Origin of the sequence: Catellatospora aurea (genome assembly GCF_042663325.1) — a bacterium.
GTDB lineage: Bacteria > Actinomycetota > Actinomycetes > Mycobacteriales > Micromonosporaceae > Catellatospora > Catellatospora aurea.
This window is the reverse complement of the sequence record NZ_JBHTAC010000033.1, coordinates 1-55,646: the sequence shown is the minus strand read 5'-3', so window position 1 is coordinate 55,646 and position 55,646 is coordinate 1. Positions and strand designations below refer to the sequence as shown.

The window sequence follows — 55,646 nt, the reverse complement described above, 5'->3', positions numbered from 1 at the left end:
CGGCCCGGCCGTCGCGGTCGCGTTGGCAAACGCAGCCACCATTGTCCGCAACACGTCCGGGTTGCCTTGCTCGGCCTGCTGGCGAAGCCAGCCGGCAGCGTCCAGACTCTGAAGTGCGGTCATCGGATACTCCTGATCGCTCAAGACTTTGGTCGGTCTGAGGATCAATCCGATGGCCGTCTATCTTGTTACGCCCGAGTCCAAGACCCGGCCGCTGCTACACCACGTCTATGGACGCAACCGAAGCCCGCCCCACCCACACCGGTGCCGCACTCACGAACAACGGCTGGCTCGCCGGTATCCCAGCACCACACCGATCAGGTCGGTTCCGGCGATGCTGGAACCGACCTGATCGGTGTGCCTATTCCGCCAGCGTGCCATGAGGTCCAGGTCCAGGTCCGCAATTGCCGGCCATTCCAGGACGGCGCATGGCGTTGTGATCGGCGGCGGCGGCCGCGCCTGCATGGTGAGTGCGGTGGTGGCCGCTCGGGAGCACCGGCCCGCGCCGAATCAGGTTCGCCGGCTACTTGAACTCTATGAGGAGTCGACCGCGGACTCCTCCGGCTTCCAGCAGCCGGTGGGCATGCGACGCCCGCTCCGGCTCGAAGGATTCGGCCACGCGCAGGGTAAGCCGTTTCTGATCGGCCAGCTGTCGCAGTTGATCTAGTTTGTCGCGGATCCCGTCGTAATCATGCACGTGGACTTTGACAGACTTGACCCCGTAACCCGCGGCCGCCAGGTCGAAGGCGGGCCGGTCGGGAAGGTCGCGGACGTGGGCCAGGCTCCCTCCGCTGCGAATCGCGGCAAGTAGAGGAGTTCCGATGAGCGCGGCGTCGACCGCGGCGTCGACTCCGGAGTCGGTGAGGGCACGGAAGCGTTCGGCAACGGCCGGTCCCCGGTCGACGACGCTGTCGGCGCCGAGCGCGTAGACGAGTGCCGCGTCGCGGGGATCCGCGTCGGCCAGCACGCGGTGGCCTGCGGCTTTGGCCAACTGCACCGCGTAGCCGCCGACGGCGCCGGCGGCCCCGGTGACGGCGAGGGTGCTACCCGGCGCAAGATCGAGCTGGTCGAGGGCGCGCAGCGCGGTCAGCCCGTTCATCGGCAGTGTGGCCGCTTCTGCGTGGCTCGTCCCAGCGGGTGCGCGGGCCACCCAGGCTTCGGGAAGCACGACCCACTCGGCGTATCCCCCGCCGGCTGCCCGGGTCGGGTTGATCATCGCCATGACGCGGTCGCCGATGGCGAGGCTGGTCACCGTGTCGGGGCCGATCTCGTCGATTGTTCCGGCGACGTCGAGGCCCGGAATGACCGGCTGGGTGCCGTGCTGGCGGATGGGTGTGCGCCCGGCCCGGATGAGGGTGTCGGCAGGGTTGACCGCTGCGGCACGTACGCGGATGCGGACCTCGCCCGGGCCTGCGTGCGGGGTGGGTAGCTCGACGATCCGCAGCACGTCCGGTCCTCCGTGCTGCATGAGTCCGACGGCCTTCATGCGACCTCCTTCCTGCTGCGCCTGCTGATGGCGATGCGTGGTCACGAGAGGCGCTGGGCGGTGCCGTCGGCTGAGGACCGCCGCATGGCCTCGATGAACCGGTGCCGGCGCAAAGCGTGCTCAAAGTCGGGCACGGTGCGGGTGCCCTCGGCGATGTCACGGGCGAGCTGGTCGTACAGGCGGGCGACGTTGGCGGCGGGGGTCGGTGCGAGGTCTGCCGGTACGTCGTCGGTGTAGGCGGCGGGAATCTCGATGGGCGCCACGGTGGTGTCGGTGCCGCGGCCGCCGGACAGCGCGAGCTGGGCGACCTGCATGTTGCCCCATGCCGCGGTCAGGACGAGGTCGCCGTCGGTGCCGTTGATCTCCCAGCGGAAGTTGTCGCCGCGTGAGGTGCCGCCGCGGTAGAACACCGATGCGGCGGCTCCCGAGGCGAGGGTGCCGATGATGGCGACCTGGTCGGGGGCGGTGACGGCGATGCGGCTGCCGTCCTCGGTCACCGTGGCTTCGCGGCGTCCGACGACGAGGTTGGCCGAGGCGGTGTCGAGTTCGCCGAGCACGTGGTGGAACGGGTCGAGGGCGTGCATGGTGGCGGAGGTGAGCGTGTTGGCGCCCTTGCTGTCGTCGAACCAGTAGGCCTGGCTGTGGCTGGCCACCTCTGCCCCCCACACCATCCCGGAGCCGACCATGGTCGTGCCCAGCACCCGGCCGAGGTAGCCCTGGTGGATCAGGTCCCGGGCGTGCTGCACCTGCGGGGCATAGCGGCCCTGCAGGCCGACTACGGTGCGCAGGCCGGATGTGCGGGCCAGTTCGGCCAGTTGCTCGGCCTCGGCCAGGCCGTTTCCGAGCGGCCACTCGCTGTAGACGGCTTTGCCCGCCCGCAGTGCCGCGGAGATGACCTCGAGGTGCTGTGTGACCTGCGCCGCGACCACCACCAGATCGACGTCGGGCCGGGCGATGAGGTCTCGCGCATCGTCGAAGCCGGGCACCCCGTACCTGGCCGACGCGGCCTCAGCCGAGCTGCGCCTTGATGTGCTCACGGCTCGCAGCTCGAAAGCCGGCGACGCAGCGATGACCGGAACGTGTGAGATGGATGCCCACGATCCTGGTCCGATGATGCCTACACCCGTCGGATTCATGTTGTTTCTCCAGCTCTAGTTGCATCCGGGGCGGCAGGGAGGAAGCCTGCCTGAACCCGGCCGACGCTACGCGAATATGGAACGAACGACAAAGAAAAGGGCGCAGATCACACGAAGTCGCTCTCCGCAGGGTAGCTAATTTCTGCTGCCATGAGCCCTCTATAGACAGATAATGGCGATAATTGCCCGGGTGCTGACGCGCCCTCCACGTCGGCTAACTTGTCAAACTGTTCCATAACTGGTTACCGTGACGTCATGGCACGTCAGCGCGAGTTCGACCTCGACACGGCCGTGGCCGCAGCGATGGACGTGTTCCGGAGCAAGGGGTACGAGGGAACGTCGATGCGGGATCTTGCCGAGGCCACCGGCCTGGGCAGCGGCTCGCTGTACGCCGCCTTCGGCAGCAAGGACGGCCTCTACCTCGCCGCCCTCGACCTGTACCGCCAGCGGTACGCCAACCCGATCGCCGACCTGATGCGCTCCGGCGAGAACGCTCGCGACGTGATCCGGGAGATGTTCGTCAGCGTCGTCGACGAGATCGCACGTGACGGGCACCGGCAGGCGTGCCTGATCATCGGTGCCGCCATGGAACGCGCCCACAACGACCTGCGGGTCGCCGAACGGCTCCAGTCGTCCACCCAGGCCCTCCAGCTCGCGATCTACGACGTGCTCGCCCAGGGGCAGCTGCGCGGTCAGGTCCCCGCAGACCGCAGCGCCGCCGACCTTGCCGCATTCCTGGTGACAAACCTGCAGGGACTGCGGGTGATGGGTGCCATCAACCCCGACCGGGTCGCACTCATGCGCTCGGCAGAGGTGGCCCTTCAAACCGTGTTCGCCCCCACCACGTGACCTCTGCGTCATCAGATACGCGGCACGTATAACGCTATGGCGCAGACGCACCAGCGGCACGGCAGGCCTCAGCAGGCCCATCGTCCGGTCGGCTTTGATCGGCACCCGGGGCCGTGCCCGACGTCTAGTCTGCGAAGAGGGGAAATGGAACCTTATCGCTGAGCGTCGTCTCTCGCTGAATCAGGACGAGGCGGCTGTTACTTCGCGTCGGACGGGGGTCGGGCACGTATGTCTGCGACGGTGCACGGGCTGTACGGCCGCCGAGCCGAGTGCGAGACCCTCGACCGACTCGTCGAGGAGGTCCAGTCAGGCCACCATGCCGTTCTGGTACTTCGCGGCCGTTCCGGCGACGGCAAGACGGCTCTGCTCGACTACCTGGCAGACGCGGCGGCTCAGCATGGCAGGGTCGTTCGGGTCGCCGGCGTCGAGGCCGAGATGGAGCTGCCCTACGCCGGGTTGCAGCAGCTATGCGCGTCGATGTTCGACCAGCTGGACGCTCTGCCTGTGCCGCAGCGTGACGCGCTGCAGGTCACGTTCGGCCTCGCCGAGGGATCGGCCCCGGATCGTTTCCTGGTCGGTCTGGCGGTCCTGACCCTGCTCTCGGACGTGGCATCCCAGCAGCCCCTGTACTGCGTGGTCGATGACGCGCAGTGGCTCGACCGGGCGTCCGTGCAGGCGCTGGCGTTCGCGGCGCGACGTTTGCAGGCCGATCCGGTGGCGCTGGTGTTCGCGGTGCGCCAGCCCAGCGGTGAGCGCGAGCTGGTCGGGTTGCCCGAGCTGAACGTGGCCGGACTCAACCACGCCGACGCGCGCCTGCTGCTGGCGTCGGCGGTGCACGGCAGGCTCGACGAGCGCGTGTGCGACAGGATCATCGCCGAGACCAGGGGCAACCCGCTTGCGCTGCTGGAACTGCCGCGAGGGCTGACCCCGGCGGAACTGGCGGGCGGCTTCGGGCTGCCCGATGCGCAGCCGCTGGCCAGCCGCATCGAGCAGGGCTTCGTACGGCGGCTGCGGCCGCTGCCGGCGCAGGCCAGGCAGTTCTTGCTGGTCGCGGCCGCGGAGCCGATCGGCGACCCGACCCTGCTGCGGCAGGCCACCGCCGAGCTTGGGCTGGCCGACGACGCGGCGACGCCCGCCGAGGCCGCGGGTCTGATCGAGATCGGAACGCGGGTGCGGTTCCGGCACCCGCTGGTGCGGTCGGCTGTCTACCGGGCCGCGACCCTGACCGAACGTCGGCGAGTGCACCAGGTGCTGGCTGATGCGACCGACGCGGTGGCCGATCCGGACCGCCGGGCATGGCATCTCGCCGCCGCCGCCCCCGCACCCGACGCGGCGGTCGCCGAGGAACTGGAGCGCTCGGCGGAACGGGCGCAGGCGCGCGGCGGTGTCGCGGCCGCGGCCGCGTTTCTGGAACGGGCGACGGAACTGACCCCCGATCCGGCCCGACGTGGTGCACGTGCGCTGGCCGCCGCGCAGGCCAAGTTCGACGCCGGAGACATCGACACCACCCGCGAACTGCTCGCCACGGCGGAGATGAGCGCCCTGGACGGCCTGCAGCAGGCGCGGGTCGAACGCCTGCGAGCCCAGCTCGCGTTCGCCGGCAGCCGTGGCAGAGACGCGCCGCCGCTGCTGCTCGGTGCCGCCGAGCGGCTATCGGCCCTCGACGCCGCGATGGCGCGGGAGACGTACCTGGAAGCGCTGCTGGCCGCGATCTACGCGGGGCGCCTCGGCGAAGGTGGCGTGCTCGCGGTCGCGAAGGCGGCCCTGTCCGCACCCGCCGCCGCCGGACCCCCGCGCGCCGTCGATCTACTGTTGGACGGCCTGGCGACCCGGTTCGCGCACGGATACGTGCAGGCCGTGCCCATCATCCAGCGTTCCCTGTCCGCGTACCGCTCCGAGTACCACCGGCTGACCTGGGTGTGCCTGGCAACCTCGGGTGCCGCGATGGACCTGTGGGACGATCAGGCCTGGCTGGAACTGGCCACCCGCCAGGTGCAGCTGGCGCGTGAGGCCGGCACCTTGAACCTGCTTCCGCTGGCGCTGGACTACCTGGCCGGCTGGCATGTCCAGGCCGGTGAACTGGCCGACGCGGCAACCCTGCTGCAGGAGGCGGCGGCCCTCAACACGGCGGTGCAGGTGGCGCCGCCCCCGTACACGTCGCTGATCCTGGCCGCCTGGAGGGGTGACCGAGAAAGCGTCGACGAACTACAGCGGGACGGCATCCGGGACGCGTCGGCGCGGGGCGAAGGCAACGCGCTGGCAATGATGGAGTACGCCACGGCGGTGCTGCACAACGGGCTCGGCCTGTACGGGTCGGCACTGGACGCCGCGCGTGAAGCCGGCGCGGGAGACGAGCTGGCGACCGGACCGTGGGCGCTGGCGGAGCTGGTCGAGGCTGCGGCAAGGGCAGACGAGCGCGACGTCGGCGAGCAGGCGCTGCGGCGGCTGGCGCAGCGGACGCGGGCCAGTGGAACGCAGTGGGCGCTGGGTGTCGAGGCCCGCTGCCGTGCCCTGCTGAGCGAGGGGACGGCTGCCGAGGCGCTGTACCGGGAGGCGATCGAGCGGCTGGCGGGCTGCCGGATGGCCGCGCACCTGGCACGTGCGCATCTGGTGTACGGCGAGTGGCTGCGCCGGCAGCGGCGCCGCGCGGACGCCCGCGAGCACCTGTACGTCGCCCACGACATGCTCACGCGCATGGGTGCCGAGGCGTTCGGTGAACGCGCCCGCGGCGAGCTGCTGGCAACGGGCGAGACCGTCCGCAGACCGAGCGCAGCGGCGGCTGCCGACCTCACTGCCCAGGAGGCTTCTATCGCCCGGCTCGCCAGCGCCGGGTACACCAACCCGGAGATCGGCGCTCAGCTGTTCCTCAGCCCGCGCACGGTCGAGTGGCACCTGCGCAAGGTCTTCGCGAAGCTCGCCATCAACTCCCGCCGCGAGCTGCGCGACACACCGCTGCGTGCCAAGGCCGCCCTGCCGGTGTAGCCGCACCGCCGTGCCGGGGGTTCGCGCAGGGCTGACCAGGGACTTTGACGGGTTCAGCAGCGCCCTTCGGGCGCGACACTTGACCCATGGGACCGGCTGCGACGCCGGTGGCGTACGGAGCGGCGCAGGCCACCGCGGTGGGATCGACAGGAGGAAGTCCATGCCGTTCGTCAACGTCAAACTCGTCGAGGGTGTGTTCACCGAGGAGCAGAAGCACGCCCTGGCCGCGGACCTGACCGACGTGATGGTCAAGCACGAGGGTTCTGAGGCGTTCCGCGACGTCGTGTGGGTGCTCATCGAAGAACTGCACCCCGACGGCTGGCACATCGGCGGCGAGCCGTTCCGCGGCCCGAAGTCGCTGATGCAGGCGCTGGCCCATGCCAAGGCGACATACGAGTCCATCGAGGGAAACCCCACCACCCGCCAGGAGTTCTCGGCGGTCGCCCCGCCGGCCGGCCCGAGCACGCGAACCGGTCGCGCATGAGCAGCGGGCACGCGGCGATGCGAGCGGTCGGCCTGACCGAGTACGGCGGCCCCGAGGTGCTGCGGGTGGTGGACATACCCCGCCCGCAGGCCGGCCCCGGCCAGGTCCGGGTGCGGGTCCGGGCGGCGGCGGTGAACCCCGCCGACACCCTGCTGCGGGCCGGGTACCTCGCGAACCTGATGCGCGAGCTCACCCCGCCCTACATACCGGGCCAGGACATCGCCGGAACCGTCGACCAGATCGGCCCAGGCGCCGACGCCCGACTCCGGATCGGGGACCAGGTCATGGCGATGGTCATCCCGATCCGGCCCGACGGCGGCGGGTACGCCGAACACGTCGTGCTCGACGCCGGCTGGGTCACCCCGGCACCGGCCGGCACCAGCCACGCCGAGGCGGCCACACTGCCGCTCAACGGGCTGACCGCGTTACTGGCGCTGGACGCACTCGGCCTGCCGGCCGGGTCGAGCCTGGCGATCACCGGCGCGGCGGGCGCACTGGGCGGCTACCTCGTGCAGCTGGCCAAACACCGCGGACTGCGGGTCCTCGCCGACGCGCTACCGGCCGACGTCCCGCTGGTCAGCAAGCTGGGCGCCGACGAGGTCGTGGCCCGCGGCGACGGCGTCGCCGCGCGCCTGGCCCAGGCCGCCGGCGGGACCGTCGACGCGGTCGCCGACGCCGCCGTCATCGGCGACGCCCTGTTCGAGGCGGTACGCGACGGCGGCGCATTCGCGCAGTTCCGCGGATCGGGCGAGCCCGGCGGCGGGCTGCACACCCCGCAGCGCCCGATCACGGTCCACCCGGTGTTCGTTCCCGACTACGGCGGCCGGGCAGACAAGCTCGACGAGCTGCGCCGGCTGGCCGAGGCCGGGGTGCTGACCCCGCGCGTCGCGCAGGTCCTGCCACCGGAGCAGGCACCGCTGGCCCACCGGCTGCTGGAAGCCGGCGGCGTACGCGGACGCCTGGTACTGGCCTTCTGAAACCCGTCACGCAGCGACAGGAGAAGCTTTACATGACCGATCAACTGGTGCGGCAGCTGCTCGACGTGGAGGCCATCAAGCAGCTCAAGGCGCGCTACTTCCGCTACGTCGACACCAAGCAGTGGACGGAACTGGCCGCGCTGTTCACCGCCTCGCCCCACATCGACTTCGGCGACGTCGTCTTCACCGACGCCACCGAGTTCGCGACCTCGACCGGGCGCCTGATCGACCAGACACCGACCGTGCACCACGGACACATGCCCGAGATCGAACTTACCGGCCCGGACACCGCCACCGGCGTGTGGGCCATGGAAGACCTGGTCACCGTGCCCAGCGGCCCGCACACGCCATACGGCCACCACGGCTACGGCCACTACCACGAGACGTACCAGCGGGTGGACGGGCAATGGCGGATCGCCCGGCTCAAGCTCACCCGCCTGCGCATGGACCCCCTGGACGAAACCGACCCACGGCGCCTGGCCGGCGCCCGTCTCGAACAGGCCGCGTCCGGCAATCGGAGCGTCGGCACAGGGCACCACGAAAGGAGCAGCTCGTGAGCATCACCGACACCACCAGCGGCAAGCCGACGGTGGTCCTCGTCCACGGCGCGTTCGCCGAGTCCGCCAGCTGGAACGGCGTCATCGCCGCCCTGCTCGGCGACGGCTTCCCCGCGATCGCGGTCGCGAACCCGCTGCGCGGCGTCAAGCACGACGCCGACTACCTGCGCAGCGTTCTCGCGCAAATCCAGGGCCCGATCGTGCTGGTCGGGCACTCCTACGGCGGCACCGTCATCACCAACGGCGCCACCGGCAACGGCCAGGTCAAAGCCCTGGTCTACGTCGGCGGATTCGCCCCCGACACCGGCGAGAGCGCCGCCGAGCTCGCCGGACGCTACGAAGGCGGCAGCCTCGGCGAAACACTCACCGCCGTCAAACTGCCCACCGGCGAGACCGACCTCTACATCCGCCAGGACCGCTACCACGCGCAGTTCGCCGCCGACTCGCCTGCCGCCGACGCGGCGGTCATGGCGGTCACCCAGCGGCCCATCGTGGAGTCCGCGCTCAACGAGCCGTCCGCCGAGCCCGCCTGGCGGGCGATCCCGTCGTGGTTCCTGTTCGGTAGCGAGGACAAGAACATTCCCGCGGCCGTGCAGCGGTTCATGGCCGAACGGGCCGGGTCCCGGCGGACCGTGGAACTGGCCGGCGGCTCGCACACCGTCGGTATTCCCGAGGCCGCCGCTGTCGTGGAGCTCATCCGCGAAGCAGCGGCCGCGGGCCGCTAAGCCGTCGGCGGCACCGGACACGACGACATCGACACAGATGAGGGGTATGGCACATGCGTGCTGTGGTACTGCGGGAGTTCGGCGACGAGCTGAAGGTCAGCGAGATCGACAAGCCGGTCGCCGGCCCGGGCCAGGTGCTGGTGCGGGTGGCGGCCAGCGGCGTCAACCCGCTGGACACCAAGATCCAGGCGGGCAAGGCGGCCCACGCGAAGACGCGCCTGCCGGCTGTCCTCGGCCTGGACCTGGCCGGGACAGTCCAGGCGGTCGGCACGGGTGTGGCCGGCTTCCAACCTGGTGACGAAGTCTACGGGCTCACCGGCGGGGTGGGAGACCTGCCGGGCTCCCTGGCGGAGTACACAGCCGTGGACGCCCGGCTGCTGGCGCTCAAGCCGAAGTCGCTGACGATGCGGCAGGCGGCCGCGCTGCCGCTGGCCGTCATCACCGCCTGGGAAGGGCTCGTCGACCGGGCCGCGGTGAAGGCCGGTCAGCAGGTCCTCGTGCACGGTGGCGCGGGCGGCGTCGGCTCCGCGGCCGTGCAGATAGCCCGCGCTCGCGGCGCCCAGGTCTACGCGACCGGCTCCCCGCGCAGCCTCGAGGCCATCGAGGCCCTCGGCGCGACGCCGATCGACTACACCAGCGTCCCCGTCGAGCAGTACGTGCGGCAGCACACCGGCGGCGAGGGCTTCGACATCATCGTCGACACCGTCGGCGGGGCCACCCTCGACGCGTCGTTCGCGGCCGCCCGCACCTACACCGGCCACGTCGTCAGCGCGCTCGGCTGGGGCACCCACTCGCTGGCTCCCCTGTCGTTTCGCGCAGCGACCTACTCAGGGATCTTCACGCTCCTGCCGATGCTCACCGGCCGCGGCCGCGAACACCACGGCCAGATCCTGCGCGAAGTCGCTGCGCTCGCCGACGCAGGGGCACTGGTTCCACTACTCGATCCTCGCCGCTTCACCCTGGACGACGTGACCGAGGCGCACGCGGCGGTCGCGGCCGGCACCACCGCCGGCAAGATCGTCCTGGACGTCACCGACCACGCCTGATGCCGTGAGCAGTCCGGCGGGGATGTCCGACACTGCCTTCCGCCCACCGCCCCGGCGCACGCACCACGCAGGTGCTCAGGCCGGGAACTTCGCCTGACGAACACGATGGGAGTCACCTGATGTCCAGCACCGATTATGAGAGCGGCCGGATCGGCCTGCTTCTCATCGACACGGTCAACGAGGTTTTCGCGGAGAAAGGCAAGAGCTACGCAGAATTCAAGGACGAGTTCGAGCGGATCGGCACCTTCGAGAACCTCAAGCGGCTGCTCGCCGGAGCACGCGCGCAGCGCATGCCGGTGTTCTTCGCACCCATGTCCTTCACCGAAGAGGACTACACCACCTGGCGCTACATCTGCGGCATCCAGCAGGAGATGTACGACAACCGCCTGTTCGAGGCCGGCACCTGGAACGCCGACTTCCACCCCGACCTGTCGCCGGAGCCCGGCGAAATCGTCGTCTCTCCGCACAAGAACATCGACGTCATCGCCACCACCGACCTCGACACGCAACTCAGACAACACGGCGTTCAGTACGTGGCGGTCGCGGGCATGGTCGGGACCATGTGCGTGGAGTCCACGGCCCGCACCGCGATGGAACGCGGCTACCACGTCACCACGTTCACCGACGCGACAGCCGCAGCCGGGGGGCGGCCGGCCTACGACGCGATGATCCTGCGCTACCCGCTGATCTCACACGCGACGCTGACCGTCGACGACTTCCTCGACGCGACATCACACGCACCCTGACCACAACGCTAGGCGTTATCGAGTTCGCCGGTCGGACCGATAGGTCTTATGGCCGAGCACGCCCGGCGGGTCCCCGAGAGATCCGCCGGGCCTGATACCCGACGCGAGCCGCCACTAAATCACCACTGTGGCACGCGGACATACTGCGGCCATTTCATCCTGCCCCATCGACCCGCGTCAGGATGAAATGGCCTCAGAGAAGGTCACGTTGTCACCGCCTTATGAGACGACGGTCCACTGGGCTCAAGGACGGCGGCCAGCAGAACCCCGAGATCAGTCGCCGGCCACAGCTGGCAGCAAACTACGGCGGCATCTTTGTCATCGATCAACTCACTCTGACAGCTTGGTCACAGCGTCTCTCAGCTCCCACCGCGAGTCCCAGACGTCACCGACAGCGGCTCCTCGTTCGGCCAACTGCTGCACGTCGGGCAAGAGCCGGCGCTCGCGGCGGTAGACGGCGGCCCGCACAGCGCTCGCGCGCATGTGCGGGTCATCGCCGCTTATCAGGTCTCGCAGCACGTCGGTGACCTCGTCCTGCGTGTACAGCAGGAAGAACGCGGCTCGTCGCCGATGGAGGGAGTCGGCGTGCTCGAGCAGCGGGGTAAGATCGGCCAGCCGCAACGTCCTGGCACTGGCCAGCGGCCACAGCGCCGAGTTGACCACCGCGACGTCCGGGTCGGTCAACATCTGCCGCAGCATCTGTTCACGATCGGCAACACCGACCTTGTTCAGGCCCTGGACGGCCTCCTTTCGCACTCGAGGATCCGGGTCTGCCAGCGCCGCCCGGATCAACGCCTCCGCTCCTGGCATCTTCACCTTGGCGACCATCTCCACGACCTCCTGACGCGCCAGTGGATCGGTATCGGACGAAGCTGCCAGCAACGCGTGCCACCCATCCCGGCTGAGTTCGGGTAGCGCGGCCAGCGAGCGCGCGGCTCGCTCGCGCCGCGACGGCGACGGGTCTGAAGCGAGTGCCGTGCGCAAGAAATCCTCGTCGCCTGGAAGCTTCTGCCAACCGAACATCCCGACGTCGCAGCCCTCTGTCAGTTCATCGAGCCACCGCTCATACCAGGCGAGGAAGTCTTCGTCTTCGAGCATGTACGGGCCGAAGCGACCGTCGACGTCCGCGTGAACCAGGCGGCCTCGCCAGGGCCCGGTCACGATCAGCAGCGTGCGAACGGTGCAGCCGTGGTCGACCACCGTGAGCGTGCCCTGCCAGGGGCTGACATCGGCCTTGTAGAACTGCTCCGACCAGTGCTCAAGCCGCTCCAGCCCGGGCTCGATCACGCTCGGCGCGGCGAGTTTGTCTGAGACGTCATCGCCGAGGGGAAGCAGACCGTAGTCCGGGCCTGCTCCGCCGTCACCCAGCCGCGTGACGAAGCGCCGATAGGCCTCCGGCAGGTCGACGCCATGATCGGATTCGAATAGCGTGACGGTTTCTTCCGCCAGGGGCGGGTTCAGTTGGAAGCCATGCGCCTCAACGCCGAATACATGCTGCCAGCGGTCGGGAGACGCAGTGACGAGCCCAAGTTTTGTCGCGGTACGTCCCAGGCGCTGATCAACTCCGCCGTCCCCGTTCCCATGTCCTGCGGCCATGGCGCGAATTTCACCAGCCGTGTCTGAGATGCCATCTGCGCGCTGGCGGCCTGCGGTGCCGGTCGAGGACCTGTCGAACGGCTTGTCGTCGACCAGCAGGCAATGGCCCGTTCCCCGGATCCAGGCCTCATGCGCGTTCATCTCGCGACGGCGCAGGCCGCTCACGACTCAGCCGGCACGCCTTGCTTCTCGGCGCCTGGCCGGGCGGCGCGATGTCGGCGGGGCGGGGCATGATGCGCGCGTGGAGCTCGCCCGTTTGGCGGCACTCGGACGGCGGCTGCTCACACCGGACGAGTGGGAGTACGCCTGCGGTGCCGGCGCGGCGACCCTGTTCCGGTGGGGCGACACCTATCCGGGCGGCGGCGATCCGTGGTCGGCGCGCACCGGGCCGCACCGTGAGCCGAACCTGTTCGGCCTGGCCATCGGGCAGGATCCGTACCGCGACGAGCGGACCGCCGACCCGGCCGTGATCTGCGGTGGCGACGGCGGCTCCATGGTGTGCGGCGGTTCGGGCGAGTTCGTCTCCTGGCTCACCGTCGCGACCGCCTACGCGACGCCGACTACGCGCAGTTCGTCCAGGATGAGGCCGAGGACCTGGACCAGATGCTGGTGGGCGGTCATGCGGGTTGTCCGTATGGCTGGATGCGGCGCACGAGCAGGTGGTGGACTGCCGCGCCGAGGGCCGCGCCCAGGATGGGCGCGAGCAGGTAGATGGCCAGGTCGGTGGTCCGGCCGGAGAGCAGGGCGGGGCCGAGCTGGCGAGCCGGGTTCACTGATCCGCCGCTGAGCGGTTTGAATACGGCGATGACCAGTGCGACGGCCGCGCCGATGGCGTAGGGCATGAGGCGCATGAGGCGCGGACGGGCTATGAAGAGTCCGATGAGCAGGGTCAGGGCGAGCATGCCGGCGGTTTCGGCGAGGAAGACGGGGTCCGGTGATCACGATGGCCGGTGAGCTGCCGATGTCATGATCACCACGTTCGGGTGGTGACGGCAATGGTGCGGTTGCGCCTCCCGGATGAGCTGGCTGCTCTGCCTAGGCACAGCATCGCGGTCAAGGCGGCCCCCTGGGCCGACACCGGTTGGCGCACCGGCTGCCCGTTCGGCAGCTTATCGAAGTCAGTCGTTCTTTGGCATTGCAGGTTATTGACAACAAGGTTTCTAGTCACCCACCATGTGAGAGCGCTCTCACATCCGTGGAGGGACTCGACCAGGCACTTCCGCCGATCGCATCACCTCCGCCCCTGCTCGAGAAGGGCACATTCGCTGTGGAGATTCAACAAGAACGCGCACCCAGCATGCCCAGTGGCCGCGCCGTGAACCGAGCGCTGTCACGCGGCCGGCGCCTCCTGATCCTCCTCGCCGCGGCCGTCACCGCACTCGTCGGCAGCACGGTCGTCCAGCAGCAGCCCGCACACGCCGCGTGGAACCTCGTGTGGGCCGACGAGTTCAACGGGTCCGGCGCGCCCAGCAGCGCCAACTGGAACTACAACGTCGGCAACGGCCTCAACCCCGGCCTCAATGCTTTCGACGGCTGGGGCAACGGCGAGTGGGAGTGGTACCGCCCCGAGAACTGCACGCAGTCCGGCGGCAACCTCGTGATGCGCGCCAACTGGCTCACGACGCCCATCACGGTCAACGGCCGCAACTTCTACCAGACGTCGTGCCGGATGACGACGGACACGAAGAGGTCCTTCCAGTACGGCCGTATCGAGGCGCGCATGGCGCTGCCGACCGCCACCGGCTCGTGGCCGGCTTTCTGGATGCTCGGTGACTCGTGCGACGAGACGTCCACGAGTGCCTACAACCCGGCGCAGACCTACTACGACCGCCTGCCCACCAACTGGGCCAGTTGCGGCGAGGTCGACATCATGGAACACGCGAACGCGAACGCGACAGTCACGAACAACATCTTCTGGGATGTGCGGACCGGAGTGTTCCCGTGGACAGCGGGTCAGAACGCCAACTACGTCGCGAACCCCGCCGTCAACAACGCCGCGGCCTTCCACGTCTATGCGATCGAGTGGACGGCCGGGCAGATCCGCTGGTACATCGACGGCACGCAGACGCACGTGATCGACACGACACCGGCGACCTTGGAGGAGTTCCGCAAGCCGTTCCACCTCATCTTCAACCTGGCGCTGGGCGGCACGTACCCCGGACAGAACCCCGTGCAGAGCCAGTTCCCGCTCACCGCATTGGTCGACTACGTGCGCTATTACCAGGACGGCGGGGGTACGGGCGGATCCGCGACGCAGATCAACGGGCCGGGTGGCAAGTGCGTGGATGTGGCCGGAAACGACACGGGCGGCAATGGCGCGGCCGTGCAGCTGTGGACGTGCCAGGGGTCTGCGGTTTCGCAGGACCAGCAGTGGAGCCGGGACGGCCAGACCCTGCGGACGCTGGGCCGGTGCCTCGACGTCAACGGCGCGGGTACGGCCAACGGCACGAAGGTGCAGCTCTGGGACTGCAACGGCAGCGGCGCACAGAACTGGGTCCAGGAAGGCAACCGGTTGCGCAACCCGAACTCCAACAAGTGCCTGGACTCCCCGTCAGGCTCGACAGCCGACGGCGCGCGACTGCAGATCTGGGACTGCAACGGATCGGCCGCACAGTACTTCGTGAAGGCAGCGTGACGGCCAGCCCAGGGGCACGCTGACGGTCAGGTCGCGGGAGCGGACAGGCTCCCGCGACCTGACCGCGTTCAGCGGGATCCTCCGTGGAACCCCGGTCGTTCACGACCGGGAGGAAACGGATCTCCTGCGGAGCAGGGCAGGGAAAGCTGGTTCGCCGTCAAGGCGGATCGGGCGTTGACCAGGCGTCCTGCGCGAGTGGACAGGTGTACTAATTTGTGCGGGTCACGACGGAGGTCCCCACGCACCCGCGTAAGCGGGGAACGGCTATCGCGGACCGTTGATGTCGTGAACCTTGCGGCCCGGATTCGTCCGGGCCGGGGCGCAGTCAATCGCCCGTACGCGGCCTGCCCTCACCGCCAGTGGGGGAAGAGGTCCACAAGCCTGCCCATTCATGGGCGGGTAGTTGACGGATACGACCCGCGCCGGGGTTTGTCCGGCGCGGGTCGTGGAACGGTGGCCGGGCGGACCCGCCCATGGCTGCATCGGCCCGCGACCAGCGGACCCGACGGGACGCGACGGCTGCGACGCTCAGTTCGGAGCCGTCGAGGAATTCCTCCACCACGCGACGGGATGAACGGTGCCGAGCACCCAGGCCACAGCGGCGGCCGCGCCAGCGGGGTCGCGCACGACGGAGAAGCTGCCGCTACCTGTGCCGCTGGCAAGCTTGACCACTGCCGGCAGACCGCAGGCGGCGAGCGCGTCCAACACCTGCGCCGGCCCCGTCACCGGCGCCGCCACGACCGTGCGGCCCGGATCGGCGGACAGGTACTGCCTCATCAGCGCCTTGTCCTGGATCAACAGGTCGGGCGGCGGCCCGCCACGGTGATGACACCGTCCGGCCGACCTCGCATCGGGCGAGTCCTAAGGCCGCTACTGCTCGGTGTCGACCGGCAGTTGCAGCACGTACGCTCGCACGGGTGCGGACAGCTCGTCATCGGTACGGTCCTGGCCGACCAGCTCGTACCAGGCCAGGTTCTCGATCCAGAAGCGGGCGATGAATTCGTCGAAGTCGGGGGCCACCCGCCACAGGTCCTCGGCGGCCTGCTCTGGCGCTACCTCGTACTCGTCGTAGGCCTCCGAGCCGGCAAGCACTTCGTGGCTGCCGTCGGGCAGCAGGTGCAGGTACCAGAACACGCAGCCCTGCCGGTCGTTGAGGAACCGCACCAGCCGGGCACCCTCTCGGACCGGGCTCGCGGCCGTCGGCAGACCCGCCTCCCAGTAGCAGGAGGTGCAGGTGGGCACCGAGTCCCGCAGCAGCGGATCGGCCATGAACGCGGCGAACGACTCCGGCAGTGCCGCTGGGTACTCGGTCGCGGCCACCGGGCCGCCGAGGGTGTCCATCCCGTACTCGCCCTTGGCCAGGTCACCGAGCGGAACTAGTTCGCGCATCCACTCGTGCAAGCCGCCGGGGTGGTCGCGCGGCAGTGTCGGCAGCACGGCACCCAGTGTGCCGCCGTAGGTGCCGTACACCGGCCGGAATCGGCCCAGCCCGAACGAGATCCAGCCGTTCTTGATCGTCATGGGCGGCCCGTAACCGCACGCACCGACACTACCGGCCACCCCGCGGTGCCCAAGCCGAGACGTCCGGGCGCGTGCCACGACCGCAGGTTGACGTGAACACGGTTCGCGCCGTTACCAATGGCGGACTATACCCAGCAGCATCCGAACCGGATTCCAGCAGCTCAGGGACCAATTGTGACCGTTGCAGCCGTGCGGACACGTCGTATGTAGCCCTACACCACAGTGGGAGTGTCTGGACAGTGGTTCGCGTGCCGGACACTTTACCGAGTATGCGGATTTCAGGCATCTCGCTGCGACGCTGAGGCGCCGGTTGTCACTCCTATCCTGGTCACCAACCTGGGCAGGTTCGTCGCCACCCGCTACCGAGACCAGCACGGGGCCGACCGCGTCGAGCTGCGCGTCGTGTTCGACCTGGCCGACGACAACGACATCGCCCAGGCGCAAACGCGGCACTTGCTCGCGGTCACGCACCTGGTCGTGACGCGCGTGTTCGAGCCGGCGCCGGGAAAGGAGCAGCGCAGATGAACTGCGTAGGCCTGTCGTGGCCTTCAGCTCAGCGCCAGAGGTCGGAACCTTCGCGGCCTGATGGGTCCATCGGCTGGAAGTCCTCGTGTAGCCCGGAGACGCTACGGCCGGACTGCCTGCCGTCCTTGTCGACCTCGACCAGGCACCAACCCGGTGACTCGGCCGGAGGCTCCGGATCGTGGCCTTCATCGACCCTGTGCAGCACCGCGAACGCGGCCTCCCGCGCAGCCTCGCGGGCGACGAGCACCAGGTCGTCACGGTCGGCGCCCGCGTCCAAGAGCCGCCTGCAACAGGCAGGTTCTCCAGCACACCTGGCCGACTCCACCCGTCCACAGCGTCTCGCCACACGTGCCGAAGCACCAGGAACCGCGCCATCTGCGGAATGCCTTCGGCGATCTCGGACCGAGCCCAGTCCTCGGGTCCCTCCGCGCCCAGCTGCTCAAAGCGCGCACGCAGCTGCACGGCCGCACCCCGTACCGCCTCATCCAGCGAGGCAAGCCACTCATCCCACGTTGGCCACGATCCCGACATAGCCGCAGTATGCCCGGCGCCCAACGCACGACACGCCAGCCCCGACTTCAGCCAGAAAGGCCAGCTTCGGTAACTCATCAGGTCATGGCGGCTGCGCTACGCCGACGCCGGCGTGCCGGTGTTCATGCTCGGCCGCACCAAACGCCCCGTCGCCCTCTGCCCCGCCTGCCAGGCCGCGCGCAGCGGAGGCACCCGACCGCCTCCACGCCGCACTCACCCCTACGTCATCCTGCCAAGCCCCGAAGCCGTCGACGCCGTCGCACTCTGGGTCGCCGCCACCCACACCCAAGCCGCATGGGCACACGCGCCACGGCTGGTCATCCGCGCGCCGGAGAAGCGGTGCGGCAAGTCGAGGCTGCTCGACGTCGTCGAGGGCACCTGCCACCTGCCGCTGATCACAGTCAACGCCAGCCCCGCCGCCAGGTACTCACTAGGTGGATCCTTCATCGCCCTGAATGCCGATGTCGATGGCCACGTGGGCGCCCACGCCGTCACGTTCCAGCTGGACGGGGAAGAATCCGTCGCCGACGGAAGTCATCGCGAACATGATGCGCGCTCCGCCGACGTCGATCGTGGCGGCCTCATGCTCGGACGCACGGACACCTGCCATCACCTGCCAATGATGGGAGTGGGGCCGGAAGTCGAAGACGAACCTCCGATCCGGTGCCGCGGTGCGACGCCTGTCGAGCGCGATGGCCTTGGCGTACGCGTCCGCGACTGGAAGGTTGAGCCACCCGAAGTGGTCATCACCGGGTGTGCCCGTGCGGGTCACGCCGAACTCGGCGGCGACCTCAGACTCGTGCAGTCCCCAGAACACGACGTCGGCAAGTCCGTCGACCGAGTCGTCGTGCACCCAGGCACTCAGCGCGTCCGCATCGGCGAACACGAACCGTGCCCAGTCGACACCAATCCTTCCCAGCGAGTGCGCACTGGTGCCCGGCTCGTTGCCGACCACGATGCGGATGCGCGCCCAGTCCCCCTGGCCGGAAGGTACTGCCATCACGGGCAGCGGCCGGTCGGTCGGCAGGCCTCCGATGGAGATCACCGGCACACCGGTGATCACGAAGCCGGGATCACCCGCAGCGATCGCGCGACGCGCGCGTTCCCGGTGCGGAAGCTGCCGGCCGAATGCACGCAGCTCCGCCTGCAAGCCATGTCGCCGGCAGTGGCTCTCGAACAGTTCGACCATCTGGGCGGCAGCATGTTGCGGGATGTCGTACAAGGCTCGACCGGCTTGCCGGTCAAACGACCGGGCCGCGACTTCGGCGTCCTGACCGACGACCTCGAAGTCAACGGCCGACGGTTCGTCGGGCTGGCGCATCTCCTCCGGCGAGCGGGACCCGGACCACAGCCCGAGATAGCCGCCGTCCATCAGCACCAACTCGCCCGAGGGAGACGTGATCTCGCCGAGTAGCACACCATCTTTCACGAACGCGCAGTGTAGGACCCACAGACGACCGCCGAAGAGCCGGTCACCACGCGTGCTAAGGACTGTCCAACCCACCGCCAGACGCATGTTCGTGGACGCCTTCAGGCGATAGCCCGATCCACAAGCAGGAACAGACCTCAGGCTCCCCGCCACGCAACGTCGTCACCCGGATCAAGGAGCACTTCCTCAGGCTTCGCCCCGCGCGACCCGTAGCGATGGAAGCGGTGATACGGTGCTCGAACCAATCCTCAAACACGAAAGGCCCAGCTCAGAGAGCCAGGCCAATCGATACATTCGGACATATCAGCATATGTCCGGCGGTGGACCATACCCGGCACAATCCGAACCGCATTCCAGCAGCTCACGGGCCGATTGTGACCGTACCGGCCGTCCGGACGCGCCGAATGTAGCCAGTTCTCGATGCGGGTGACGGGCGTCCGGGCACCACATTCGACACGGACCATCGATGCCGGTCGGGACGTGGTCTGACCGGCCGAACCATCAGTCGGCGGGCAGTTCGACCGGCGCGACGTGTCAGCGGAAGGCGTCGATGTTGCGCGCGGCCCAGGCGGCGAAGGGACGTGGCGATCGGCCCAGGACCTCGGCCACGTCCGGGCTGATCTGCTGCTCCCTTTCAGTCGGTGCGCCGAGGATCGCCAGCGTGCCCTCGACTACCGGCGGTGGCATGAACCGCAGCATCTGCTCATGGGCCTGGTCGGGCGTCTGCTCGACGAAGCCGATCGGCTCGCCGAGCGCGGCGGCGAGATCGGCAACCCGTTGGCGCGGCGTGCTCAGCGCCGGGCCGGTGAGCTCGTACGTGCGGCCGTCGTGCGCACCGTCGCGGAGGGCGACGGCGGCCACCTCGGCGATGTCGTCCGGGTCGACCACCGGCAGGCCGACGTCGCCGAACGGTGCGGCCACCGTCCGCCCGGCCCGGACCGATTCGGCCCATGCGAAGGCGTTGGAGGCGAAGCCGCCGGGGCGCAGGATCGTCCAGCCGAGGCCGGACCTGCTCACGAGGTCCTCGATGGCGTGCAGGGGTGCGTGCGACGCCGCCCCCGGCCGCGTGCCGACCGCTTGCGAGGACTGCAGCACGACGCGCTTCACGCCCCCGGCCGCGGCGATCCGCAGGATTTCGGGCATGTCGAGGTTCGCCCCGGCGCCCTCCACGAGCAGGAACAGAGCTTCGGCCCCGGCGAGTGCCGGGCGCAGGCTCTCCGGCCGCTCAAGGTCCGCGCGGTGGTGGCGAACCCCGTCTGGCAAGGCGACCGGGCGTCGGCCGCGGGACACCGCCGCCACCGCGGCACCCGACCTCGCGAGGATCGACGAGAGCGTACGGCCGACGTTCCCGGTGGCGCCTGTCACGACAAACATGTCTGTGTCTCCAGTTCGACCGCGTCGTTCGCGCGGCTGGAGAAGACGCTAGTAGCACGGATATAGTAGGTACCTAGAGGAAAGTAACGGATGTGTGATGGAGGGCACGTGGAACGGTCGACGGACCCTGAGCTGGCGTGCCCGGTCGCACCGGTCGTCGATATCGTGTTCAGTCGTTGGACCACGCCCATCCTGTGGGTTCTCCATGAGCACGGCCGGCAGCGTTTCGTGGAGTTGGAGCGCCGGCTGACAAGCATCACGCCGAAGGTGCTCACGCAGCGGCTGCGCCAGCTCGAACGCGACGGGCTCGTCACACGCACCTACCATGCCGAGGTGCCGCCCCGGGTCGAATACGAGATCACCGAGCTCGGTGCCAGCCTCGGCCCGCTCTTCGCGCACCTGGCCACCTGGGCCGACGCCCGCCTCGGAGACGTGGAGCGGGCACGGCGCGCCTACGACGGTGGGCGATGAGTCTGCGCCGATCTGATCATGCTGTTAGCGGGCCGGACCTCTACGCCCGCAGCGGGCCAATGACCTCGACGACACGGACCAGGCCGCAATCGTCGTGGTCGATCTCGAGGCGGCCGATCCTCCCATCGATGTATGCATACGCCTCCCGCCCCGAACCGCACCACGCGACCATGCCGGCCGAACGCATCAACCCGTGCACGAAGCGGTACTCGTGCAGATAGATGGGCCCGACCGTATCCAAACGCGCCACCTCGACCACGTCGCCGTCGTGGCAGACGAACGTCTCGTACCACAGACGGCCGTGAAGAAAGCCGCTGTACTCCTCAGTCACCACCGCGCGGCCCTCAGCATCCAACCCGATACGCGGTACGTCCCGATCAACAGGCGATCGCGCGTCGAGCCGGCGGCCAGCCTTGAGCAGATCCCGGTCGAAGTGCAACGGTCAGGTCAACCCCGAGCCAGGTGCCGTTTGTGGCGGTGAGCTGGTCCAGGACGGCGATCGCAGCCTCTCTTGGTGCGACCGTGGGCCGGTCGAGCGCGATCGTCACGTCCAGGGAGTGGATGACGGCATGGCTGAGTGCACCGGCTGCACCGCCGCCCGGCGGCTGCCGCGTGTGCAGTCTTGGCGATCGGAGCTGGTCGAGAAGGTCGATGAGCGGCAGCGATCGCGTCCGGCACCCCGCATGTGGTGCTCGCACACGGAGCGGACCGCCCGGACAACGCGCGCCGGCTGCACGCCCTCGGACTTGCCGAGTGGCTGCCCGCGGCACGGTGGCAGGTCGACGCGGTAGCCGAGCTCACCATCCGCGTGCCGACCGAACCGGCATATCGCGACCGAGCGTACACATTGGCGACCACATGGACCCGGACCGGACTGCCGCCGAGCCATGCATCCACCTCGAGGCACTGCTCGGCCGGCAGGTCCACGGGACCTGATCGGGCTGCGGTGGGGTGGCCCACATCTTCCGGTGACCGCTGGCGCGCCGCTTCGGACCATCCAGCCCGACGTATCGGTGCAAGGGTCACCGGCCGGACGGGCCGCCGCGCCGCGACAACTTGGCATGGCAGATCCGAAACGGTCCGAAACTTTCGGAATCCCCGGGCCGTGCGTCGCCCCACTTTTTCGGGCTCGATACCGACATATCGACGCCTGCCCCAACACGGCCGACCCCACGCCACTTCGATCTATGAAACGTTCCGCTGGTCCAGCCAACCCGGACATGATTTCCGAAATGTTTCCGGAAGTTGTTGACAGTGCGACAAGGTGGGATCAATATTGGTGCGATCGACAGATATCACTGTCGGTCCGGGCCAACCGCGGCCCGGCACTCCGGTCGTCGAACGCATGACGACTGGCCCCACCACCGCGTGGTACGGCCCACGCACGGTGGCCCGACACCACAGCCACCGACAGTCCTACCGGGTCGTATCACCCTGCCACACCTTTTCGCCAGCCTTCACGAGGAGGAAGCACGCACATGCACGAGGCACCCATCCAACGGAAGAGCCGCAGAGGCGGCCGCCTCAGAATGCTCATCGGCGGCGCCTGCGCCGTCGTGGCGGCCGTCGCCAGCACGTTGATGGCCACCAACGCTTACGCCGAGGCCGACCGGCAGGTCTGCTCGAACACCACCGGCACGCACAACGGGTTCTACTTCTCGTTCTGGAAAGACAGTGGCGACGCCTGCATGGTGCTGCGCGAGAACGGCCGCTACTCCAGCTCCTGGAGCAGGAGCACCAACAACTGGGTCGGCGGCAAGGGTTGGGCCACCGGTAGCCGGCGGACGGTCAGCTACTCGGGCACCTACAACCCGGGCAACAACAACACCTACCTCGCCCTGTACGGGTGGACGCGGAACTCGCTGATCGAGTACTACGTTGTGGAGAACTTCGGCAGCTACAACCCGAGCAGCGGCGCTCAGCGGCTGGGCACGGTCACCACCGACGGCGGCACCTACGACATCCTGCGCAGCCAGCGGGTCAACCAGCCGTCGATCGACGGCACCGCCACGTTCTACCAGTACTGGAGCGTGCGCCAGCAGAAGCGGAGCAGTGGCACCATCACCTTCGCCAACCACGTCGACGCCTGGGCCCGCGTCGGCCTCAACCTCGGCAGCAGCTGGGCCTACCAAGTCATGGCGACCGAGGGCTACCAGAGCCAGGGAAGCTCCGACATCACCGTCCGGGAAGGCACCAACCCCGATCCTGGACCCACCACTGGTCCGCCGAGCGGTACCAGCCAGATGATTGTGGGTCAGCAGTCCGGCAGGTGTCTCGACGTCCCGAACTCAAGCACCACCAACGGCACCCAGCTCCAGTTGTACGACTGCTGGGGTGGCTCGAACCAGCGGTTCACTCACACCTCAAGCAGGCAGCTGACGGTGAACGGCAAGTGTGTGGACGCCTCAGGCACCAGCAACGGCACCGCGGTGATCCTCTATGACTGCCACGGCGGCGCGAACCAGCAGTGGAATGTCAACAACGGCACCATCACCAGCGCGCAGTCAGGGCTGTGCCTCGACGCCGGCGGCACCGGCAACGGGACGAAGATCCAACTGTACAGCTGCTGGGGCGGGTCGAACCAGCAGTGGAGCTTCCGGAACTGACCCGGCGCCACGGGGCCAGGCACGGACCGGTCTGACACCGAAGGCAGGTGCGGCTGGGGTGCCGACGATGGTCGGCACCCCAGCCTCCGTGCGGGGCCATCCGGCGGGGTGCCCGGGAATGGACGGCTCCGGTCAGGACGTGGTGCCGGTGACCGGAGCTACTTGTGAACACGCGATGGCGGTGACCACTGCCAACCTGCTGCGTTGACGGGGCACGCGGGGTGACGGGAGTGCCGCCTGCATCGCGCCCCATGTTTCCCTGCATACGGAAGAGGTCATGATCTCCCCAGCGACACCATCATTGCCAGTCGCAGTCCCCGTCACAGCGTCGCCCGCGGTGCGCCGGGACACTCCGGCCCGACCAGCCGACCTGGCTGAGGTCTACGAGTGGTTCACCGGCTGACCAGTGCGCGCTGAACAGCGAAAAGGGGTGGGGGTGTATGCGGCCAGCAGGTCACGCTCCCGGCCATGTCTCCAGCGGAATGCCGTGACGCCAGCACAGTGATCATCTCTGCAGGGCCGGTAGCCTGCGGCCGCTGTTCGCCGTGCTGGCTGTCCTGGCAGCGGCCGTCGCTGTCTGGGCCGCATCGGCGGCGCCCTCCGAAGCACCGCTGCCCAAAACTCGGCAGACCGTGATGGATCTGGTGCGCGGCTACGACCCTGACCTCGACCCCGGCGGCCGGCATGCCGGCACGCTTGCTGACACTCTCGTCCAAGCCCTGCAGATGACCCGATTAACAGGGTATTCGCCCATATTCGCCGATTGTCGGGTCACAGAAGAGCGCTCCGGAACTCCTCCGACGACAGCCAGCCCGCTGACCTGCCAATTCAGAGACCATAGTAAGGTCCAAATTACGAAAGAGTCCTTACTTGTGGAGCAATTTTGCCCACATACATAAACGAAGCCATCTGAAGGAACCCCTTCAGATGGCTTCTGACCTGCATATATTGGTGGACCCTACCCGGCAGAATCCGAACCGGATTCCAGCAGCTCAGGGGCCAACTGTGTCCGTCACCGCGATCCGACGACGGTCTATTTGATCGTGGCCAGCGAAGCGGCGCGACCCGGCGGGTCGCGCCGCGTGCGTGTGATCTGGAGCCTGAACAACGCGGCAGCCGCGAGTTCGACAGCGGATTGGGTTAAGAGGAAGCGTCCTCGGCCTGCGAAGCTCTGACTTGTCGAAGATCCAGATCGTCCGCCACAGAAAGTCACTCACCAGATGCAGGATGCCGAAGCCGCCCAGGCCCGCGCGGGAAGGGTGCTTCGCGCCGTCAAGAGCGCTCCTCTCCTGGTGTTGGCCCGACATCAAGCCCTGTCGGCCCGCCCTGCCCTGCACTACCTGGTTTACGACCCGCCGTCCGGCGGTGCCGACGGCTCAGCCGCAGCACGGCGTACCCGATGGTCAGGAGTGTGATCACCAGCCCGGCTCCGTCGATCAGCGGCCGGTAGCGGTGGATCGCCGGGCCCGGGTCCTGAGGTCCGGGCTGCCGCGGGCTCCAGTCCACTCGACCGGTCGCCACGGTGAGCGCGCCGACCGGCGCGGACGGGTATGCCGGTGTCTTCATGATGAGCTCAGGCACCTCGGTCAATCGCACCACGTCCCGGGGCAGCGCGACGATCGGGCGTCCGTCCTGCCAGGCGAGCACGACCGGCAATCCGTGGGTCTGCACTTGCTCGGGCATACGCTGCAGCATGGACTGCCATTGCAGGCAGGTCCCGGTCGCCCCGGTGTCCGCGTCCAGCAGGCACAGATCGCCTACGTCAACGGCGATGCTCCTGCCGTCGGGGGTCCAGGCGAGCTGCCCGGCGAGGCCGCCGAGCGTACTCATCGACATCGACCGGCTCCAGCCAGGGCCGCCGTCGCGACGGTGGGTGTAGAGGTCGCCGTGACGCTGCACGGCCAGCGTCGAACCGTCCGGTGACAGCGCGGCATTCACCTCGCGCGGCAGCGGGCCGTCGGCCAGCGGTGCCGTCCACGCCACCGCACCCGAGGGCAGGTCCACCACGCGGATCTCGCCGCGCACCGGATGCAGGTACCAGGGATTGTCGAAGTGGACAAGCACGGCCTGGCGGCTGTCCGGGGAGAAGGCCAGCGGCTGGCCGGCCGTCAGCGCTCGACTGTCGCCCGTCGTCACGTCGAGGAGCCGGGTGTGCTCGCTGTGACCTGTCATCAGGTACCGCCCGTCGGGCGACAGCAGACTTACCCCGGTCCACGGCTCGTCGTCGCGGGCCGGGTCGTAGGTGCGGTACGTGTCATCGGGGCCGACCAGCATCAGCGGCCCGACGGGGAGTTGCTGGCTCACCCCCTGGCCCTCGCGGGGCACGGTGACGGTGTTGGCCGGGTCGCCGTCGAACGCGACCAGCGCCCGGCGCAGCGGGGCGTGCCGGATGTCCGCGGTCCAGTCCGGGGCCTGCACGACGTGGGCGGGTAGCGGGTCGACGGTGGTGTCAGATGTGGCCGGGGCCAGTGGCACGGTGCCCCGGACTGTCAGGCCGACGCCGCCCAGCAGTGCGACGGCGGCGGCCAGCCCGGCCAGACGGCGGTGCAGCCGGTCGCGGCGTGCCCGGTCGAACAGCCCCGGCGGCACCGGCACGGGCGGGGAGTTGTCGGCGACCCGGTGCAGGGCGTCGCGCAGAGCGGCCGTCATCGGGCTATCACCTCCTGTGGCAGCTGGCCGTCGACCAGCTGCGCCAGTTGCGGGTTGAGGGCGCGCAGCCGCATCAGCGCGTGCCGGGTCTGGCTCTTCACCGTGCCGACGGAGCAGTCGAGCAGCTCCGCGGTCTGGGACTCGCTACGGTCTTCGTAGAAACGCAGCACCAGCACAGCTCGCTGCTTCGGAGTGAGACGGCGCAGCGCGAGGTCGAGCACGACACGGGTGTCGCGGCACGGTTCGGTGGCCGGGGTCTGCGGGGGCTGGTCGGCGAGCAGTTCCGGGGGTCTGCGGCGCAGCGCGCGCCAGCGGGACACGGACTGGGTGTAGAGCACGCGCCGGACGTAAGCCTCGGGTTCGTCGAGCCTGGCCCACCGCACGGCGGCACGGGCCAGCGCCGACTGCAGCAGGTCCTCGGCGTCCTGCCGGTGCCCCGTGAGCAGATACGCCGTTCGACCGAGCGCGGCCGAACGGGCGGCCACGAATTCCTCGAACGCCGCGCGCGCCTGTGCCGTGTCCATGACACCTCCCCCTGACCTGACGCCTGGCGGGCACACCGTGGAGGGAACCCGATTCCGGCCGGGCCGCCGGGCCGTAGCATCGTGTCGGAGACCGCCAGCCTGGTCAAGCTGAGCTTCCCCCGCTGGTCGGGAGCCTTTCGATTCCGACCCCAAACCGGTGGTAATGCACCTCGCCGCTCAGCTCGGGGTGCACCCCGAAGCGCTGCGCGGCTGGATCCGCCAGGACCAGGCCGACCACGGTGAACGCCAAGACCGGCTCACGACCGCCGAGACCGAGGAGGTCCGCCGGCTGCGCAAGGAAGTCGCTGAGCTGCGCCGAGCCAACGAGATCCTCAAAGCGGCCAGCATTTTTTCGCACAGGAACTCGACCCGACCCGGCGACGGTCATGACGCTCGTCACCGAGCTTCGCGGCCGCTTCGGGGTCGAGCCCATCCTCCGGGTCCTCAACATCGCCCCCTCGACCTACTACCGGTGGGTCGCCCGTGAGACCCACCCCGACGAACGCGAGGTCGAAGACCGCGGCCTGCTCACCGAGATCGTCGACATCCACGACCGGTCCGGCCACACCTACGGCAGCCCCCGCGTCCACGCCACCCTCGCCCGCCGCGGCATCCGCATCGGCCGCAAACGCGTAGAACGGCTGATGCGCGAACACGGCCTGCACGGCGCGTTCCTCCGCAAGGGCTGGCGCGGCGGGTCCACCAAGCAGAACCCGAAAGCAGACCCGGCACCCGACCTCGTCAACCGGGACTTCACCGCCGGCGCCCCGAACCGGTTGTGGGTCGCCGACGCCACCCGCATCGTCACCGGGCAGGGCGTGCTCTGGCTGGCCGCGGTCCGCGACGCGTTCTCCAACCGCATCGTCGGCTGGAAGACCTCCGACCGGTGCGACACCGACCTCGTCCTCGGCGCCCTCGAATACGGGATCTGGTCCCGCGACGTCCGCGACGGACAGTTGATCCACCATTCGGATCGCGGATCGACCTATACCGCGATCCGCTTCACGGAACGGTTGGCGGACAACGGGATCCTGCCCTCGATGGGGTCCGTCGGCGACTCTTTCGATAACGCCCTGATGGAGAACTTCTTCTCCACCCTGAAGATCGAACTCGTCTACCGCACCTCATGGCGAACCCGCGACGAAGCCGAGAACGCGATCTTCGCCTACATCGACGGCTGGTACAACCGCGAACGCATCCAGAAAGACCTCGACTGGCAGTCCCCAGACGAGTACGAGGCAGCCTGGTATGCAAAGAACATCGATACCAACCGACCAGCCAACCCCACCCCCGAACCAGCCCTCACCAGTTAATCCACCCTCCCGAACAGCGGGGGAAGCTCAACCGGACGACTGACGTACTCGGCCGACATAGCGGCTTTCGCTACTTTGCACACGGCCGGCGGCGGTGAAGTCTCGCCGGACCAGTCGTCGTGCACCACGCTCCGACTCTGCGGCCCTTGCCGCGCCGCTTGCGGTCGCTACTGACCGCAGGGCGGTCGCATCGACGTCGGGTTCCTCAGTGACTACAGTAGTCGGCAGCTGGCTGCAAGCTCGCTATCAGCGGCCCGTGTTTGCAGCTCTGCTGGCCTGAAAGCAACGCCGTGTTAGCGGATGTCCGCAAGAGCCCTGCCTGCATACGCCCACAGCTGGTCTGCTGTTGCCTGGTCGACGGCATGTGCGGCAACGCCTGCTTTGGCTTGAGGACCGCCGTCGACCACCTGAGCTTCTTGGTTGTCGTCAAAGTATCGGCCGGTGACTCCTTCGACAAGCGGTGACGCCGCAAGCAGCACGGTCGTTGCCGCGCCCTGGGCGGTCGTCTTGTAGAACGGCAGATCGATTCGGTTGCCGCCGTCGTCGAGCACCCCGAAGTGCCGCAACGTGGCCTCGTCCATATGCCGCTGCAGTCCGGTGTTGATGTAGCCGGGGTTGAGGGCGTTGGCGGTGATCCCATCTCCGGCCCAGCGCCCCGCGATCCCTGTGGACAGCAGGACGGTCGCGGTCTTCGAGCGGCCGTAGGCCACCCACGGATCGTAGGGGTGCCGGTCGAACTGCGGGTCGTCAAAGTCGAACGGCTCAGCCAGGTGCGCCCCAGAGCTGACGATCACGACCCGGGCGTCGCCTGCAGCTTTCAGATTGGCTTGCAGGCCGCGTGCCAGCGCGAAGTGGCCGAGGTAGTTGGTAGCCAATTGCAGTTCCCAGCCCTGCGCGTTGAGTTGCCGTGTCGGGATCGCCATGATCCCGGCGTTGGCGACCAGCGCGTGCAGGGGCCCGTCCCAGTCGGCGACGAACGCGTCGACCGAGTGCAGGTCGGCCAGGTCGATAGCCGCCGCCCGCACCGCGCCGCGTTCGGAGCCGGCGAACTGTGCCACGAGCGCATCTGCTGCAGCCGGGTCACGGGTGGCGATGGTGACTTGGGCACCCGCCCGCGCCAGGGCACGGACGGTTTCGGTGCCGATACCGGAAGCGCCGCCGGTGACGATCATGCGTCGATCGGTGAGATCGACTCCCTGCAGGATCTCTGTGGCGGTCGTGCGTGCGGTGAACGGGGTGCTGATTCTCGATCGGGCTGTCATGCAGCCAACCCTATGGGCTAAATCCTGGACTGTACGTAGCATAGAGTCCAGGTTTCTTTAGCCTGCGTCCAACGTGAGGACTTGTGGATCCGCTAGACGACGTACTCGCACTCCTCAAGGCCAACGCCCACGTGTCTTCGGCATTGTGGGCTGGCGGCCGGTGGGCGCTGCGCTTCGACCCGCCGTCTGGGGTCAAGTTCAACGCGGTACGCCGCGGCAACTGCCTCTTGTGGCTCGACGGCGAGGCTGAGCCGGTAGTGCTGGCCGAAGGCGACTGCTTTCTGCTCACCAAACCACTGGGATTCACCCTCGCAAGCGATCGGCAGACACCGCCTCAGCCAGCCGGTCCTCTATTCGCGTCGGCCGTTGACGGCGTCGCCCGGGTCGGCGCGGACGAACAGGTGAATCTCATCGGCGGCGCGTTCGCCTTCACCGCGCGAGCGGGCTCCCTGCTGCTCGACTCGTTGCCACCTCTCATTCATGTTCGCGCTACCGACGCCGAGGCCACGACCGCGCATTGGGCGATCGACCAGATCGACGCCGAACTGCGCACAGCTCAGCTCGGCGGCACGCTGGTCGCCGAGCATCTGGCGATGGTCTTGCTGATCCGGATACTGCGCCTGCACCTGTCTCACAACGGCGGTACCGGCTGGCTGGCCGGGCTCGCCGACCCTGTGCTGGTCCATGCACTGCGGGCGATACACGCCCGCCCAGCCCATCCATGGACTGTCGCTGCTCTCGCACGAACTGTCGCCGTGTCCCGGTCAACGCTGGCCGCCCGCTTCAAGAAGGTCATCGGCCAAGGCCCACTGGAGTACCTGACCGGTTGGCGGATCGAGCTGGCAGCCGACCGTATCCGCCGCGGCGACGAGACGCTCGCCAGCATTGCGCGTACCGTCGGGTACAGCTCGGAAAGCGCCCTGAGCGTGGCGTTCAAACGGGTAACCGGAATGACTCCGCGCACCTACCGCCGCCAGGCAGGTATCACCTGATCACGCCGTACGGTGTTGACACAACGAGTGGCGATAGGCTCCTGATCATCAGGTTAGCGGTCCCCGACGAGGTCCGAAGTCCAACCTTCGCCGATCGACGAGCGGCAGCCCGTGAGCGCCATTCAGAAGTCGGTTCCGAAGCCGTCGTGAGCGACCTGCCCCTACCAGCGCGGCGATGATGTCGCCCTGATGACCAACGGGTTGGGCGGCACCCCGATCGGCTAGCTGTACCTGCTCTACGGCCGCGCTCATGAACAACTCGCCGCCCGCGGGATCCAGGTGCGGCGCAACTACGTCGGCGAGTGAGGCACGTCCCTGGACCTGGCAGGCGCCTCGCTGACCCTGGTCAAGCTCGACGACGAGATCCTCAAGGGTCTGGCCGCGCCGGCGAGATCGCGATCCGTACCTTCTGACGACCGGTCGCCGGTCCTGCGGAACCATGTTCTCCTTCAGCGGCAGCTGCTCCGGGCGGGGCACGCTGCTGTAGAACCAGGTGCCCGCGATCAGCCCGACACCGGTCAGCATGACGGCGACGATCATGCCCGCGATCAGCGCCCGCCGACGCCGCGGGCTGCGCTTCTTCTTCGCCACGGGCTGCGCCGCCCCGCCGGCCCGGCCGGTCGCCGGCGGCGCGGGCGGCCGCGCCCGGCCGATGACCTGGAGGTCGTCGATGACCCAGGACCATATCCGCGAGACCCGCACCCAGTCCTGGTGGCTCGGCGGTCCGTCCGCCGGCAGCGTGGTGAAGGTCTCCGCGACGTCGGCGAGCGGGATGCCCAGACGCCGGGCTGCGAGACGAGCGCGAACGACGTCCCGGACGGTGAGGAGGTCCTTGGGATGCGAGATCGGCGCGGCTCACCCTGAGCACACCGGTGACCCGCGCTCGGCCTCGCCGGGCCAGTCGCCACGTCCATCCGTGCCGCGCTCGCGCCACGGTTGGCATAGATTCGTCAGGTGATAGATCCTTTCGAGGCGGCTGGACGCATACGTCCTGCTTACCTCGACGTCGACTGGGCCGCCGGGCCGCTGGGACCCGTGTCCTCGTGGAGTCCGACGCTGATCGGCCTTGTCGACATGCTGTTGCGCACCCGCAACGCGGTCACGTTGTTCTGGGGCCCGCAGTTCGTGATGGTGTACAACGCCGCATATGCCGACATGATCGGCGACAAACATCCGGCAGCTCTCGGCGCGCCCGCCGCCGACGTGTTCGCCGAGATCTGGGACGACATCGGCCCGATGCTGGACTCGGTGCTGTCCGGCGGCGACGCGACGTGGACCGAAGACATGAAGCTGTACATGGACCGGCACGGCTTCACCGAGGAGACCTACTTCACGTTCTCCTACTCCGCCGTGCGCGGCCCCGACAGCCTCATCGAGGGAATCATCGACATAGCCTCGGAGACCACGGAGCAGGTGATCGACCGGCGGCGGCTGGAACTGCTCGGCCGGCTCACCGACCGCATCGGCGACGCCGCAACGATCCCGGGCCTGATCGCGCAGGCGTTGCCGGTGCTGCGTTCCGTACCCGACGACCTGCCCGACGTCGATATCCGGCCAGGCGGCGATACGGCCGACGGCCGGGTCTCCCTGCCGCTGACCGACGGCCTCCACCTGGTCACCAGGCTCAACCCTCACCTGCCCGACGACGCCGGCTACCGCGGATTCCTCCGGCTTGCGGCTGTCGCACTCGTGCAAGGTCTTCACCGGGCCGCCGCCCGCCGGGCGGCCGCCACCGAACGGGAGATGGCCGAGGCGCTGCAGCGGTCCCTGCTCAGCCGACCGGCACAACCCGACAGCCTCGACGTGGCAGTGCGATACCACCCGGCTTCGCGTGGTGCCCAGGTGGGAGGCGACTGGTACGACGCCTTCCTGCTCCCCGACGGCACACTCGCCGTCACGGTCGGCGACGTCACCGGCCACGACCGGCAAGCCGCCGCCGCCATGAGCCAGATCCGCAATCTCCTGCGTGGTATCGCCCACGCCCGGCCCGCATCCCCGGACCAGACCCTGACCGCACTCGACGACGCGATGACGGGGCTGTCCATAGACACCCTCACCACCGTCGTCCTCGGCTACATCGACCTGAGCACCAACGTGTTGCGCTGGTCCAACGCCGGGCACCCACCCCCGCTGCTGATCAATCCCGACGGCACCGTCGACATCCTGGAAGAACCGGCCGAACTATTGCTCGGCACGCGAACGAAGGTTCCACGGTCACAGCACCACCTGCGGCTTGCGCCCGGCACCACGCTGATCCTCTACACCGATGGACTGATCGAACGCCGCGACCGCGGCCTCGACGACGGCCTGGCCGTCCTGCGCGCCGCGTTGGCCGGCCGGCACCAGTCGACTGCCGAACAGCTGTGCGATGACCTGCTGGCCAGTGTCACCGACTGGGCTGAAGACGACATAGTGCTCCTGATCGCCCGCCGCCACCCACACTGACGGATTCCACCCGAAGGACGCCTGTCCGCAGGCCGCAAGCACTCCGCACCAACACACCGTTCTGCACAGACTCTCAGTTCTGTCGGCGTCTGATCCACCAGAAGCACGTACCGACCAGAGCTGCGCACAGTGCGAGGAAGAGTCCGCTTTCCATCCACTGCAGAGGCCAGTAATGGCTCGCGGGGTGGTAGGTGACTGTCTGATGGAGGTCGTACTCGGCCAGGCATGCGCCGATGTCAGGCAGTCTCGGAACGTCGCCCCCGTCGGGAAAGCAGTCACTGTAGTCAGCGATGCGGGCCACCTGCCCGGACGGGTTCTCCACGGGCGGCCGGGAGGTCAGCCAGGCGTCCTGTGGTATCGGCAGGCCGAAGTGGAAGTCGGTCTGCGTGCCTTGGAAGTCGTGAAACCGGCTCGCGCTGGCCTGGTCGATCGAGTAGGTGCTCGTCGTCGACGGCAGCAGGTGAGGTCGGATGAGGGCCGGCACGAGAACTTGGACCGCCGCGAACACGGCCAGCGTGATGGCCATGGCCGGCAGCGTCCGGCGTAGCAGCAGTCCCAGCGTGACGCCCAGCGCGAAAGCGAACGCGGCGTAGCCCAGCGGGACGATGCCGCGGGAGGCGAAGGTCATCGCCGCCCACCGATCGCCGTTGAGGTGGTCCAGTGGCCCGGCCCACCAGCTCAGCAACCAGGTGAGGAGCGCGGTGGCAGCGATCGCGGCGACGCCGACGACGCTGACTTTGACCGCGAGCCACCGGGTGCGCGTCACCGTCTGGTTCCAGGCGAGCTGGTGGGTGCCTGTTTCCAGTTCACGCCCGATCAGTGGCGCGCCCCAGAAGATGCCGATCGCCGCCGGGGACGCGATCACAAGCAGTTGCAGAAGCACGAACATGGGCTCGTAGCTTCGCTGCAACTGGCTGAGCTGGGCGCCCAATGCCCGCGCCCCCGCGGTCGCTCCGTCGCAGGCGTCCGGCAAGGCGCACCAGGCCAGAGCCGTGGTGTAGCTGTGGTGCATCCGCCACCCGGTGACCAGGAACAGGATCGCCGCGGCGGCGAGCAGAGCGAGGCCGGTGACGGCCTGCGGGCGGAACTGCCGCCAGGTCAGCCAGATCATCGTGCCTCTCCCCTCGGTCGCGTCGTGGCAGGAGCGCCATGGTCGAGGCCTCGCTCAAGGTAGGTGAGCACCAGGTCCTCGAGTTCGAGGTGTTCGGCGGTCCAGTCATCGGCAGGCAGTGGGCTTGGGGTTCGTACGACGAACGTGGACTGACGGTCGGTGTGCTCCGCGGAGACGAGCTGCAACCCGGCGGGCAGGTCGGCTTCCCGGCGCCGCGTGCACACGATCCGGTGGTGCTGCGCGAGCAGGTCATCGACTTCACCGGCGAGCTGTACGCGGGAGGAGACCAGCACGACGAGGTAGTCGCAGACGCGTTCGAGGTCGGAGATCAGGTGGGAGGAGAGGATCACGCTGGTGTCGTGCTCGGCGACCGACTCCATCAGGTGCCGCAGGAAGTCACGACGTGCCAGCGGGTCGAGGCTGGCGACCGGTTCGTCGAGGATGAGCAGTTCGGGTCGCTTGGCCACCGCGAGGGTGAGGGCGAGCTGTGCACGTTGCCCGCCGGAGAGCTTTCCCGCCTTCTGTTTCGGGTTGAGGCCGAGCTGTTCGATGCGGGCCTGTGCGAGCTTCGCGTCCCAGCCCGGGTTCATCTTGGCGCCGAGCGTCAGATGGTCGGCGACGGACAGGTTCGCGTACGTGGGGGTGTCCTGGGCGACGTACCCGACCCGGGCCAGTTGCGAGGTCGCGCCATCGGGCCGTTCGCCCAGCACCTCGATCTGCCCTGTGGTCGGCGCGAGCATGCCGCAGGCGATCTGCAGCAGGGTGGTCTTGCCCGCGCCGTTGGGCCCGACCAGGCCGATGACGTGGCCCGGCGGAAGCTCCAGGGTGCAGTCGGTCAGCGCTTGGCGTTGGCCGTATCTCTTGCCCAGCGCGTGGGCTTGCAGGATGGCTGTCATCTCTCCTCTTGTTCGCTCTCGCGCAGGGTGTTCTGGAACATGGCCTCGATGCCGGGCCCGGTCAGGCCCGCAGCGCGAGCTTTGTCCATCCAGGCGCGAAGCTCCTGCTGCAGCGGCCCGTGCTCGGTGAGCGACGCGTGGCCGAGCGATCGGGTGATGAACGTGCCCACCCCTGGCTTCGCGGCGGCCAGGCCGAGGTGTTCGAGTTCGCGGTAGGCCTTGCTCACGGTGTTCGGGTTGATCGCCAGCTTCGCGACCACCTCCTTGACCGTGGGCAGCTTGTCGCCCTCGGCGAGCAGCCCCAAGAGCAGCGCTTGGCGCACCTGCCGGACGATCTGCAGGTACGGGGCGACGCCCGAGCGCACGTCGAGGTGAAAGTCGATCACCCAAAATCCTGTTCCACTAGGAAACTAGTGGAATGAGAATGCACATCTACCCGGTTGCGTGTCAAGCAGCAGTCATCTGAGCATCTCGGGTACGGCCGACGCGACCTCAACTCTTGGCGCCCATCGATATCGAAGTTATTGTTAGTTAGTTTTCCTATCAATCCCTTTGATTGAGGTGAGTGGATGAACCGTTCGCATGTCACCCTCGCGGCCATGGCCATCGCCCTCGCCGGCGTAGCGGCCGTCCTGGTTGCCCCATCAGCACAGGCCGCCCCGGTATGGCAGCTGCGCTGGGCTCCCAACGCCGGCACGGCCGGCCTCGGCGCCTTCGAGTCCATCGAGGACGACCGAGCCGACTCGCACACCGCCGCCGGTCCGCACATCAAGGTCGTCGGCAACGACTACCGGTTCGACATGCACATGGTCGACCGTGACACCGAGACCGACCGCCAACGCCACGAGGTCACCGGCAACCGCACGTCCGCATCGAGCTACCTCGAGTGGAACCTGGGCCAGACCTGGCGCGTGACCTACTCGATGTACATCCCCAGCTCGCTGAAGGCAACCACGTCCTTCACCCACATCATGCAGACCAAGCAGCCGGGCGCCGGCACATCACCCATCACGGTCACCTCGCTGCGCCGGGTCAACGGCGTGCAGACCATCGAGCACAAGGTCATCGCCGGGGACGTCCTGGTAGGCCGGACGAACCTCGAACCGCTGCACAACAAATGGATCGACATCGAGTACGAGATCAAAATCGGTGACGGCACCGCGGGCTCCGTCCGCTGGGTGATCCGCAGCGCCGGCACCACGATCCTCGACGCCACCAAGACCGGAGTCGACACCTTCCTCGCCGACCGGGTCCGCCCGAAGTGGGGAATCTACCGGTCCCTCGGCGACACGTCCGGCTCGCTTCAGGACACCTACCTGCTCCTGCGGGACATGAAGGCGTACCAGCTCGTCAACGGGCCGGCCCCGTCGCCGACCCCGACCGCCACGACGCCGAGCCCCAAGCCGACCCCCACGCCCTCAGCCAGCGCGACCGGCACGACGAGCTGGCGGGCGGGTGTCGCCTACGCCGTAGGAGCCCAGGTCACCTACGCCGGAATCTCCTACCGGTGCCTGCAGGCCCACACCGCGCAGACCGGCTGGGAGCCGCCCAACGTACCGGCGCTCTGGCAACGCCTGTAAGCGGACGGGAGGGGGTCGACAGCCGGCCCCCTCCCGCCACCAAGCGGCTGCGCGGTCACGTGGTGGCGCCGACCGGCTGCCGCGTCACCTCGAAGCCGCTGGGCGAAGACGCGGAGCTGATGAGCAGTCGAGGGCTACCGGAACCGTCCGCGGGCACGGCCCAGATGTCCGAGCCGCCGGCTGCGCCCGGCTTCGCGTAGGCGACCAGCTCATCGGACAGCCATTGCACCTGGTCATCGACACTGACGGTCTCCGCCAGCGGCGTCTCGCGCATCGTGGCCAGGTCCAGCACGTGCAGCCGCCACGCTCCGTCGGCCGAAGACGAGACCCGCTTCTTGAACACCAGGCGCCTGCCGTCCGGTGACAGCGACGGACATTCCACATCGGCCCGCAACGACCGCGCCTCCCACTTACGGTAGTCGCCTTCGACCAGGTACGTTCGCCCCTGAGTGGAGACCGTCGCGTAGAAGCGGTTGTCGTCGGCGGCGAACGTGACGCCCCAGACGTTCACGTCCGCGGCATGGTGACGCCTGCGGTCGAGGTAGAGCGGGATGGTCTCGATGTTGACGATCGGATAGCCCGTCCTGGTGTCCAGGATCCCGGTCCAGGTGGAAAAGCCGGTGGCGTTGTACGTCTCGCCGGTCACGAAGACCGTCCAGGCGACCATTCTGCCGCTGGGTGAGACCCGGGCGCGGCTCGGGATGCCCGCGAGGTTGAGGCGGTTCGTCTCGCGCAGGCCGCTGTCGAGGATCAGCGCGCTCGTCCCGGGCAGGCCGCCGCGCACCTCGGCCACCAGGCAGACCGCAGTTCCGCCGGACGAGTGGAAACGTCGACAGTGCAGATCGCCGACGGTGCGGGCCGCGCCCGGGTCGTCGGCCGGCACGGCCGCGACCCTGCCGGCCGCGTCGAGGAACAGCAGTTGCCCCGGGCGGCTGGTGTCCAGTTCCACACCGGCCGCCGACGGGTCGGCCGTGGCGGTCACGGCATAGGTGATGGCGACCGCGGCAAGCGTCACGGTGGCCGCCGCGAGGCTGAGAGCACGTTTCACAGGATCACCTTCCGGGCGGTGAGCAGGGACAGCGCAAGGCCACCGGCCATCACGAGCAGCCCGGTGCGGGCGTCCCAGGCGGTCCAGAGCGCGCCGAAGACGACTGACGAACCGAGCCGCGCGAGCGCCTGCGCGGTCTGCAGCACGGCCATGCCGCTGGTGCGCAGGGCCTCGGACAGCAGCGGTCCGGCGGCCGCCATCAGGACGCCGTCGGTGGCCGCGTAGAAGGCGCCGTGCAGCACCAGGACCGTGATCAGCACAGCGATGCCGGTCCCCATGCTCGCGAGCACGAGGTAGGCGGCGAGGAGGGCGAGGTGCCCGCCGAGGAACACCTTGGCACTGCCGGTCCGGTCGGCCAGCCGTCCGAGCGGCACGGCGAGCAGCAGGAACACGGCGGCGGTGGCGAGGGGCAGCAGCGGGAACAGCCTCGGTGGGATGACGAGCTGCCGCTGCAGCAGCAGGTAGACGAAGAAGTCGCTGACCGTCACCAGGCTGAGCAGGACGCTGACGGCGCAGATCCGCCGGAAGGCGCGCCCGCCGGCGATGGCGCGCACGGCCGTCCCGATCCGCGGCGGGTCGGCCGGCACGCTGCTGCGCGGGTCGCGCACGTAGAGCGCGAGCAGCACCAGGCCCAGCGCCGCGACACAGAAGGCCGTCACGAAGACGGCCTCGTAGGACCCGGCTGTCGCGGCGAGTATCCCGAACGCGGCGAGCGGGCCGAGCAACGCCCCGAAGGTGTCCATGGCCCGGTGCACACCGAACGCGTGCCCGAGCTGTTCCGGCGGTGTGGACAGCGAGATCATCGCGTCCCGCGGGGCTGTCCGCAGGCCCTTGCCGGTGCGGTCCGCGGCGATCACGGCGCCCAGCGCGCCCACGGAAGTGCCGGCCAGCAGCAGGCCGAGTTTGGCCAGGGCCGAGATGCCGTAGCCGCCGGCGGCGACGAGTTTGCGCCGGCGCCAGCGGTCGGAGGCGTGCGCGCCGGCGAGGCGCACCAGCGCGGTCACGCCGAAGTGGAGGCCGTCGAGCACGCCGACCTGCAGGGGGTTGAGCCCGAGTGCGAGGACGAGGTAGAGCGGCAGGACGGCGGTGACCATCTCGGCGGAGATGTCGGTGACCATGCTGACCATGCCGAGGGCGAGGACGTTCGCCGGGACGGAGCGCAGCAGCGCCCGTCCCGGCGCACGGTTGGCGGTGATGTACATCAGTGGCAGGCGTAGGTGGGGCTGGTGTCCTTGACCGCGCCGTCGGTCGCGATCAGCTGTGAGGAGAAGGTGCTGTCGGTGAACGTCAGCTTGATCACCCCGTACGTCCCGGACAGCCGTTTGAGGCTGTTGGGCTGCACGTTGACGATCGGGTAGGGCGGCGCGCCGGCCATGCCGCCGACCAGCTCGACGATGCCGTTGGGGTCGGCGCCGGCGTTGGGGTTCTGCGGGCCGAACCGTTCGTAGTGGTGGTCGTGGCCGTTGAGGACCAGGTCCGCGCGCGCGTTGTAGAGCAGCTGCCAGATCGGCCTGCTGACCGGGTCGTTGCCGTGGTCGCCGGAGCTGTACAGCGGGTGGTGCCAGGACGCGGCGATGCAGCCTCTGGTGTTGGCGGCGAGGTCGGCCTGGAGCCACGAGATCTGCGCGGCGTCGTCGAAGCTGTTGGAGTTGAGGACGATGAAGTGCCAGTTGCCGTGGTCGAAGCTGTAGTAGTTCTTGCCCTGCGGGTAGGCGATCGCCCCGAAGTAGGACTTGTAGCCGGCGTATTCACCGGCCGGGTCGTAGGTCTCGTGGTTTCCCGGCGCGGGGCGGATCTTGGACTTGAACTTGCCCCAGGTCTTGTCGAAGTAGTTCTGGAAGTCCGACAGGCGGGCGTCGTCGTACTGGTTGTCGCCCATGGTGATGACGAATTCCGGGTTCATGGCCGTGACGAGTGCGGCGGTCTTCGGGTGCTGGCAGGAGCTGGAGCTGGCGGTGCACTGGTCGGCGATGTCACCGGCGGCGGCGACCGTGAACGTGGTTCCGCCGGGCGGGCTGGGCGACGGCGACGGGGAGTTGGAGGGCGCGGGCGAGGCGGTGGGCGAGGTGGTTGGCGCGGTGCCCAGGGTCAGCCTGTCCACGTTGGGGCCGCCGGTGGCGGTGGTGGCGGTGGCGCGGACGGTGTTGGCGCCGGCCTGCAGTGTCAGGCTGATCGTCTGGTCGGTCCAGGTGCTCCAGCTGCCGGTGGGGTTGAAGGCGAGCCCGGTCGCGACGGTGGCGCCGTTGACCGCGATGGCCATCGGTCGGGCCGCGGTGCTGCCGTTGGCGTAGCGGATGGTGCCCGGTCGGCTGCCGGCCGCGGCCGCGGTCACGGTCCATTCGATGTAGCCGCCGGCGATGTTGGTGTAGTCGACGAAGCCGGTCCCGGTGTATCCGGCGTGGTTGCTGAAGACCGCGGCCTGGGAGAGTGTGGCGTTCTCGGCCTGGTAGTCGGTGGCGCCCGGGTCCGGGGCGCCGTCCGGGCCGTAGACCTCCAGTTCCCACAGCGAGTAGCCGTACGACGTGCCGCGGGCGGTGCCGTACACGCGCAGGTACCGTCCGTTGGCGCTGAGGCCGGTGTGGTCGTCGGTGCCGCCGTCGGCGCCGGTCACGGTCTTGACGGTGGTCCAGGCGGTCCCGTCCGGTGAGGTCTCCAGCCGGTACGCCGACGCGTAGGCGTCCTCCCAGGTCAGCTTGACCCGGTTGATCGCGACGGACGAACCGAGGTCGACCCGGATCCACTGCGGGTCCGAGCCTTCGAGGCTGGCCCAGCGGCTCGTGGCGTTGCCGTCGACGGCGTTGCCCGGACCGTACTGGCTGCTCTCGGTCGACGAGGAGGTGGCGGGCCGGTTGTGGGACAGGAGCACGTCGGCGGCGTCGGCCGGGTCGACGATCACGATCAGCGCCGCAGCCACCAGCATGGTGGCGGCCGCAGCGAGGGTGGGCAGCTTTGTTTTCCAGCGCACGGTGTCTCCAAGGGGTAGGAGAAGTCCACCGGCCGGGGCAGTTGTTCACTGAGCACGTCACTTCCGCAGTGCAGCGGAGCCGCGCCAAGCCGCTTGCGAAGAGCATTTCAATGGCGTCGTTCGATGTCAAGGGATTGGGAAAACTGTTTGCCTTTTCTGTGGTGCGGCTACCCGGCAGTCCTGAGCACGGACTTCGCGTCTGCCGTCGCGCCCAGGGCGTCGAGTCCGGCCAGGGCGGCGCCGACGACCGGGGCCTGCGCCGACACCACCACCTCGGCGCAGGGCAGCACAGCCGGCACGCCCTCAAGGATCGCCTGGTGCAGCAGCGGATGCTGGGCAGCGAGCACGCCGCCGCCGAGCACGAGGGCCAGCCGCTCGTGGCGCATGCCGAGCCGCTCGGCGGCGACCCGGGCCAGGGAGAGCACCTCGGCTGCCTGTTTGGCGACGATTCGGCGGGCCACCTCGTCCCCGTCGGACGCGGCGGTGAACAGGACGGGGGTCAGTTCTGCGATGCGGGCGGCGTCGACCTCGCCGAGATGCACGGCGATGCCGAGGTCTTCGACCGTGGCCACCCGGAAGTGGTCGATGACCGCCTCGGTCAGCCGGGTGGCCGGACCGCGGCCGTCCTCACCCCGGGCCGCATGCCACAGGGCCAGGGAGGCCAGGTGGTGTCCGCCGCCCCAGTCTCCGGTGATCATCCCGAGGGCGGGGAAGCGGGCGGTCCGCCCGCCGGCGTCGCGGCCGACGCAGTTGATCCCGGCGCCGCACACGACCGCGATCGCGCGTTCGGCGTCGGTGCCGGCGCGCATCAGGGCGAAGGTGTCGTTGTCGACGCGGTTGCGGTGTGCCCATCCGGCCGCCGTCACCGCCTCGGTCAGGATCCGCACTTCCGTGGGCAGGTCGGCGCCGGCGAGGTAGACCTCGGCCCGGTCGAACACTGCCGCCGGGTGCAGGCCCGCGTGCTCTCTGGCCTGTGTGATGAGCCGGCCGAGCAGGCCGATGGTGTCGGGTACGCCGATCAGGTGCGGCGAGGACGCCGGGCCCCGTGCCCGCCCGAGCACGGTCCCGGCGCCGGTGGCGATGATGACGTCGGTCTTGGAGTTGCCGCCGTCGACCGCGACCACGGTCTTTTCGCTGATCATGCGGCCCACCTCAGGTGCGCGGTGTTCGCGGCGAGCAGCCGGTCGGTGAGGCTGTCGGCGAGGTCGTGCTGGCCGACCAGCGGGTGTGCCAGCAGCGCCTGGTAGACGCGCTGGCGTCCACCGCTGACGGCGGCGTGCACGGCCAGTTCCTCGTATCCGCTGACGTGGGAGATGAGGCCGGACAGGTGGGGGCCGACGGGCCGGACCGGCAGCGGCGTCGCGCCGTCGGCGTCGACCCGGCTGCCGACCTCGATGACGGCGTCGTCGGGCAGGAACGGCAGGGTCCCGTCGTTGCGTACGTTGACCGGGTGGGTGGCCCCGTCGCCGCTGCGCAGCGAGCCGATGAGCCCGACGGCCGCCTCGGAGTAGTAGGCGCCGCCGCGGTGGGCGAGCAGGTCGGGTTTGGTGTCCAGGGCGGGGTCGGCGTACATGGACAGCAGGGCGCCTTCCAGTTCGGCGACTTTCTCGCCCCGGGTCGGTGCGCCGCGGTCCTGTTCGACGACCTGGTCGTGGCGGTAGAAGTAGCGCAGATAGTACGACGGCACCGCGCCGAGTGTCGTCAGGATCGCCGGTGGCAGGCTCACCGCGTCGGCGATCCCGTCGAGGTGCGTCGACAGCAGCTCCGGCAGCCGGTCGACGCCGTCGACGTGGACGCCGCGTTCCCAGGTCAGGTGGTTGAGGCCGACGTGGTCGAGGGTGACCTGCCCGGGTGCGACGCCGAGCAGCGCGGCGAAGCGGCGCTGGAAGCCGATGGCGACGTTGCACAGGCCGACGGCGCGGTGGCCGGCGTCGAGCAGGGCTCGGGTGACGATGCCGGTCGGGTTGGTGAAGTTGACGATCCAGGCTCCGGGTGCGGCACGGCGGCGTGCGCGTTCGGCGACGTCGAGCACGACGGGCACGGTGCGCAGGGCTTTGGCGAGACCGCCTGCTCCGGTGGTCTCCTGCCCGACGCAGCCGCACTCGAGCGGGAACGTCTCGTCGCTGATCCGCGCGCGCTGCCCGCCGACCCGCAGCTGGATGATGACGACGTCGGCGTCGGTCAGCCCGGCGTCGAGGTCGGTGGTCCAGGTGATCTGCCCGGGGTGTCCGTGGCGGCGGAAGATCCGCTGCGCGAACCCGCCGACGACGGGTAACCGGTCGGCGGCCGGGTCGATCAGCGCTATCTCGGTGACGGTCGCGTCGAGGCGGGCGAACCCGTCTATCAGCTCGGGGGTGTAGGTCGACCCTCCGCCGACCACGGCGATCTTCATGGTGGTGCTATCCCTTCACGCCGGTCAGTGTGACACCCTGGACGAACGCCTTCTGGGCGAAGAAGAACAGGACGATGACCGGGACCATGGTGAGCAGGGTCGCCGCGCTGACGAGGTGCCATTCGACGTGGTGCAGCGACCGGAACGAGGCCAGGCCCAGCGAGATGGTCCAGGCGTTCTGGTTCTCGCTGGTGTAGAGGAACGGGCCGTAGTAGTCGTTCCAGGCGTAGAAGAACTGGAACATGGCCGCGGCGGCGATGCCGGGCCTGGCCATGGGCAGGATGACGCGCAGCAGCGTGCGCCACTCGCCGCAGCCGTCGATGCGGGCCGCGTCGAGGTACTCGTCGGGGATGGTGACCAGGAACTGGCGCAGCAGGAAGATGGAGAACGCGTCGCCGGCCAGCATCGGCAGGATCAGCGGCCACAGTGAACCGGTCAGTCCGGTGTTGGCCCACATCATGTACAGCGGGACGGTGGTGACCTGCGGCGGCAGCATCATCATGCAGATGATCAGGACCATCGTCGTGTTGCGGCCGCGCCAGCGCAGCTTGGCCAGGGCGTACGCGGCGGGCACGCTGGACAGCAGCATGAACCCGGTGGCGAGGATCGCGTAGAGGAAGGTGTTGGCGATGAACCGCAGCAGCGGTGTCTTCCGGAACGCCTCGACGTAGTTCTCCGGGTGCCAGCTCTGCGGCCACATGTTCGCGGTCAGGGTCTGGTCGCTGGTCATGAACGAGGTGAGCAGCAGGAAGACGACCGGGGCGAGGAACATGACCGCCAGCGCGATGCCGATCGCGTGGCGGGCGACGAAGCCGAGCACGTGGTGTCCGCGGCCGATGGACGTGTTCATGAGTTGCCTCCGCTGAACGCCTTGAACCGCCGCAGCAGGATGATCGTGGCGGTCATGGACACCACGAACAGGATGACCGCCATGACGTTCGCGGCGCCGAACAGGTTGTTGCTGAACCCGATCGAGTAGAGCCGCATCGGGTAGGTCAGTGTCGAGTTCTCGGGGTAGCCGAAGGTGCCGGCGATGCCGCTGCCCGAGGTGACCTGGCCGGAGGCGACGCTGCCGGCGACCGCGGCCTGGGTGAAGTAGTTGAGCGTGCCGATGACGCCCGTGATGGTGGCGAACAGCAGCACCGGCGAGATGGTGGGCAGGGTGACGTAGCGGAACCGGGCCCAGCGGCCCGCACCGTCCAGTGACGCGGCCTCGTAGAGGGCCTGCGGCACGTCGAGCAGCGCCGCCACGAAAATGATCATCAGGTCGCCGACGCCCCACAGGGCGAGCAGGGTCAGCGACGCCTTGGCCCAGTCGGGGTCGTTGAACCAGCCCGGCCCTTCGACGCCGAACGTCGCCAGCAGCGTGTTGACCGGGCCGGTGCCCGGTTTGAGCAGCAGCACGAACGCGATGGTCGCGGTGACCGGCGGCGCGAGCGCGGGCAGGTAGTACAGCGTGCGGTAGATGCTGCGGGAGCGCTTCATCGCGTTGAGCAGCATGGCGGTGAGCAGCGCGCCGACGGTCCGGGCGGGGACCATCAGCAGCACGAACACCAGCGTGTTCTTCGCCGCGATCCGCACGGTGGGGTCGTCGAACAGCACGTACTCCCAGAAGTCCAGGCCGACCCAGACCGGTGGGTTGAACATGTCGAAGCGGGTGAAGGAGAAGTAGACGGCGGCGATCAGCGGGTAGATCAGGAAGACCGCGATGCCGATCAGCGCGGGCGCGATGAACGTGAGGGCGACGAGGTGGCGCGGGGAGCGCCGGTTACGGCCGGCGCTCCCCTGGCTGGCTGCGGTGGGCATCGCTGCTAGCCGGCCAGTTTGATCATCTTGTCGACGCGGACGTCGACGTCGGCCAGTCCGGCGGCCAGGTCCTTCTTCGTCCCGGACTGCCACCCCTGCAGGAACTCGGAGAAGGTCTCCTGGTAGCCGGGGCCGATCCCGCTGGGCGGGGTGGTGCCCGAGTTCGGGTTGGCGAAGATGTCGAGGAACACCTTGAACAAGGGGTCCGCGGTCAGCCGCGGCGAGGTCAGCGCCGCGGTGGTGGTCGGCACGTTGCGGATGCCGTTGGACAGGTCCACGATGGTGTCGGTTTCGGTGGTCAGGAACTTGATCAGCGCCCAGGCCGCCTCCGGGTTGCGGGCGGTCCGCGAGACGCCGATGACGTTGCCCGTGATGTAGCCCGCGCCCGCGCGTTCGGCTTTGTTGACCGGCAGCGGGGCGACCCCGAACTCGACGTCGGGCGCCTGGTCCTTGAGGAACGCCATCCGCCACTCGCCGTCGACCGCCATCGCGATCTTGCCCTTGTGGAAGGCGTTGTCGGCCGACCACTCGTCGCCCAGCGAGGCGCGGAACTTCTCCAGCTTGTCGTAGCCGTACCAGTCGACGAGCTCCTTCTGCCAGGTGAGCAGCTCCTTCCAGGCCGGGTCCGTGCCGATGGCCGAGGTGCCGTCGTCGTTGAGCCACTTCGCCCCGACCATCGGCGCGAAGTGCGACGGGGAGTTCTCGTAGAACCCGAACAGGGGCAGGAACCCGGCCCGCTCGATGGTGCCGTCGGCCGAGCGCTTGGTGAGCTTCTTGGCCATGTCGGACAGTTCGGCGAGCGTCTTCGGCGCCTCGGTCAGCCCCGCCTCGGCGAACATCGCCTTGTTGAAGTAGAAGCCGTACGCGTCGGCCAGGAACGGCATCGCGCACCGCTTGCCCCGGAACTCCGTGTAGGACCGGGCCACGGCCGCGATCGAGTTGAGGTCCACGCCGTCGCGCTGCAGGTACGGGTTGAGGTCGACCCACGCGCCGGCGGCGCAGAACTTGCCGACGATGTCGGTCGAGTAACTGATCGCCACGTCCGGACCGGTGCCGGCGCCGATCGCCGTGGTCACCTTGGCGTCGTCCTGGCCGCCCTTGACGGTCAGCGTGACCTTCGGATACTTCGCCTTGAACTTGGCCAGCGTCTCGTCGAGGGCCTTGGCCTCACGGTCGGTGAAGAAGTGCCACAGTTCGACCGCGCCGGTGGGCTCGACGCCCGGGGTCGCGATCGGCTTCGGCGCCTCGGCCGGGGTGCACGCCGTGGCCAGTGCCAATGCTGCGGCCAGGCCGACCACCAAGGCCGTACGCCGGTTCAGCAAACGTCGCATGAAATGTTCCTCTCTGGAATCAGAAGTGCCGCGGTGCGGGATCACGGCCCGACCGGCCCTTCGCCTGGTGCGGGAAGGCGGCCGGTCGGGCCACGGGCTGATCGGTGGTACCGATCGGTGGAGCAATGTCGGGCGCGCTGCGTCGGTCAGTCGGCCCGCATCGCGGTGCGCTGGTTGTCGATCAGTGATTCGCGCACCGCTCGCCATCCGGCGTCGAGCGCGCCGAGCAGAACGGCGTCTTCGGTGACCTCGGTGACGGCGATGGTGATGTCGAGCGGGGTCGTGCCGGGCAGCGCGGCGCGGACCCGCTGCGCGAGTGCCTCCCCGCCGGCCTGGGCGACCTCGCCGGCGAGGACGATCAGCGGCGGGTCGAGCACGCCGGCGACGGCGGCCAGGCCGAGCGCGATGCGGGCGGCCACCGCGTCGAGAAAGCGTCCGGCCCGCGAGTCGGCCGAGGCGACGGCCGTGGTGATCGCGGCGCCCGGGGTGGCGGCCGCGATGCCGTGCTCTGCCGCGAGGGCCACGACAGCGGGACCACCGATCAGGCTCTGCAGGTCGGCAGGCGGACGGACCGTTGGCAGCGACACCGGCACGTAGCCGATCTCGCCCGCGCCGCCTCGCGCGCCGCGCAGCAGCGTGCCGCCGAGGTCGATGGCCAGACCGAGGCCGTCACCGAGCCAGAAGAGCGTGAAGCCGGCACCGCCGGCGGCGACGCCGTGGGCGCGTTCGGCGATCGCCGCGAGGTTGACGTCGTTCTCGACCTCGACCACGGTGCCCAGCCGTGCCGCGATCCGTCCGACGAGACCGGGCCGGTCGAACCCGGGCACGTCGATGTAATGGATGACCCCGCTCGCCGCGTCGTATGAACCCGGCACCCCGAGCTGGACGTGGCGGACCGCGGCAGCCTCGACCCCGGCCTGCCCGACGACCCGGATCACCGTGTCACTGATCGCGTCGACGGGGTCGAGCGTCGTCAGGTCGACCGAGTCCTCGATCCGGGCGTGCACGACGCCCCCGGCGTCGATCACTGCCGCAATGAGCGACGGCCCCGGGATCTCCGAGACCTCCCTGATGCAGACGGCCACCGCGAAGCCGGCCGTCGGATTCGCCGAGTAGATCTCGGCGTTCGGTCCCGGGCCGCCCGAGCTGCGCCCGACCACCATCGTGAGCCCCGCATCGGTGAGGCTGCGCAGCACGTCCGAGGTGGTCGGCTTGCTCAGCCCGGTCAGTTCCCGCAGCGCGCCACGGGTGAGGGGGCCGCGGTCCAGCAGATGGGCCAGGACAGCGCGCTCGTTCATGGCACGCAGCAGCTTCGACGAACCGGCCGGTCGGGTCATCCGCCCTCGCTTGATGTCGACGAAACATTAGGCAATCAGATTTACTAATGGCGGAGACTAGGGCGACGACCGCAGGCCGTCAAGGGTCCCGCGAATTGTTAGGCAATCTTCCTAACCGTCTTGTGTCACGGGCATCCCCTGACATAAGTTCCCCCCGAGCCCGGGGCCCTGGGCCATCGCGACCGCCCGCCAGCACCCGTCGTGCGGTCACATGTCCGCTCGTATCACCGCGTTCCGCAACTGCGGCACGCACCGCGACCCTCCACAGGAGACCCGCAATGATGCGTAGAACAGCCCGGCCCGGACGGGCCCGACCCCTGCTCACGGCCGCCGCCGTGGCCACCGCCGGCACTCTTCTCGGCGGGCTCGTCCTCGCCGCCTCCGCCCAGGCAGCCACCAACCTGGCCCTGGGCCGCACCACCGCCGTCTCCTCCACCGAGACGGCCACGCTCGGCGGCGCCCAGGCCGTCGACGGCTCGACCTCGACCCGCTGGGCCAGCGCCGAGGGCAGCGACCCGCAGTGGATCCGCGTCGACCTCGGCAGCGTCCAGCAGATCGGACAGGTGACCCTGCGCTGGGAGGCCGCCTACGGCAAGGCGTACCGGATCGAGGTCTCGCCCGACGCCGCCACCTGGACCACCATCTACTCGACCACCACCGGCAACGGCGCGGTGGACGACCTCACCGGGCTGAGCGGCAGCGGCCGCTACATCCGCATGTACGGCACCGCCCGCGGCACCGCGTACGGCTACTCGCTGTTCGAGTTCGAGGTGTACCCGCCGGGGGGCACCCCGTCGCCGAGCACCTCTCCCCCACCGCCCGGCGGCCCGGCGGTGCCGTTCGGCTCGCACACCAAGCCGTACGCGGCGGGAACGCTCAAGCTCACCGGCGCCGTGGCCACCCACGACCAGACGGTGATCAACTACTACAACACGTGGAAGAGCGCGTTCGTCAAGCAGAACTGCGGCAACGGCTGGTACGAGGTCTTCTCCCCGGACGCCGACCACCCCTACGTCGCCGAGGCGCAGGGCTACGGCATGGTCATCACCGCGCTGATGGCCGGCGCCGACCCCAACGCCAAGACGCAATTCGACGGGCTGCTCAAGTACGTGCTGGCGCACCCGTCGGTCAACAACCCGAACCTGCACGCCGCCGAGCAGAACACCTCGTGCACCTCGGTCAACGGCTCCGACTCGGCCACCGACGGCGACCTGGAGATCGCGTACGCGCTGCTGCTGGCCGACAAGCAGTGGGGCAGCACGGGCACGTACAACTACAAGTCGCTGGCCACCACCCGGATCAACGCGATCAAGGCCAGCGAGATCAACGCGACCACGAAGCTGACCCTGCTCGGCGACTGGAGCAGCGCCGGCGACCAGTACTACTACATCAGCCGCACCTCGGACTGGATGCCCGGCCACTTCCGCGCCTACCGCAAGGCCACCGGCGACACCGCCTGGGACACCATCCTGGCCAAGCACCAGTCGGTCACCGCGTCGCTGCAGAGCGGCTACGCCCCCAGCACCGGCCTGCTGCCCGACTTCGTCGTCAACACCAACACCACCCCGAAGCCCGCCGCCGGGCAGGTGCTGGAGGACCCCAACGACGGCAAGTACTGGTGGAACGCCTGCCGCGACCCGTGGCGGATCGGCGCCGACGCGGTCACCAGCGGCGACGCGCAGTCGCTGGCGGCGGCCCGCAAGATGAACACCTGGATCAAGTCCAAGACCGGCGGCAACCCGTCCAACATCGCCGTCGGGTACGCGCTCAACGGCACCGCGATCAGCTCGGGCTCCGAGGCGGCGTTCTTCGCACCGTTCGCGGTGGCCGCGATGACCGACCCGGGCAGCCAGGCCTGGCTCGACGCGCTGTGGACGAAGATCAAGGCCACCCCGCTGGACACGTCGGGCTACTACTCGGCGAGCCTGCAACTGCAGACGATGATCGTGGTCTCGGGCAACTTCTGGACCCCGTAACAGCGCCGATCACCGGCCGCGGGCGGCCTCCCAGGCCATGGGAGGCCGCCCGCGGTTCGTACCGGCCACCCTCAGCGGCTCTATCCCAGCGCCGACAGCAGCTGCTGCAGGTAGAGGCCGCGGCGGGCGCCGAGTTCATGGGAGCACCAGGTCCGCACCACGGCCGCGAACTCGGCCCGGACATTCGCGAACGCGTCCGGGTAGTGGATGTCGGTGGGCAGTTCCCAGGCCCCGTCGCGCGAGTACACGCTCAGCTCCCGCCGGCCGCCCGGCACGCCGACGGCGCCGGACAACGACGCCTGGCTGATCGCGCCCCCGGCGTGGGTGCAGCTGATCTCCATCCAGGTGCCGCTGTCGCCGCGCGCGCTGAGGTCGACGATGGGGCCGAGCGCGGCGTCGAGCAGGTCCAGCAGGTGCGGGGCGAGGTCGTAGAGCGCGGTCGCCGGCCTGCGCCGCTACGGCGAGCACGCGGCAGCCGACCGCATCGCCGACGGGCTGCTGGCGGCCGCGCAGGCAACCGGCGGCCGGCTGCCGGAGGTCATGTCCAGGCTGACCCGCGACCAGGCGCCACAGCCCATCCCGTACCCGCACTCATGCTCGCCTCAGTCCTGGGCGGCGGCCGCGCCACTGCTGCAGCTGCAGCGTTGAGGCCGCCGCGGCGTACGTTGCCGAGTACCCAGTCGCCTGAATGACAACGAATGCAACTAAGAGACCGATTCACACGATAATGTCTGGAGCCGAGGCCACTCGACTACATCCGCAGTCGCAGATTCAGCCTGCAGGACGCCATGCCCAGGCAACGTCGATGACACGCCCAGTTGGACCCGATGCCCCGCATCGCCGCCAAGGTGGAGCAATCTCATGACAGAACCCGCAACCCACATCAACGTCGCCGACCTTCCCGCACCCACCGAAGGCATGGTGATGACGTTGTTCATCGCCGTCCGCAACGTCGCACGATCCCGTGACTTCTACTCGCGCGTTCTGGGCGGCACGGTGGTCCTGGACGAGAACCCGTGCATCGTCAAGCTGGCCAATTCATGGATCATCATGAACCCAGGCGGGCCGCCCACACCCGACAAGCCCGGTATCTCGGTGGTCGACTACCAGCCCGGCGACACCACGTCGATCTTCCTCAACCTGCGAGTCGCCGACATCCACGCCCGCTATGAGGAGTGGCAAGCCAAGGGCGCCGAGTTCGTCACACCGCCGATCGACCGCGGCGCTGAGATCCGCTGCTACCTGCGGGACCCGGACGGGTACCTCATCGAGGTCGGCCAGTCCACCGGACTGCTGCACGGCGAGCTCGCCGCCAAGCGCCCCGAAGATCTCCCGGGCTGAGCAGGCCACCGCCGAGGCATATACGTCTCGATCGGGGTGTCACCCGGCACGTCACCCCGCTGCGGCCGCCGAAGCCGCAGCGCGCCGCCACTCCCCTGTCGTTCGCAGCCATTGCGTTAGGTCAGGTGGACGTCAGTCCAGCTGGAGTGCCGCGTGCATCTCCCAGATCAGGACCTCGGCATCGTCGATGCCGGTGATCTGCTGGCCGCCGGTGGCGGTCATCCGGACCGCATCGCCGCGGTCGAGCCGCCCGCTGCCCTCCAGTTCCACGGCGCCTCGGGCGACGAACAGGTGCACGAACGGCGCCGCGGGGCACTGCGCCGTCTGCCCGGGGGCCAGACGGGCGGCAAGCAGGGCCGCGTGACGGTTCCTGATGCGGATGGCCGTGTCGTCGCGGTGCCTGTCCATGCCGGAGGCCACCGGCACCAGGCCCGCACGGAGTCGTTCGTCGGACAGTTCGTGCTGCTCGTAGCCGGGGGTCACCCCTGCTTCGTCGGGCACCACCCACATCTGGATGAAGTGCACCGGCTCGGTGTGCGGCGCGGTGTGGTCCAGCCGCCAGGAGTCGTTCTTCTCCGAGTGCAGGATGCCGGTGCCGGCGCTCATCCGCTGGGCCAGGCCGGGGTAGATGACGCCGGAATGGCCGGTGGAATCCTGGTGTACGAGCGAGCCGGCCAGCACCCAGGTGACGATCTCCATGTCCTCGTGTGGATGGGTCTCGAAGCCGGTGCCGGCGCGGACCTTGTCGTCGTTGCTGACCAGGAGCAGGCCGTGGTGGGTGTTCTGCGGGTCGTAGTGCCGGGAGAAGGAGAAGCTGTGCCTTGAGTCGAGCCAGCCCAGACGGGTCCAGAACCGGTCGGCGGCCCGGCGTATGTCCAGCGAGGGCGTGAGGGTGACGGTCATCGCACGCTCCCCGCCGTTTCGGCTCCGGCCGCGGCGATCCGGCAGGAGCCGGCCAGCGGGTCGGTGTCCACGGCCAGCTGTGCCACCTCGCTGGCCAGGTGCAGTTCGGCGCAGTACTGCTCGGAGATCTCCGCGCAGACAGACGCCACCTGCTCGGCGAGTGGGTTGCCCAGGTCGATGGCGCTCAGCGCCATGATCATCCGGTATCGCAGGTCGGTCACCGGAACCTCCGTGTCAGTGTGTCCCCAGACCGAACATAGAGGACAAATCAGCCACAGGGTATCCGGTACCGAGCGCCTCCGTCAGCCGAAGCGGATGCCGCCGATGCCATCTGTCGAGCGAGCTGAGAGCAGGCCACTGCGCGCTGCGCAGCCGGGCGAGTGGCTGCTGCAGACCGCCGCCGGCTCCACCGTCGGCCGACTGGTCATCCAGCTGTCCAGGCACTTGGGGATACGCACGATCAACGTCGTACGGCGGCGCGACGCCGTCGGTGAGATCGAGGCGCTCGGCGGCGACGAGGTCATCTGCACCGAGGACGAGGACCTGCTGCAGCGTGTGCCGGAGATCGCCGGGCCCGACGGAGTACGCAAGGCCCTCGACTGCGTGGCCGGAGTCGTCGGTGCACAGGTGTCCCAGGCGCTGGCCCCGGGCGGACAGCTCGTGATCCCGCTGCTCGCCAGTTCACCGGCCAGGGCAGCCCCCGGGCCCCCTGGCCGGTGACGCATCAGACGGGGTCGATCGCAAGGTCGGTGACCCGGTCGTCCTTGATGCCGAACACGAACGCGAAGGACAGCGGACCGCCAGGGAACTCACCGTTCGCGGAGGCCACCAGCCGGTCGCCGGCGAACGAGGTCGGCGTGATCACGATCTTGGGGTCGATCAGGTGCCCCTGGGTCCACTCGCGGATCTCGGCTTCGCCGGTGTAGGTCTTCCCGTCATCGCGCACGGCGGCCCCGTCGCCGAACACCGCCGCCAGCGCGTCCGCGTCATGCGCGTTGGTCGCCGCGACGAAGTCCTCGACAGCCTTGGGAAGATCGAGGTAGTCCATTTCTGCTCTCCAGTTTCTCGGTTGCCGGACAGGCTCAGAAATCCGCACTGCGCGAGAGCGCCTCGTTCGCGCGCAGCTCCGCCAGCGCGTTCTCGTGCATGGCCACGACTACGTCGTAACCGGAGTTGCCGAGCACGATCCGGTGCGGGGGAACGGGTGCGTTCATCGCGCTGAGCACGGCCTGCACTCCACGTTGCGGGTCACCGGCCTGCTTGCCGTCGTGGTCGACGAACGCCGCCTTGACGCCCTCCACCATCGGCACGTAGGCGTCGACGGTCTCGTCGACGGGCTCGTTCTGGAAGCTGGCGAAGGCCTTGGTGCGAAACGCCCCCGGCTCGACGAGCAGCACGCGCACACCGAACGGCTCCACTTCCTGGCGCAGCGTCTCCGACAGCCCTTCGAGGGCGAACTTCGCCGCCGCGTAGTAGCCGAACCCCTGTGCGCCGACCAGGCCCGCCACCGACGACATGTTCACGATCCAGCCGTCGCCGCGTGCCCGCATGCCTGGCAGAACCGCGCGGATCACCTCGACCACGGCGAACAGGTTGAGGTCGAACGTGCGGCGGATCGTCTCGTCGGGGGCCCCCTCCACCGAGCCGAACCAGCCACGGCCGGCGTTGTTGACGAGAACGTCGATCCCGCCGAACCGCTCCTCCGCCGTCTTGACCGCCGCACGCACCTGGTCGGCATCGGTGACGTCGAGCTGGACGACAAGCACCCGGTCGCCGTACGGCTCAGCCCATTCCTTCAGTTCAGAGGGCCGACGCGCAGTCACTGCCACCTGGTCGCCCTGTTCCAGTGCGGCCTCGGCATAGACCAGTCCGAAACCTCCGGGTGTTCCCCCAGTGATGAACCAAGTCCTCATGACTTCCCCTATCGCTATAGCAATCAGTGTAGCGCTATATGGTCTACCATAGCACTCATGCAGAACGCACGGGACCGACTCCTGCTCGCTACGGCGAAGTTGCTGGAGGACGGCGGCAAGGTGTCCACGAGGGCGGTGTGCGAAAGCGCCGGGGTACAGGCCCCGACGCTGTACCACCACTTCGGCAGCAAGCAGGGCCTGATCGACGCCGTGGTCAACCACGGCTTCACCCAGTACACAGCGGTCGAGAGCTCTGGCGATCCGCTGGACGACCTGCGCACGGGCTGGGACAGACACGTCCGGTTCGGGCTGGAGCACCCGTCGTTCTACGGGCTGCTCTACGGTCGCGCCGAGCCGGGCAAGCCGTGCGCCGTCACCGCCCCCGCCCACGCCGCGTTGCGCGACCGGTTCACCGCCGCCGCCGCCCAGGGCTTGCTCAGAGTGCCGGCGGACGACGCCGCCGAACAGGTGCTCGCCGCCAACGTCGGCATCACGCTCACCTTGATCAGCCAGCCGGAGCCTGACTTCGCACTGTCCGGACGCGTCCGCGAGGCCGCGCTGGCCGGAGTCCTTTACACGCCCTCCGTCGACGCCCCCGCGACCCGTGCCAACGCCGCACTGACGTTACGTGCACTGGTCGGCAACGACCCGGGCGACCTCACCCCTGGCGAACACGCGCTACTCGGCGAGCTGCTGGACCGCCTGGCACGTTAGCTGGACGGCGCTTTGGCCGCTGTTCGTGAGCGGTTGCAGGCATGAGGCGATCGAGCGTACATATCCCTCGCAGGCCTCGCCTGGGGCCGACAGATCACGACATCCGCTTGAGGGTCCCCTGGCCGTCGTATCCGGCGCGCTCGTTGAAGGACCAGAAGTAGAAGATCTCATCGGCGCCACTGAGCCTGAACTTCTTCACGATGCCGCTGACGCAGGTGCCGCGTTTGACGAGAGTCTCGGTGAGATGGACCTCGGTGCCGCCGAATGACCGTTTGAGCTGGAGCCTGCCGGCGCACCGCAGGCTGGGGTACTCGGACTCGCCCACCACGTCACCGTTGACGGCCGGGTAGAGCTTGAAGGTCGCCTGGTACTCCGAGCCGGTGTTGGTCTGGAACACGGCCCCGGTCCAGGTGCCGACGAATGCAGCAGGCAGCTCGCCCGGGTGGGAAGGGGGCGACGTCGGAGATGGGCTGGCGGGCGACAGCGTCGTCAGGCCGGGCGCAGTACTCGCCGTGACCTGCGACGGCTGGACTGTCGTCACAGCGGACGTCCCTGCCGGCAGTGCCGACGACGGGGCCTGGGGCTGCAGCCACGCCAGGACCGTCACCAACAGGCCGCCGAGCGCCACGAGTACGGACACCAGCGCGATCCTGTTCGCCGTACTCAGCCGGGAAAGCCGGCCGCTCATCCAGCCATCCTGGAACCGAAGCCTTCGGCCACGTCTCGTCTCACCACCGAAGGATCTGACGGACGCGGACGCGGCGCAATCGACGAACCGACAGATCTCTGTCGGCGATCGCGTGGTCACGCATCCACTGACGATCGCGGCGGCGCCCGCCGACCGGATGACCCGGATCGGGCTAGTGCCGTTTCCGGCACCGGACAGAGCGCAGCTCCCGAAAGGATGACAGGCTGTCGCGGGACATCTGCGTGCCGATACGGTGCTCTCCATTCGACGGATCCCCGCGGAAAGGATCCTCAATGAGAAAGGCATCAGATGATTACTGGAATACTCTCTCGACTTCGGTCGATCGGTGGAACCGGACGTGCGCGGCGCTTAGCTGCAGTTACTGCAGCGACTACGCTGACTGCTGCCATCGGTATCGCGACCCCGGCCGCTGCGGCCGCCGCGAACGGCGGGGTATACATCGTCGCCCCTAAATGGTGGGGATGGTGCCCCAATGTCGCGGGGCGGACCAACTTCCCGAATTACATGTCGCAGTCGAACTTTGCCACCGGAAACAGCTCGTCGGACGCCGGAGACGACATCATCTGGTCGCGAGTGGCCCTCAACCAGAACAACACGATATCCGTCGCAGTCGGATGCATTCTCGGCCATGGATCAGGGGGCACGACGATAACCATTCGCCCCACCCGAAACGGCCAGTCGTGGTTCATTTCTCCGTCTGGCGGAACCTGGGGCAACTGAAGGGCGACCGAAGACCGCAGACTCCAGCACGCGCCGCACCTAC

54 protein-coding genes and 1 pseudogene (1 of these 55 running past the window's edge) are annotated in these 55,646 nt (G+C 68.9%); 22 read left to right on the top strand and 33 right to left on the bottom strand.

Features of this window, described 5'->3' with window-relative positions; genetic code table 11:
- The 3 genes from ACFQO7_RS26465 to ACFQO7_RS26455 form a co-directional block, all read right to left on the bottom strand.
- Positions 1–29, bottom strand: partial view of an integrase core domain-containing protein gene (locus ACFQO7_RS26465; RefSeq protein ID WP_376808905.1) — the beginning only. The gene continues 349 nt to the left of window position 1, outside the view; only the first 29 of its 378 coding nucleotides appear in the window; its start codon is at positions 27–29; its stop codon lies off the left edge, out of view.
- Positions 30–523: 494 nt separating this feature from the next.
- On the bottom strand, positions 524–1,486 hold the full coding sequence (locus tag ACFQO7_RS26460; RefSeq protein WP_376808904.1) for an NADP-dependent oxidoreductase: 963 nt from the start codon (positions 1,484–1,486) through the stop codon (positions 524–526).
- 41 nt (positions 1,487–1,527) lie between these two features.
- The gene (locus ACFQO7_RS26455) at positions 1,528–2,622 is read right to left on the bottom strand and encodes a Gfo/Idh/MocA family protein (RefSeq protein ID WP_376808903.1); all 1,095 of its coding nucleotides are present in this window, start codon (positions 2,620–2,622) and stop codon (positions 1,528–1,530) included.
- Between the two features lie 255 nt (positions 2,623–2,877).
- Here ACFQO7_RS26455 and ACFQO7_RS26450 point away from each other — a divergent pair, with 255 nt between their 5' ends.
- The 8 genes from ACFQO7_RS26450 (at position 2,878) to ACFQO7_RS26415 (ending at position 10,988) form a co-directional block, all read left to right on the top strand.
- Positions 2,878–3,471 (top strand): TetR/AcrR family transcriptional regulator, encoded by a 594-nt coding sequence (locus ACFQO7_RS26450; protein WP_376808902.1) that lies wholly within the window; start codon positions 2,878–2,880, stop codon positions 3,469–3,471.
- A 228-nt stretch (positions 3,472–3,699) separates the two neighbouring features.
- Positions 3,700–6,453: a helix-turn-helix transcriptional regulator gene (locus ACFQO7_RS26445; RefSeq protein WP_376808901.1), complete on the top strand. Its 2,754-nt coding sequence runs from the start codon at positions 3,700–3,702 to the stop codon at positions 6,451–6,453.
- A 160-nt stretch (positions 6,454–6,613) separates the two neighbouring features.
- Complete coding sequence (locus tag ACFQO7_RS26440) at positions 6,614–6,937, top strand: tautomerase family protein (RefSeq protein ID WP_376808900.1); 324 nt, start codon at positions 6,614–6,616, stop codon at positions 6,935–6,937.
- Positions 6,934–7,914, top strand: a complete 981-nt coding sequence (locus ACFQO7_RS26435; protein ID WP_376808899.1) for an NADP-dependent oxidoreductase — start codon at positions 6,934–6,936, stop codon at positions 7,912–7,914. The genes ACFQO7_RS26440 and ACFQO7_RS26435 overlap by 4 nt, the downstream gene beginning before the upstream one ends.
- 32 nt (positions 7,915–7,946) lie before the next feature.
- Positions 7,947–8,471, top strand: a complete 525-nt coding sequence (locus tag ACFQO7_RS26430) for a nuclear transport factor 2 family protein (RefSeq protein WP_376808898.1) — start codon at positions 7,947–7,949, stop codon at positions 8,469–8,471.
- Complete coding sequence (locus ACFQO7_RS26425) at positions 8,468–9,196, top strand: alpha/beta fold hydrolase (protein ID WP_376808897.1); 729 nt, start codon at positions 8,468–8,470, stop codon at positions 9,194–9,196. The genes ACFQO7_RS26430 and ACFQO7_RS26425 overlap by 4 nt, the downstream gene beginning before the upstream one ends.
- A gap of 53 nt (positions 9,197–9,249) precedes the next feature.
- A complete protein-coding gene (locus ACFQO7_RS26420) occupies positions 9,250–10,242 on the top strand; it encodes a zinc-dependent alcohol dehydrogenase family protein (RefSeq protein ID WP_376808896.1) in 993 nt (330 codons plus the stop codon).
- Positions 10,243–10,361: 119 nt separating this feature from the next.
- Positions 10,362–10,988: a cysteine hydrolase family protein gene (locus ACFQO7_RS26415; RefSeq protein WP_361055099.1), complete on the top strand. Its 627-nt coding sequence runs from the start codon at positions 10,362–10,364 to the stop codon at positions 10,986–10,988.
- Between the two features lie 330 nt (positions 10,989–11,318).
- On the opposite strand, the gene ACFQO7_RS26410 is transcribed toward ACFQO7_RS26415, so the two are convergent.
- Together ACFQO7_RS26410 and ACFQO7_RS26405 are read right to left on the bottom strand one after the other, a co-directional pair.
- The gene (locus ACFQO7_RS26410; protein ID WP_376808895.1) at positions 11,319–12,749 is read right to left on the bottom strand and encodes a HEAT repeat domain-containing protein; all 1,431 of its coding nucleotides are present in this window, start codon (positions 12,747–12,749) and stop codon (positions 11,319–11,321) included.
- Between the two features lie 452 nt (positions 12,750–13,201).
- A complete protein-coding gene (locus tag ACFQO7_RS26405) occupies positions 13,202–13,486 on the bottom strand; it encodes an aquaporin (protein WP_376808894.1) in 285 nt (94 codons plus the stop codon).
- A gap of 413 nt (positions 13,487–13,899) precedes the next feature.
- Between ACFQO7_RS26405 and ACFQO7_RS26400 the strand changes: the two genes are divergently transcribed.
- On the top strand, positions 13,900–15,219 hold the full coding sequence (locus ACFQO7_RS26400; protein WP_376808893.1) for a ricin-type beta-trefoil lectin domain protein: 1,320 nt from the start codon (positions 13,900–13,902) through the stop codon (positions 15,217–15,219).
- A gap of 528 nt (positions 15,220–15,747) precedes the next feature.
- Here ACFQO7_RS26400 and ACFQO7_RS26395 read toward each other — a convergent pair.
- The gene (locus tag ACFQO7_RS26395; RefSeq protein ID WP_376808892.1) at positions 15,748–15,996 is read right to left on the bottom strand and encodes an ATP-grasp domain-containing protein; all 249 of its coding nucleotides are present in this window, start codon (positions 15,994–15,996) and stop codon (positions 15,748–15,750) included.
- A gap of 93 nt (positions 15,997–16,089) precedes the next feature.
- Complete coding sequence (locus ACFQO7_RS26390; protein WP_376808891.1) at positions 16,090–16,740, bottom strand: hypothetical protein; 651 nt, start codon at positions 16,738–16,740, stop codon at positions 16,090–16,092.
- Positions 16,741–17,142: 402 nt separating this feature from the next.
- Here ACFQO7_RS26390 and ACFQO7_RS26385 point away from each other — a divergent pair, with 402 nt between their 5' ends.
- Positions 17,143–17,265, top strand: coding sequence for a hypothetical protein (locus ACFQO7_RS26385; protein WP_376808890.1), 123 nt, complete (start codon positions 17,143–17,145; stop codon positions 17,263–17,265).
- Positions 17,266–17,293: 28 nt separating this feature from the next.
- Here ACFQO7_RS26385 and ACFQO7_RS26380 read toward each other — a convergent pair whose 3' ends face one another.
- Entirely contained in the window at positions 17,294–17,542 is a 249-nt protein-coding gene (locus tag ACFQO7_RS26380) for a hypothetical protein (RefSeq protein WP_376808889.1), read from the bottom strand.
- A 448-nt stretch (positions 17,543–17,990) separates the two neighbouring features.
- Here ACFQO7_RS26380 and ACFQO7_RS26375 point away from each other — a divergent pair.
- A pseudogene (locus ACFQO7_RS26375) lies at positions 17,991–18,238 on the top strand (DUF3631 domain-containing protein); the annotation flags it as partial.
- Here the strand turns inward: ACFQO7_RS26375 and ACFQO7_RS26370 are convergent.
- Both ACFQO7_RS26370 and ACFQO7_RS26365 read right to left on the bottom strand, forming a co-directional pair.
- On the bottom strand, positions 18,227–19,225 hold the full coding sequence (locus tag ACFQO7_RS26370) for a hypothetical protein (RefSeq protein WP_376808888.1): 999 nt from the start codon (positions 19,223–19,225) through the stop codon (positions 18,227–18,229). The pseudogene ACFQO7_RS26375 and the gene ACFQO7_RS26370 overlap by 12 nt on opposite strands.
- 534 nt (positions 19,226–19,759) lie before the next feature.
- The gene (locus tag ACFQO7_RS26365; protein ID WP_376808887.1) at positions 19,760–20,599 is read right to left on the bottom strand and encodes an NAD(P)H-binding protein; all 840 of its coding nucleotides are present in this window, start codon (positions 20,597–20,599) and stop codon (positions 19,760–19,762) included.
- Between the two features lie 108 nt (positions 20,600–20,707).
- Here ACFQO7_RS26365 and ACFQO7_RS26360 point away from each other — a divergent pair, with 108 nt between their 5' ends.
- Positions 20,708–21,070: a winged helix-turn-helix transcriptional regulator gene (locus tag ACFQO7_RS26360; protein ID WP_376808886.1), complete on the top strand. Its 363-nt coding sequence runs from the start codon at positions 20,708–20,710 to the stop codon at positions 21,068–21,070.
- Positions 21,071–21,110: 40 nt separating this feature from the next.
- Here the strand turns inward: ACFQO7_RS26360 and ACFQO7_RS26355 are convergent, their stop codons facing one another.
- Positions 21,111–21,509 (bottom strand): hypothetical protein, encoded by a 399-nt coding sequence (locus tag ACFQO7_RS26355; RefSeq protein ID WP_376808885.1) that lies wholly within the window; start codon positions 21,507–21,509, stop codon positions 21,111–21,113.
- Positions 21,510–22,599: 1,090 nt separating this feature from the next.
- Here ACFQO7_RS26355 and ACFQO7_RS26350 point away from each other — a divergent pair.
- Positions 22,600–23,676 (top strand): glycoside hydrolase family 11 protein, encoded by a 1,077-nt coding sequence (locus ACFQO7_RS26350; protein WP_376808884.1) that lies wholly within the window; start codon positions 22,600–22,602, stop codon positions 23,674–23,676.
- Positions 23,677–24,948: 1,272 nt separating this feature from the next.
- Here the strand turns inward: ACFQO7_RS26350 and ACFQO7_RS26345 are convergent.
- Complete coding sequence (locus ACFQO7_RS26345) at positions 24,949–26,325, bottom strand: WD40 repeat domain-containing protein (RefSeq protein WP_376808883.1); 1,377 nt, start codon at positions 26,323–26,325, stop codon at positions 24,949–24,951.
- Positions 26,322–26,849 (bottom strand): SigE family RNA polymerase sigma factor, encoded by a 528-nt coding sequence (locus tag ACFQO7_RS26340; RefSeq protein WP_376808882.1) that lies wholly within the window; start codon positions 26,847–26,849, stop codon positions 26,322–26,324. Before ACFQO7_RS26340 ends, ACFQO7_RS26345 begins: the two co-directional genes overlap by 4 nt.
- 163 nt (positions 26,850–27,012) lie before the next feature.
- On the opposite strand from ACFQO7_RS26340, the gene ACFQO7_RS26335 reads away from it, so the two are divergent.
- Together ACFQO7_RS26335 and ACFQO7_RS26330 are read left to right on the top strand one after the other, a co-directional pair.
- On the top strand, positions 27,013–27,336 hold the full coding sequence (locus ACFQO7_RS26335; protein WP_376808881.1) for a transposase: 324 nt from the start codon (positions 27,013–27,015) through the stop codon (positions 27,334–27,336).
- Positions 27,236–28,162, top strand: a complete 927-nt coding sequence (locus ACFQO7_RS26330) for an IS3 family transposase (RefSeq protein WP_376808880.1) — start codon at positions 27,236–27,238, stop codon at positions 28,160–28,162. The genes ACFQO7_RS26335 and ACFQO7_RS26330 overlap by 101 nt, the downstream gene beginning before the upstream one ends.
- A 293-nt stretch (positions 28,163–28,455) precedes the next feature.
- Here the strand turns inward: ACFQO7_RS26330 and ACFQO7_RS26325 are convergent, their stop codons facing one another.
- On the bottom strand, positions 28,456–29,424 hold the full coding sequence (locus ACFQO7_RS26325) for an SDR family NAD(P)-dependent oxidoreductase (protein WP_376808879.1): 969 nt from the start codon (positions 29,422–29,424) through the stop codon (positions 28,456–28,458).
- Positions 29,425–29,507: 83 nt separating this feature from the next.
- Here ACFQO7_RS26325 and ACFQO7_RS26320 point away from each other — a divergent pair, with 83 nt between their 5' ends.
- Positions 29,508–30,416, top strand: a complete 909-nt coding sequence (locus ACFQO7_RS26320) for a helix-turn-helix transcriptional regulator (RefSeq protein ID WP_376808878.1) — start codon at positions 29,508–29,510, stop codon at positions 30,414–30,416.
- Positions 30,417–30,464: 48 nt separating this feature from the next.
- Here the strand turns inward: ACFQO7_RS26320 and ACFQO7_RS26315 are convergent, their stop codons facing one another.
- Positions 30,465–31,007 carry a hypothetical protein gene (locus tag ACFQO7_RS26315; RefSeq protein WP_376808877.1) on the bottom strand — a complete coding sequence of 181 codons (543 nt, stop codon included), beginning with the start codon at positions 31,005–31,007 and terminating at the stop codon, positions 30,465–30,467.
- Between the two features lie 363 nt (positions 31,008–31,370).
- Here ACFQO7_RS26315 and ACFQO7_RS26310 point away from each other — a divergent pair, with 363 nt between their 5' ends.
- Positions 31,371–32,861, top strand: a complete 1,491-nt coding sequence (locus tag ACFQO7_RS26310) for a SpoIIE family protein phosphatase (RefSeq protein WP_376808876.1) — start codon at positions 31,371–31,373, stop codon at positions 32,859–32,861.
- Between the two features lie 73 nt (positions 32,862–32,934).
- Here ACFQO7_RS26310 and ACFQO7_RS26305 read toward each other — a convergent pair whose 3' ends face one another.
- Genes ACFQO7_RS26305 through ACFQO7_RS26295 form a run of 3 tightly spaced genes read right to left on the bottom strand, consistent with a single transcriptional unit; the run spans position 32,935 to position 35,254 of the window.
- Positions 32,935–33,972 carry an ABC transporter permease subunit gene (locus ACFQO7_RS26305; protein WP_376808875.1) on the bottom strand — a complete coding sequence of 346 codons (1,038 nt, stop codon included), beginning with the start codon at positions 33,970–33,972 and terminating at the stop codon, positions 32,935–32,937.
- Positions 33,969–34,868 (bottom strand): ABC transporter ATP-binding protein, encoded by a 900-nt coding sequence (locus ACFQO7_RS26300; protein WP_376808874.1) that lies wholly within the window; start codon positions 34,866–34,868, stop codon positions 33,969–33,971. The genes ACFQO7_RS26305 and ACFQO7_RS26300 overlap by 4 nt, the downstream gene beginning before the upstream one ends.
- Positions 34,865–35,254 carry a GntR family transcriptional regulator gene (locus ACFQO7_RS26295; RefSeq protein ID WP_376808873.1) on the bottom strand — a complete coding sequence of 130 codons (390 nt, stop codon included), beginning with the start codon at positions 35,252–35,254 and terminating at the stop codon, positions 34,865–34,867. Before ACFQO7_RS26295 ends, ACFQO7_RS26300 begins: the two co-directional genes overlap by 4 nt.
- A gap of 183 nt (positions 35,255–35,437) precedes the next feature.
- On the opposite strand from ACFQO7_RS26295, the gene ACFQO7_RS26290 reads away from it, so the two are divergent.
- Positions 35,438–36,448, top strand: a complete 1,011-nt coding sequence (locus ACFQO7_RS26290) for a carbohydrate-binding protein (protein WP_376808872.1) — start codon at positions 35,438–35,440, stop codon at positions 36,446–36,448.
- 55 nt (positions 36,449–36,503) lie between these two features.
- Here ACFQO7_RS26290 and ACFQO7_RS26285 read toward each other — a convergent pair whose 3' ends face one another.
- From ACFQO7_RS26285 to ACFQO7_RS26245, 9 genes are all read right to left on the bottom strand, one after another.
- Positions 36,504–37,496: a TolB family protein gene (locus tag ACFQO7_RS26285; protein WP_376808871.1), complete on the bottom strand. Its 993-nt coding sequence runs from the start codon at positions 37,494–37,496 to the stop codon at positions 36,504–36,506.
- Complete coding sequence (locus ACFQO7_RS26280; RefSeq protein WP_376808870.1) at positions 37,493–38,698, bottom strand: MFS transporter; 1,206 nt, start codon at positions 38,696–38,698, stop codon at positions 37,493–37,495. The genes ACFQO7_RS26285 and ACFQO7_RS26280 overlap by 4 nt, the downstream gene beginning before the upstream one ends.
- The gene (locus ACFQO7_RS26275; RefSeq protein ID WP_376808869.1) at positions 38,698–40,461 is read right to left on the bottom strand and encodes a discoidin domain-containing protein; all 1,764 of its coding nucleotides are present in this window, start codon (positions 40,459–40,461) and stop codon (positions 38,698–38,700) included. Before ACFQO7_RS26275 ends, ACFQO7_RS26280 begins: the two co-directional genes overlap by 1 nt.
- 167 nt (positions 40,462–40,628) lie before the next feature.
- Complete coding sequence (locus ACFQO7_RS26270) at positions 40,629–41,603, bottom strand: N-acetylglucosamine kinase (RefSeq protein WP_376808868.1); 975 nt, start codon at positions 41,601–41,603, stop codon at positions 40,629–40,631.
- Positions 41,600–42,853 carry a 6-phospho-beta-glucosidase gene (locus ACFQO7_RS26265; RefSeq protein WP_376808867.1) on the bottom strand — a complete coding sequence of 418 codons (1,254 nt, stop codon included), beginning with the start codon at positions 42,851–42,853 and terminating at the stop codon, positions 41,600–41,602. The genes ACFQO7_RS26270 and ACFQO7_RS26265 overlap by 4 nt, the downstream gene beginning before the upstream one ends.
- Positions 42,854–42,860: 7 nt before the next feature.
- Complete coding sequence (locus ACFQO7_RS26260; RefSeq protein ID WP_376808866.1) at positions 42,861–43,703, bottom strand: carbohydrate ABC transporter permease; 843 nt, start codon at positions 43,701–43,703, stop codon at positions 42,861–42,863.
- Positions 43,700–44,659, bottom strand: a complete 960-nt coding sequence (locus ACFQO7_RS26255) for a carbohydrate ABC transporter permease (RefSeq protein WP_376808865.1) — start codon at positions 44,657–44,659, stop codon at positions 43,700–43,702. The genes ACFQO7_RS26260 and ACFQO7_RS26255 overlap by 4 nt, the downstream gene beginning before the upstream one ends.
- A 5-nt stretch (positions 44,660–44,664) precedes the next feature.
- Entirely contained in the window at positions 44,665–45,990 is a 1,326-nt protein-coding gene (locus ACFQO7_RS26250; protein ID WP_376808864.1) for an ABC transporter substrate-binding protein, read from the bottom strand.
- Between the two features lie 146 nt (positions 45,991–46,136).
- Positions 46,137–47,327 (bottom strand): ROK family transcriptional regulator, encoded by a 1,191-nt coding sequence (locus ACFQO7_RS26245; protein ID WP_376808863.1) that lies wholly within the window; start codon positions 47,325–47,327, stop codon positions 46,137–46,139.
- Positions 47,328–47,605: 278 nt separating this feature from the next.
- Between ACFQO7_RS26245 and ACFQO7_RS26240 the strand changes: the two genes are divergently transcribed.
- On the top strand, positions 47,606–49,303 hold the full coding sequence (locus ACFQO7_RS26240; protein ID WP_376808862.1) for a glycosyl hydrolase family 8: 1,698 nt from the start codon (positions 47,606–47,608) through the stop codon (positions 49,301–49,303).
- Positions 49,304–49,383: 80 nt separating this feature from the next.
- Here the strand turns inward: ACFQO7_RS26240 and ACFQO7_RS26235 are convergent, their stop codons facing one another.
- On the bottom strand, positions 49,384–49,644 hold the full coding sequence (locus tag ACFQO7_RS26235) for a hypothetical protein (protein WP_376808861.1): 261 nt from the start codon (positions 49,642–49,644) through the stop codon (positions 49,384–49,386).
- Between the two features lie 520 nt (positions 49,645–50,164).
- Here ACFQO7_RS26235 and ACFQO7_RS26230 point away from each other — a divergent pair.
- On the top strand, positions 50,165–50,644 hold the full coding sequence (locus tag ACFQO7_RS26230; RefSeq protein ID WP_376808860.1) for a VOC family protein: 480 nt from the start codon (positions 50,165–50,167) through the stop codon (positions 50,642–50,644).
- Between the two features lie 132 nt (positions 50,645–50,776).
- Here ACFQO7_RS26230 and ACFQO7_RS26225 read toward each other — a convergent pair whose 3' ends face one another.
- On the bottom strand, positions 50,777–51,547 hold the full coding sequence (locus ACFQO7_RS26225; RefSeq protein ID WP_376808859.1) for a pirin family protein: 771 nt from the start codon (positions 51,545–51,547) through the stop codon (positions 50,777–50,779).
- A complete protein-coding gene (locus ACFQO7_RS26220; RefSeq protein ID WP_376808858.1) occupies positions 51,544–51,768 on the bottom strand; it encodes a thioredoxin reductase in 225 nt (74 codons plus the stop codon). The genes ACFQO7_RS26225 and ACFQO7_RS26220 overlap by 4 nt, the downstream gene beginning before the upstream one ends.
- Positions 51,769–51,871: 103 nt before the next feature.
- Here ACFQO7_RS26220 and ACFQO7_RS26215 point away from each other — a divergent pair, with 103 nt between their 5' ends.
- Positions 51,872–52,267, top strand: coding sequence for a zinc-binding dehydrogenase (locus ACFQO7_RS26215; protein ID WP_376808857.1), 396 nt, complete (start codon positions 51,872–51,874; stop codon positions 52,265–52,267).
- A 4-nt stretch (positions 52,268–52,271) separates the two neighbouring features.
- On the opposite strand, the gene ACFQO7_RS26210 is transcribed toward ACFQO7_RS26215, so the two are convergent.
- Together ACFQO7_RS26210 and ACFQO7_RS26205 are read right to left on the bottom strand one after the other, a co-directional pair.
- Entirely contained in the window at positions 52,272–52,595 is a 324-nt protein-coding gene (locus tag ACFQO7_RS26210; protein ID WP_376808856.1) for a nuclear transport factor 2 family protein, read from the bottom strand.
- A gap of 34 nt (positions 52,596–52,629) precedes the next feature.
- Positions 52,630–53,460 carry an SDR family NAD(P)-dependent oxidoreductase gene (locus ACFQO7_RS26205; protein WP_376808855.1) on the bottom strand — a complete coding sequence of 277 codons (831 nt, stop codon included), beginning with the start codon at positions 53,458–53,460 and terminating at the stop codon, positions 52,630–52,632.
- A gap of 57 nt (positions 53,461–53,517) precedes the next feature.
- On the opposite strand from ACFQO7_RS26205, the gene ACFQO7_RS26200 reads away from it, so the two are divergent.
- A complete protein-coding gene (locus tag ACFQO7_RS26200; protein ID WP_376808854.1) occupies positions 53,518–54,174 on the top strand; it encodes a TetR/AcrR family transcriptional regulator in 657 nt (218 codons plus the stop codon).
- A 94-nt stretch (positions 54,175–54,268) separates the two neighbouring features.
- Here ACFQO7_RS26200 and ACFQO7_RS26195 read toward each other — a convergent pair whose 3' ends face one another.
- Complete coding sequence (locus tag ACFQO7_RS26195) at positions 54,269–54,862, bottom strand: hypothetical protein (RefSeq protein WP_376808853.1); 594 nt, start codon at positions 54,860–54,862, stop codon at positions 54,269–54,271.
- Between the last annotated feature and the right edge of the window lie 784 nt (positions 54,863–55,646).

Bases quoted from the DNA above. Each gene is read 5' to 3' on its own strand.
- ACFQO7_RS26460 (WP_376808904.1), bottom strand. From the start codon at position 1,486: ATGAAGGCCGTCGGACTCATGCAGCACGGAGGACCGGACGTGCTGCGG.
- ACFQO7_RS26455 (WP_376808903.1), bottom strand. From the start codon at position 2,622: ATGAATCCGACGGGTGTAGGCATCATCGGACCAGGATCGTGGGCATCC.
- ACFQO7_RS26450 (WP_376808902.1), top strand. From the start codon at position 2,878: ATGGCACGTCAGCGCGAGTTCGACCTCGACACGGCCGTGGCCGCAGCG.
- ACFQO7_RS26445 (WP_376808901.1), top strand. From the start codon at position 3,700: ATGTCTGCGACGGTGCACGGGCTGTACGGCCGCCGAGCCGAGTGCGAG.
- ACFQO7_RS26440 (WP_376808900.1), top strand. From the start codon at position 6,614: ATGCCGTTCGTCAACGTCAAACTCGTCGAGGGTGTGTTCACCGAGGAG.
- ACFQO7_RS26435 (WP_376808899.1), top strand. From the start codon at position 6,934: ATGAGCAGCGGGCACGCGGCGATGCGAGCGGTCGGCCTGACCGAGTAC.
- ACFQO7_RS26430 (WP_376808898.1), top strand. From the start codon at position 7,947: ATGACCGATCAACTGGTGCGGCAGCTGCTCGACGTGGAGGCCATCAAG.
- ACFQO7_RS26420 (WP_376808896.1), top strand. From the start codon at position 9,250: ATGCGTGCTGTGGTACTGCGGGAGTTCGGCGACGAGCTGAAGGTCAGC.
- ACFQO7_RS26415 (WP_361055099.1), top strand. From the start codon at position 10,362: ATGTCCAGCACCGATTATGAGAGCGGCCGGATCGGCCTGCTTCTCATC.
- ACFQO7_RS26405 (WP_376808894.1), bottom strand. From the start codon at position 13,486: ATGCTCGCCCTGACCCTGCTCATCGGACTCTTCATAGCCCGTCCGCGC.
- ACFQO7_RS26395 (WP_376808892.1), bottom strand. From the start codon at position 15,996: ATGAGGCAGTACCTGTCCGCCGATCCGGGCCGCACGGTCGTGGCGGCG.
- ACFQO7_RS26390 (WP_376808891.1), bottom strand. From the start codon at position 16,740: ATGACGATCAAGAACGGCTGGATCTCGTTCGGGCTGGGCCGATTCCGG.
- ACFQO7_RS26365 (WP_376808887.1), bottom strand. From the start codon at position 20,599: ATGTTTGTCGTGACAGGCGCCACCGGGAACGTCGGCCGTACGCTCTCG.
- ACFQO7_RS26350 (WP_376808884.1), top strand. From the start codon at position 22,600: ATGCTCATCGGCGGCGCCTGCGCCGTCGTGGCGGCCGTCGCCAGCACG.
- ACFQO7_RS26345 (WP_376808883.1), bottom strand. From the start codon at position 26,325: ATGACGGCCGCTCTGCGCGACGCCCTGCACCGGGTCGCCGACAACTCC.
- ACFQO7_RS26340 (WP_376808882.1), bottom strand. From the start codon at position 26,849: ATGGACACGGCACAGGCGCGCGCGGCGTTCGAGGAATTCGTGGCCGCC.
- ACFQO7_RS26335 (WP_376808881.1), top strand. From the start codon at position 27,013: ATGCACCTCGCCGCTCAGCTCGGGGTGCACCCCGAAGCGCTGCGCGGC.
- ACFQO7_RS26330 (WP_376808880.1), top strand. From the start codon at position 27,236: ATGACGCTCGTCACCGAGCTTCGCGGCCGCTTCGGGGTCGAGCCCATC.
- ACFQO7_RS26325 (WP_376808879.1), bottom strand. From the start codon at position 29,424: ATGACAGCCCGATCGAGAATCAGCACCCCGTTCACCGCACGCACGACC.
- ACFQO7_RS26305 (WP_376808875.1), bottom strand. From the start codon at position 33,972: ATGATCTGGCTGACCTGGCGGCAGTTCCGCCCGCAGGCCGTCACCGGC.
- ACFQO7_RS26300 (WP_376808874.1), bottom strand. From the start codon at position 34,868: ATGACAGCCATCCTGCAAGCCCACGCGCTGGGCAAGAGATACGGCCAA.
- ACFQO7_RS26290 (WP_376808872.1), top strand. From the start codon at position 35,438: ATGAACCGTTCGCATGTCACCCTCGCGGCCATGGCCATCGCCCTCGCC.
- ACFQO7_RS26280 (WP_376808870.1), bottom strand. From the start codon at position 38,698: ATGTACATCACCGCCAACCGTGCGCCGGGACGGGCGCTGCTGCGCTCC.
- ACFQO7_RS26270 (WP_376808868.1), bottom strand. From the start codon at position 41,603: ATGATCAGCGAAAAGACCGTGGTCGCGGTCGACGGCGGCAACTCCAAG.
- ACFQO7_RS26265 (WP_376808867.1), bottom strand. From the start codon at position 42,853: ATGAAGATCGCCGTGGTCGGCGGAGGGTCGACCTACACCCCCGAGCTG.
- ACFQO7_RS26260 (WP_376808866.1), bottom strand. From the start codon at position 43,703: ATGAACACGTCCATCGGCCGCGGACACCACGTGCTCGGCTTCGTCGCC.
- ACFQO7_RS26255 (WP_376808865.1), bottom strand. From the start codon at position 44,659: ATGCCCACCGCAGCCAGCCAGGGGAGCGCCGGCCGTAACCGGCGCTCC.
- ACFQO7_RS26250 (WP_376808864.1), bottom strand. From the start codon at position 45,990: ATGCGACGTTTGCTGAACCGGCGTACGGCCTTGGTGGTCGGCCTGGCC.
- ACFQO7_RS26245 (WP_376808863.1), bottom strand. From the start codon at position 47,327: ATGACCCGACCGGCCGGTTCGTCGAAGCTGCTGCGTGCCATGAACGAG.
- ACFQO7_RS26240 (WP_376808862.1), top strand. From the start codon at position 47,606: ATGATGCGTAGAACAGCCCGGCCCGGACGGGCCCGACCCCTGCTCACG.
- ACFQO7_RS26235 (WP_376808861.1), bottom strand. From the start codon at position 49,644: ATGGAGATCAGCTGCACCCACGCCGGGGGCGCGATCAGCCAGGCGTCG.
- ACFQO7_RS26230 (WP_376808860.1), top strand. From the start codon at position 50,165: ATGACAGAACCCGCAACCCACATCAACGTCGCCGACCTTCCCGCACCC.
- ACFQO7_RS26225 (WP_376808859.1), bottom strand. From the start codon at position 51,547: ATGACCGTCACCCTCACGCCCTCGCTGGACATACGCCGGGCCGCCGAC.
- ACFQO7_RS26215 (WP_376808857.1), top strand. From the start codon at position 51,872: ATGCCATCTGTCGAGCGAGCTGAGAGCAGGCCACTGCGCGCTGCGCAG.
- ACFQO7_RS26210 (WP_376808856.1), bottom strand. From the start codon at position 52,595: ATGGACTACCTCGATCTTCCCAAGGCTGTCGAGGACTTCGTCGCGGCG.
- ACFQO7_RS26205 (WP_376808855.1), bottom strand. From the start codon at position 53,460: ATGAGGACTTGGTTCATCACTGGGGGAACACCCGGAGGTTTCGGACTG.
- ACFQO7_RS26200 (WP_376808854.1), top strand. From the start codon at position 53,518: ATGCAGAACGCACGGGACCGACTCCTGCTCGCTACGGCGAAGTTGCTG.
- ACFQO7_RS26195 (WP_376808853.1), bottom strand. From the start codon at position 54,862: ATGAGCGGCCGGCTTTCCCGGCTGAGTACGGCGAACAGGATCGCGCTG.